Below are 55017 nucleotides of genomic sequence, written 5' to 3' on the forward strand. Positions count from 1 at the left end.
TTACGATGGCTCCACCGGATGGCAAAGGGACCTCGCGGCTGTAAGCTGTTTCAATCTGGCTTTCGATCTGATAACGACTGAATAGCGGGACTGTGTCTTGGTAAAGCTTTGCCTTTTGGATGAACTGCGGCATGACCTGCTGCAAAAAGCTGCGCACCAGCTTGAAAGTGCCCGCATCATCGATCAGTATCTCGTCGATATCGCCGCGGAGATGATCTCTCAGCGCACGAATGATCACGTTGCTTTCCTGAAAGATTAGGAACGGGGCGGCCTTTTCCTTGGCCGAGCGGTCAATAGCCTCCCACAATTGCAAAAGGTAATTCAGGTCCCATTGAAGTTCTTCGGCTGACTTGCCGCCCCCGGCAGTCCGCACGATAAGCCCCATGCCTTCCGGAATTTGGAGTTGATTCATAACCTCGCGCATGTCGGAACGAATATCGCCCTCGATACGTCGAGAAATGCCGCCGGCGCGCGGATTATTGGGCATTAGCACCAGGTAACTGCCGGCCAGGCTGATGTAAGTCGTTAACGCCGCCCCTTTGCTCCCGCGCTCCTCCTTCTCGACCTGAACTATGACTTCCTGTCCCTCTTTGACTAAATCCTTGATATCCCGGCGGGAAAATTCCTCGTCCAGGGGCTGTCCGAAATAGTTCGGCGTAATTTCCTTGAATGGCAAGAAGCCATGGCGGTCGGCGCCATAATTGACGAAGGCCGCTTCGAGACTGGGTTCAATGCGGGTAATAATACCTTTATAAATGTTGGCTTTTTTCTGTTCTTTGGAAGGGATTTCTATATCAAAGTCGTAAAGTTTTTGTCCGTCCACCAGTGCAACCCGAAGTTCTTCGGGCTGAGTGGCGTTGATTAACATTCTTCTCATCCGGCTGGTCCTTTAGCGGTTCCCCGAAGAAGCGGGCAAGCGGTTTCATGCAGCCATTGTTCTTATCAATCAAAGCGTGTTCTCAATTGACGTGAATGCGCCTATTGCGCTGAAAACCGAATCTTGACGTTGCGAGGGATACCCTGCCTCAATCGGAGGAGGGGGGTTCCATTCTTCTCTTCAGGTCACGCGATACTCGCTCGTCATGGGTCGAGCGAAAAAACCCTACTGTTGTCGTTTTTTCCGGCCAAATTTTTCTGTTTGGTACTTTGACCTTCTAAACAAAATGTTCTGTCTGTCGCCAATAATTCCGTTCAGCAAACGGTTCTCGGTTAGATCTGGCATTTGCCAGGGATGGACTATTTTGGGCTGACGTGTGAGCAGTCGAGCCCCGCTACCTCGAAAATCGAGTCGTATCCCGCCGCTCTGCGCGACGGCGTCCTCATTTAACCGCGAAACTTACGATTCTCCCGCCCCATGTCATGTAGCCCCGAGACAGATTGCTTTATAGGCATTCTTATCGACCATTTAGTCCAGGCCGTTCTAATTCTTCATGGGCTATCACCACCGGGCACGGTCCGGATAACTACTAGGCGTTCGGTTGCTGTCAACCGTAAGCTAACTATAACAATCTTAAGGAGAGTCATCAATTTGGCTGGGCAAAGCTGATATTATGTTCCTATGAAACAAGCATTGAGTGGCGCCTCTGTCAGATGGATCGAAGTGGATGAGGAGAGCGCGGGGCAGCGAATCGACAACTTTCTATTCACACGCCTTAAGGGAGTGCCGAAAAGCCATATTTATCGAATTTTGCGTACCGGTGAAGTCCGCCGAAATGGCGGACGCATTCAGGCCCAAGATCGGCTGGATACGGGGGATGTGATCCGTGTTCCACCGATTAGGGTAACGATGAGCAATCCCAGCCAAATTCCGGAGACTTTCGTGCGAGCCCGTTTGGAGCCTCGCATTTTGTACGAGGACGATGATCTTTTGGTCCTTAATAAACCTGCTGGCATGGCCGTGCACGGCGGTAGTGGATTGAGTTTCGGTGTGATCGAAGGGTTGAGGGAAATCCGGTCGGAGGCACGGTTCTTGGAGCTTGTGCACCGTTTGGATCGAGATACCTCCGGTTGTTTGCTGATCGCCAAGAAGCGCAGTGCCCTGCGAGCTCTGCACGCGCAATTTCGTGGTGACGAAGTAAAGAAGGTTTACCTGGCACTGCTTGCCGGAGTGTGGGCGAGAGCGCGATGGATTGCGGATGCGCCGTTAAAAAAGAATGTCTTGCAGAGCGGCGAACGGATGGTTAAGGTCGCGCGCGAGGGTAAGCCCGCAGTTACCGAATTCAGGCGAAGGGAGCGCTATTTTGATTCGACGCTAGTTGAGGCACGTCCGGTTACTGGGCGAACCCATCAAATTCGGGTCCACGCTCAATCTATGGGGCATCCCATTGTCGGCGATGAGCGGTACGGCGATGAGAAAGTCAATCGGGAGTTTCGTCGACTTGGTTTGAAACGTCTTTTTCTTCACGCTTTGGAAACGGTTTTTCTCCACCCGCGTACGGGCACTCCGATCGAGGTAAAGGCTCCGCTTGATCAGGAGCTTTCCGAATTTCTTAAAGTGCTGCCGCGATGAGGAACCAATTCGATCTTTTGGTTTTTGATTGGGATGGCACTCTGTTCGACTCGGTCGGATGGATCGTGGATTGCTTGCAGCGGGCTGCGCACGGCTGCGGTCTCCCTATTCCGTCTGACCAAGAGGCTAAATCCGTCATAGGTCTCGGGTTGATGGAGGCGATGGAGGCTTTATTTCCCGAATATCCTTCCGAAATGGCGCGCCGCTTGGCGGAAGGTTATCGCCGTCATTACGGTGACAGGATAATTAGTGCGGATGGTTTATTCGCTGGTGTGCTCGATATGTTGACGGAGTTGAGGGGGCGCGGTTACCGCCTTGCGGTCGCTACTGGGAAGACCCGCGCGGGGTTGAATCATGCGCTTGCCGCAACTGGGACGGAGCTGTTTTTTCATTCGACCCGCTGTGCGGATGAGACGGTTTCCAAGCCGAACCCGGAAATGCTCTTTCAACTCATGTCTGAAGCCGGCATCGCCCGAGAGAGGACTTTAATGGTGGGTGATTCGCTTCATGATCTGCGCATGGCTCACAATGCCGGGGTCGCTGCGGTAGGTGTCGGATGCGGTGCGAATGATTTGTTCGAGTTGGCTGAGTTTGATCCTTTGGCATGTATAGAGCGGACTACCGACCTTCTGGAAATTCTGAGCTGACGAATTACTTTGGTTTGAATCTGAGGCAAACGAAGTCGACTGAGATAACGCTATGGACCAACGCGACATGAGTGAAATCGAGCAAGAGCCGGAAACACCGACGCCTTCACCCGCATGGGAGCGCGATACGCTGGAAAAAGTGCTGTTGGCGTCTCTTACGGAACAGCGACAGGCGAGGCGCTGGGGAATATTTTTTAAGCTGCTTATGCTGGCCTACTTTGGCGTTGCGCTTTGGTTGGTTGCACAACCGTTGTCGGATCAGCGTAGTAGGGGGGAGAAAAGTCATACAGCTGTTATTGACGTGGCGGGGATGATCGCCGCCGGGGAAAAGGCTAATGCCGATGCCATTATCGAAGGACTTAGGGCAGCCGCGGAAGCAGTTGGTGCAAAAGGGATCATATTGCGCATGAATACGCCAGGTGGTAGCCCCGTTCAGTCGGCTTACGTTTACGAGGAGATTCGACGGATAAAAAAACTAAAACCGGAGCTCCCGATTTATGCGGTGGTTGCGGATATGTGCACTTCTGGTGGGTATTACATTGCCTCCGCTGCCGATAAGATCTTCGTCAACCAATCGAGCATTGTCGGATCGATCGGCGTAATCATGGACAGCTTCGGATTCGTGGATGCTATTAACAAACTCGGTATCGAGCGCAGAGTAATGACGGCCGGAGAACACAAGGCGATTCTCGATCCTTTTTCGCCGGTCGACCCCGTGGCAAAAGAACATGTGCAATCGGTGTTAAATGCAATTCATCAACAGTTTATCGATGCCGTCCGTCAAGGGCGGGCCGGACGCCTCAAGGAGAATACTCCTGAACTGTATTCGGGGCTGGTTTGGACGGGTGACGAAGGTATTAAGCTCGGACTAGCGGATGGGCTTGGGGATGTCCGTTCTGTTGCAGAATCGGTGATCGGTGCCAAGGATATGGTCAATTACACACCGGAGGAAAATCTTTGGGACCGCGTCACAAGTCGCATTGGTATCACATTCGGCCACATGCTGCGCACTGCTGTATCGGCCGGCCCCTATTTGAACTAGGTCGGCGCAATTATGAATGAAATCGACAAGGCGTTCGAGTTGATCAAGGAAGAGCCGATCTATCGCGGATTCTTCAGTCTGTCGCGCATACGATTTAGGCATGCATTGTTTCGTGGAGGCTGGAGTGACTATTTGGATAGGGAGTTGTTTCATCGTGGCAGGAGCGTTGCCGTTATTCCCTATGATCCTGTGGCGGATCAAGTGGTGCTTATCGAGCAGTTCAGGGTCGGAGCCATGTTTGTGAATGGGGATCCGTGGTTGCTCGAAATCGTGGCGGGAGCCTTCGAACAAGGGGAAAGTCCAGAAGACGTCGCCTATCGCGAAGCCGCCGAGGAGGCGGGATGTGAAATCACTGAGCTTATTCGTATTGCCGAGTTTTTTCCGACGCCCGGCGGTTGTTCGGAAAAAATTACGCTGTATTGTGGAATCGTCGACTCACGGGGCTTGGGTGGTATTCACGGTGTTGAAGAGGAGCACGAAGATATTCTGGCTCGCGTGGCGAGCTTCGATCAAGCGATGGACTGGCTTAGTCGGGGCCGAATTGAGGCCGCTATTCCCATCATAGGTCTTCAGTGGCTCGCATTGAATCGGCATCACCTGCGGGCAAGGCATGGGTAGAGGTTTGCTGTGGGAGTGCTCTGATTCGTTTTTGCTGGTGCGTGACCTTTTCCGGTTAGGGCCGGTGCAACTATCAGAAGCGGTGAAGTTGTTAAGAAAAATAATTTGACGAGGCATGTGCCATAATTCATAATACGCATTCTGCCGCGCGCCTGTAGCTCAGTTGGATAGAGTACCTGGCTACGAACTAGGTGGTCGGGAGTTCGAATCTCTCCAGGCGCGCCATCTTGTACGGTTTGCGTGGGGTTTGACAGGGGATTGGTCTGTTTCTATAATCCCACGACTCAATTTGTTCCCCTGTAGCTCAGTCGGTAGAGCAGCTGGCTGTTAACCAGCGGGTCGGCGGTTCGAGCCCGTCCGGGGGAGCCACATTTCCATGTTGTGAGTTCTGTTCGCTTTTTGGTGTCAGGCTCGCGAGTAAGAAGTCATCGTGCGATCTCTGGGGCCGCGGGGCGGTCCTGGCAAGGTTTCTTTCTTATCCCTTCTGTCTTCTTGGGTGTCATCAGTCCGCGGCGATTGGTGTGATGGGCTGTGAAGATGCGTTGATGTGCTCGATCGTCATTGTGAGCCGGGATTGAGGGTAATTGGATTGTGGGTAGCGTCCAAGTTCGCGGTTCTGGTTTATTCCTCCGTAGATCTCGGCGCAGCTAAGAAGGGATGTTTCTCGAAGTGCCAATTTCTTTGTGTCTCGCGATTCTGGGGTTTTTAGGTTTCGGTCGCGTGATGTTGACAAGTCGGTTTTTTAGTTTTAAATTTCGCCGCTTTACCAGCGCCTTTTAACGTTTTGGGTGGGCAAGGTTTCTGGTGACGATTTTTCCGAAGGTTGAGCGAAAAAGTTTTGGAGTTTGGTAATGAGCACGATAAACCAGTTGGTTCGGAAGCCGCGAGTCAGAAAAAAAGACAAAAGCAATGTGCCGGCCCTGGACAGTTGTCCTCAAAGGCGTGGCGTATGTACGCGCGTTTATACGACTACGCCTAAGAAACCGAATTCCGCTTTGAGAAAAGTGGCTCGTGTTCGCCTGACGAATGGTGCTGAGGTGACCAGCTACATTGGTGGAGAGGGTCACAATTTGCAGGAGCACTCCGTGGTTTTAATTAGGGGTGGTCGTGTAAAAGACTTGCCGGGTGTGAGGTATCACATTGTTCGAGGTAGTCTTGATACTGCGGGCGTTCAAAAGCGTCGCCAAGGGCGGTCCAAGTACGGTGCGAAAAGACCGAAAAGTTAACTGAGTTCCAGGTTGCGTTATGTCTAGAAGAAGAGTCGCTCAAAGAAGAGAAGTTATTCCGGATCCGCGCTTCGGCAGCGAAATACTGGCTCGTTTCGTCAATATGTTGATGTTGGACGGAAAAAAGTCCGTGGCTGAAAAGGTGGTCTACGGTGCTTTGGATCACATTTCTGCCAAGACCAGTCAATCGTCCCTGGATGTGTTGACCAAGGCTCTGGAAAACGTTCAGCCCCTGGTGGAGGTCAAGTCGCGTCGCGTTGGTGGGGCTACCTATCAGGTTCCAGTTGAGGTTCGTCCGGCGCGTAGGGCTGCTTTGGCTATGCGTTGGCTAATCGATGCTGCTCGCAAGAGGAGTGAGAAGGGTATGGTCATGAGGTTGGCCGCCGAACTGCTCGATGCGAACGAGAATCGCGGATCGGCTGTGAAGAAGCGTGAAGATACGCACCGAATGGCAGAGGCAAACAAAGCATTCTCTCATTATCGCTGGTAAGCAGTGACTTCTTATCTCCAATTAGGTTAGCGAAGGTTAAAGCAGTGGCACGCACGACTCCAATCGAGAGATACCGGAACATCGGGATTTCCGCGCATATTGATGCGGGTAAGACTACCACCACAGAGCGTGTGTTGTTTTATACCGGCATAAATCACAAGATCGGTGAGGTTCATGATGGCGCCGCTACTATGGACTGGATGGAGCAGGAGCAGGAGCGTGGTATCACCATCACCTCTGCGGCGACTACGACCTATTGGCGGGGTATGGGTCTCAACTATCCTGAGCACCGTATCAATATTATCGATACTCCTGGGCACGTCGATTTTACGATCGAAGTAGAGCGTTCTATGCGCGTTTTGGATGGCGCTTGCATGCTCTACTGCGCGGTTGGTGGTGTTCAGCCCCAGTCGGAAACGGTGTGGCGCCAGGCTACGAAATATGGCGTTCCCCGCATCGCGTTCGTAAACAAAATGGATCGGACGGGGGCGGACTTTTTTAAGGTTTATAAGCAGATGCGTGAGCGTCTGCGCGCGAACCCGGTTCCGATTCAAATTCCCGTTGGTGCTGAAGATTCGTTCAAAGGCGTAATCGACCTTGTGAAGATGAAGGCTATTGTGTGGAACGAAGAAGACCACGGCGCGACGTTTGTGTATGCGGACATTCCCGCAGAGCTCGCGGACGCTGCTGTTGAGTGGCGGGAAAAGATGGTCGAGGCTGCGGCCGAGGCTGACGAAGAGTTGATGAATAAATATCTGGAGCAGGGTGAGCTCTCTGAAGACGAGATTAAAGGCGGGCTCCGTAAGCGGACTATCGGCCTCGAAATCGTTCCAATGCTCTGTGGCTCCGCCTTCAAGAACAAGGGTGTGCAGGCCATGTTGGACGCGGTTGTCGACTATCTGCCGTCCCCGGTGGATGTGCCTCCTATAAAAGGAGCGGATGCGGATTCCGGGCAGCCTGTTGAGCGCAGATCGGAAGATAATGAGCCGTTTTCGGCGCTTGCGTTCAAAATTATGACCGACCCGTTCGTGGGTACCCTGACCTTTGTTCGGGTTTATTCGGGTGTATTGAGCTCCGGCGATAGCGTAATTAATTCGCAATCCGGAAACAAAGAGCGCATCGGTCGATTGTTGCGCATGCATGCCAATACCCGTGAGGAGATAAAAGAGATTCGCGCTGGCGACATTGCTGCCTGCGTCGGCTTGAAGGATATTGTTACCGGGACGACCCTTTCGGCTGTGGATAAGCCGGTGGTTCTCGAGCGAATGGAGTTCCCTGAGCCGGTAATATCGGTTGCGGTGGAGCCGAAAACCAAGAGTGACCAGGAAAAGATGGGGCTCGCGCTGCAGCGACTGGCTCAGGAAGATCCGTCTTTTCGCGTTCACACTGACGAAGAGTCGGGGCAGACCATTATCTCCGGCATGGGGGAGTTGCACCTGGAGATTATCGTCGACCGAATGAAGCGCGAGTTTAAGGTTGAAGCCAACGTGGGTGCGCCCCAGGTGGCCTACCGGGAAACCATCCGCAAGTCGGTCGAGCAAGAGGGGAAATACATTCGCCAGACCGGTGGGCGCGGTCAGTATGGGCACGTGTGGTTGCGGATCGAGCCGTTAGAGACTGGCGGTTACGAGTTTGTCAACGGGATCGTAGGCGGCGTTGTTCCGAAGGAATATATTCCGGCAGTGGATAAAGGTGTGCAAGAGCAACTGCAAAATGGTATATTAGCCGGCTACCCCGTTGTTGACGTAAAAGTCACGCTGTTCGACGGTTCGTACCACGACGTAGACTCCAGCGAAATGGCATTTAAGATCGCTGGCTCGATGTGTTTCAAAGAGGGTGCCCGTAAGGCCAATCCGGTCCTGCTTGAGCCCATCATGAGTGTGGACGTCGAGACGCCGGAGGATTATATGGGTGATGTCGTGGGTGACTTGAACAGGCGGCGCGGCATGGTGCTCGGGATGGAAGATAATGCCGGCATCAAGGTGCTGAAGGCGGAAGTTCCCTTGGCGGAAATGTTTGGTTATTCGACCACTCTGCGCTCATTAAGTCAGGGTCGAGCCACTTACTCGATGGAATTCAAGAAATACCAAGAAGCCCCTGCGAACATTGCGGACGCGGTGATTAAGAAGGCATCTGTGGGTTAATGTTTAGAAAATAAGAAGTAGCGAGGTATCCAGGTCGTGTCCAAAGAGAAATTTACGCGCACAAAGCCGCATGTGAACGTCGGGACGATTGGTCACGTTGACCATGGCAAGACGACCCTGACGGCGGCTCTGACCAAGGTGGGTGCGGAGCGCTTTGGTGGCGAATTCAAGGCATACGATCAGATCGATGCGGCGCCGGAAGAGCGGGCGCGCGGCATTACGATCGCGACGGCGCACGTGGAATATGAATCCCCCACACGACACTATGCGCACGTCGACTGCCCCGGTCACGCCGACTACGTCAAGAACATGATTACCGGTGCGGCGCAGATGGATGGTGCCATTCTAGTGTGCTCGGCCGCGGATGGTCCGATGCCGCAGACCCGTGAGCACATCCTGTTGGCGCGTCAGGTTGGGGTGCCCTATATCGTGGTCTTTCTGAACAAGGCCGATATGGTGGATGATCCCGAGCTGCTCGAATTGGTCGAGATGGAAGTGCGCGAGCTGCTGTCCAAGTACGATTTCCCCGGAGACGACACTCCGATCGTGCGTGGCTCGGCGCTGAAGGCGCTGGAAGGGGATCAGAGCGAGATCGGTGTGCCGGCGATTTTGAAGCTGGTGGATGCGCTCGATGCGTATATTCCGGAGCCGAAGCGCGACATTGAGAAGCCGTTCCTGATGCCGATCGAAGACGTGTTCTCGATTTCGGGGCGCGGCACGGTGGTGACGGGGCGGATCGAGCGCGGCAAGGTCAAGGTTGGGGACGAGATTTCCATTGTTGGTCTGCGTGAGACCACCAAGACTACCTGCACCGGTGTCGAGATGTTCCGGAAGCTCCTGGACGAAGGGGTGGCGGGCGATAACGTTGGGGTGTTGCTGCGCGGCACCAAGCGGGAAGATGTGGAGCGTGGTCAAGTGTTGGCGGCGCCGAACACGATTACCCCGCACACCCATTTTGAAGCGGAGATTTACGTGTTGTCCAAGGAAGAGGGTGGGCGTCATACCCCGTTCTTCAATGGCTATCGGCCGCAGTTCTACTTCCGGACGACGGATGTGACGGGGGCGGTGGAGTTGCCGGAAGGGGTGGAGATGGTCATGCCGGGGGACAACGTCAAGATCACGGTGAAATTGATCGCGCCGATCGCGATGGAGGAAGGCTTGCGCTTTGCGGTACGCGAAGGCGGCCGGACCGTCGGGGCCGGTGTCGTGTCCAAGGTGTTGGAGTAATTCTGTGCAAAAACAGCGAATCAGGATCCGTCTGAAGGCGTTTGATCATCGACTGATCGATCAGTCTGCCAGCGAAATCGTTGAAACGGCCAAGCGAACCGGTGCCCAGGTTTTGGGACCGATCCCCTTGCCGACCAAAAAAGAGCGCTACACCGTTCTCATCTCGCCACACGTCAATAAAGACGCGCGCGACCAATACGAACTGAGGACCCATAAGCGTTTGATGGACATCGTTGAGCCGACGGATAAAACGGTTGACGCTTTGATGAAGCTCGACCTTGCTGCCGGCGTAGACGTACAAATAAAGTTGAATTGACGTATTTAGGAGCGATCGATGGCGTTAGGTTTGGTTGGGCGGAAGTGCGGCATGACCCGTATTTATGCCGAAGACGGCTCCGCAGTGCCGGTTTCCGTAATCCATGTGGAGCCGAATCGCGTCGTGCAGGTCAAGGCATTGGATACAGACGGTTACCGGGCGATTCAGGTGACCGCTGGGGTTAAGAAGAGGTCCCGTTTGTCCAGGCCGGAGGCCGGGCACTACGCTAAGGCGGGTGTCGAGGCTGGGCGCGGTTTATGGGAATTTCGTGTAGAAGAGGGCGATGCGGGTCAATACTCGGTGGGCTCCGAGGTGGGCGTAGACATTTTCCAGGAAGGGCAATACGTCGATGTTCAGGGTATGAGTATCGGTAAAGGTTTTGCGGGTGTGGTTAAGCGTCACAACTTCAGAACCCAGGATGCTACGCACGGAAACTCGTTATCGCATCGTGCGCCGGGTTCTATCGGTCAGAACCAAACGCCTGGTCGCGTTTTTAAAGGCAAACGAATGGCCGGACACCTTGGTAGTGTCACGACCACCGTGCAAAGTTTGAAGGTGTGCGCGGTTGATAAGGAGCGCTCGTTGCTTCTGATCAAGGGGGCTGTGCCAGGCGCGAAAGGTGCCGAGGTCTTAATTAAGCCGGCTGTTAAGAAGTAAAGAGGGTAATATGGGGTTGCAGATTCCATCGGCTGTCGATGGCGGCACGCCGCTCGAAGTCTCCGAGGCAGTGTTTGGGCGGGATTACAATGATTCTCTTGTTCACCAGCTAGTAGTTGCGTATTTCGCTGGAGCTCGATCCGGTACAAAAGCGCAAAAGACGCGCTCAGAAGTTAGCGGCGGCGGTGCGAAGCCGTGGCGACAAAAAGGCAGTGGTCGTGCTCGTGCCGGTACAACTCGAAGCCCTCTCTGGCGTACGGGCGGTGTTACATTCGCAGCGCGTCCCCGGTCCTATGAACAGAAACTGAACAAGAAGATGTACCGGGCTGCTATGCGGTCGATTCTGTCCGAGCTGTTGCGTCAAGGGCGGTTGTATATCAGCGATGATATTCATCCTTCGGCTCCTAAAACAAAGGAGTTTCTTCAGAAGCTTCAAGGTCTCGGATTTAAGCGAGGGTTGGTTGTTACCGATGCGCTTGATGAAAACTTGTTCTTGGCTGCGCGGAATCTCCAAGACGTGTTGGTGTGCACTGCCAGCTCCGTGAATCCGGTGGCCCTCGTACATAGCGAGAAAGTGATTTTGACGTCACAAGCAGCAAAGCAACTTGAGGTCGGCCTAGCATGAGACAGCTGGAACTAATGAGCGTCATCGAGGCGCCAATTATTTCGGAAAAGAGCACTGCGGCCGCTGAAAAAGCAGGTCAGGTTGCTTTTCGTGTAAAACGGACCGCGAGTAAACCTCAGATTAAAGAGGCCGTTGAACTCATGTTCAATGTTAAGGTGGCCTCGGTTCATGTCCTGAATGTGGGCGGAAAAGTTAAGCGATCCGGGCGGTTTATAGGTAAACGTTCCGACTGGAAAAAAGCGTACGTGAAACTGAAGCCGGGATTCGATATCGATCTGTCCGTAGCGTAGGAAAAACGCGAGAACATAGAACAGTAAATAATTGCGGGAATTTCAGATGGCGCTAATTAAATCGAAACCCACCTCGGCCGGTTCACGGTTTGTGGTTCGAGTACGGACAGAAGGTCTTCACAAGGGGAAGCCTTATGCAGGTCTCGTCGAAAAAAAGACGAGAAATTCCGGTCGAAACAATCAAGGCCGAGTGACGACGCGTCATAAAGGCGGCGGCCACAAAAAGTTTTATCGTGTGATCGACTTTAAACGGGACAAGCTGGAGATACCCGGCCGAGTTGAGCGTATAGAGTACGATCCGAATAGAACAGCTCATATCGCGCTCGTGGTTTACAAAGATGGCGAGCGGCGATACGTCATTGCGCCCAAAGGGGTGACCGTCGGGGCCGAGGTTGTCTCATCGGAGTATGCGCCCATACGCCCTGGCAACTGTTTACCGATTAGAAACATCCCCATTGGTACGCTGATTCACTGCATCGAGCTCAAGCCGGGAAAAGGTGCTCAGCTAGCACGTAGCGGAGGTGCGTCCGCGCAACTCGTTGCAAAAGAGGGTGCGTACGCAACTATCCGCCTGCGGTCGAGCGAGATGCGCAAGGTGCTTGCCGAATGCAAAGCCGTGATCGGTGAAGTTTCAAATCACGAACATAACTTGATTTCTTTAGGTAAGGCTGGAGCTACCCGATGGCGCGGTATTCGGCCTACCGTGCGCGGCGTGGCGATGAATCCCGTCGACCACCCGCACGGCGGTGGTGAAGGTAGAACTTCTGGTGGCAGACACCCGGTATCTCCATGGGGTGCGCCAACCAAAGGGTATAAGACGCGAAACAACAAACGCACCGACGCCATGATCGTGCGGGGTCGTAAGCAAAAATAGATATGAGAGGTAGAAGACGTGCCACGTTCGATTAAGAAGGGACCGTTTGTCGATTATCACCTACTTAAAAAGGTAGCGGACATGGGGCAGTCTGGGGCGAAAAAGCCCATAAAGACTTGGTCTCGCCGTTCGATGATCATCCCTGAGATGATCGGATACACCTTGGCGGTACACAATGGCCGCCAACACGTTCCAGTGCTCGTGACCGACAACATGGTGGGGCACAAGCTTGGAGAGTTTGCCCCGACTCGAACGTACAAAGGCCATCAAGCCGACAAGAAGACAAAGTGATTGGAGGCGGTGAAACATGGCAACGGTAGCGAAGCTAAACAATACGCGCGTATCTGCTCAAAAGTGCAGGTTGGTGGCCGATCAAATTCGGGGACTGAGGGTCGACAAGGCGATCGATTTACTCAGCTATAGCACGAAGAAATCTGCGCGAATTTTAAAGAAAGTGCTGGAATCTGCGATAGCGAACGCCGAGCACAACGACGGCGCCGACGTGGACGAGTTGTTAGTCAGTGTGATCGAAGTGGCCGAGGGCCCTACGCTGAAGCGCATGTCGCCACGTGCCAAGGGGCGAGCTAATCGTGTCCTCAAGCGTACATGTCATATAACGATTCACGTCTCAGAGCATCGATAAAGGATATTTATGGGGCAGAAAGTTCATCCGACCGGGATACGGCTCGGCTACATCAAAGATTGGACCTCTCGCTGGTACGCGTCCAGCAAGGACTACTCGGCGTTTCTCTTCAACGACTTGAAGGTACGGGAGTTCCTAAAAAGGAAACTTGGACACGCATCGATCAGCCGTGTCCAAATTAACCGGCCGGCGAACAATGCGCATATCACCATCCACACGGCAAGACCTGGTCTAGTCATTGGAAAGAAGGGTGAGGATATCGATGCCTTGCGTCGAGAGTTGTCATCGATGATGGGCATTCCCGTTCAGGTAAGTGTAGAGGAAATTCGTAAACCTGAACTGGACGCTCAACTCGTGGCGGAAGGCGTTGCCCAGCAGTTGGAAAAGCGAATCATGTTCCGGCGTGCGATGAAGCGCGCCGTGACCAACACTCTTCGGCTTGGTGCCGAAGGAGTGAAAATTAACGTAAGCGGGCGGCTGAACGGCGCAGAAATTGCACGTAGTGAGTGGTACCGCGAGGGACGTGTTCCTCTTCACACCTTTCGTGCCGATATCGACTATGGGTTCGCCGAGGCGAAGACAACTTACGGAGTCATCGGAGTGAAAGTGTGGATTTTCAAGGGCGAGGTTTTTTCAACCGGAGAAAGCGAATCCAAAGGCGTCGCTTCATCTGAGGTATAACCGGGGCTAGTAGACCATGTTGCAGCCGAAGAGAACGAAATATAGAAAACAGCAGAAAGGCAGAAACACAGGCCTCGCCACCAAAGGTAACCGGGTCAGTTTCGGCGAGTTTGGTCTGAAGGCCGTGGAGAGGGGAAGGATCACTGCGAGGCAAGTTGAAGCCGCGCGCCGTGCTATCACACGACATGTTAAGCGTGGTGGAAAGATGTGGATTCGCGTATTTCCCGATAAACCGATATCGAAAAAGCCGCTCGAAGTTCGAATGGGGAGTGGAAAAGGAAGCGTGGAGTACTGGGTCGCGGAGATAAAGCCTGGCACGATGCTTTACGAGCTTGAGGGAGTGAGCGAAGAGTTAGCGCGTGAAGCGTTCGAGCTTGCCGCAGCTAAGCTTCCGATAAAGACAACTTTTTCGTTTCGGACGGTCATGTGATGAAAGCCAGCGAACTTAGATCGAAAACCGAGGGCGAACTTAAAGAAATGCTGCTCGAACTTCACCGAGAGCGCTTTAACCTCAGGATGCAAAAGGCTACCGGTCAATTAACCAAATCGGATCAACTGCAAGGGATTAGGCGGGACATCGCCAGGGTAAATACGGTTCTAACCGAAAAGAGCTTTTCAGTATGAGCGAAACAGTCAAGACGTCCCGTACCATCACGGGAAGAGTTATCAGCTCCAAAATGGATAAGACGATCACGGTTCTGGTGGAGCGGTTGGTATCTCATCCAGTTTATGGAAAGTTCGTACGTCGAACGAGCAAGGTGTTGGCCCATGACGAGAATAACGAGTGTCACGAGGGTGACGTCGTAGTTGTTTCTTCCTGCCGTCCGCTATCGAAGAAAAAGGTTTGGATGCTGGACAGAGTGGTCGAGCGGACTAAATGACAACGAGAAGGGCAACGGCAATAAATAAGGGGTATCGAAGATGATTCAGATGCAAAGCAACCTGGATGTGGCTGATAACAGCGGCGCTAAAAAGGTCATGTGCATCAAGGTGCTCGGTGGTTCGCATCGCCGGTATGCAAACATCGGCGACATCATCAAGGTTAGCGTTAAGGATGCTATTCCTCGCGGACGCGTTAAGAAAGGCGAGGTTTACAATGCCGTGGTTGTGCGGACAAGAAAAGGCGTTCGTCGGACAGATGGATCGGTTGTCCGGTTCGACGGCAATGCGGCAGTGTTGCTTAACAATCAGCATCAACCCATCGGCACGCGCATTTTCGGGCCGGTTACGCGAGAACTGCGGTCCGAAAAGTTCATGAAGATCATTTCGCTCGCACCTGAAGTACTTTAACGAGGATCCTTGCGTCATGCGAAAGATTAAGAAAGGCGATCAAGTTGTAGTGCTCACCGGGAAAGACAAAGGGAAGCGGGGTGCGGTCTTGTCGGTGTCCTCGGACGATCGGGTCGTCGTCGAAGGTATCAACCTGGTTCGGAAACACCAAAGACCGATTCCGATGAGGGGAATAAATGGCGGAATAGTTGAAAAGGCTATGCCGATTCACCGGTCTAATGTGGCACTGTATAACCCGGGAACAAACAAACCCGATAAAGTGGGCTTTAAGCTTTTGGCCGACGGTAGAAAGGTTCGTTATTTCAAGTCCACGAACGAAGTTATTGACGTTTGATTTTGCGGATAACAGAAATGGCTAGGCTTCAATCTATTTACAAAGAACAGGTAGTTCCGCAGCTGATCAAGCGATTTAACTACCAATCGGTAATGCAAGTTCCGCGACTGGAAAAGATCACCCTTAATATGGGAGTAGGCGAAGCCGTAGCCGACAAGAAGATACTCCAGAACGCGATGGAAGACCTGCAAAAGATCTCCGGCCAAAAACCCATCGTAACGATCGCCAGAAAGTCAATCGCCGGGTTCAAGATCAGAGAGGGCATGCCCATAGGCTGCAAAGTAACGCTGCGGCGTGATAGGATGTATGAATTTTTGGATCGGCTTGTCAATATAGCGATACCGCGGATTCGAGATTTCCGCGGATTGAGCCCAAGGTCATTCGACGGTCGTGGCAACTATAGCATGGGTGTCCGGGAGCAGATCATCTTCCCCGAGATTGATTACGACAAAATCGACGCTATACGCGGTATCGACATAACCATTACGACTTCGGCTGGCAGCGATGACGAAGCCCGTGCGCTGTTGGAGCAGTTTAAGTTTCCGTTTAGAACATAGGAACGGCAATGGCAAAAAAATCTATGATCGCACGAGAAAAGAAGCGTCAAGCGTTGGTTAGCAAGCACTACAAAAAGCGGGCTGAGCTGAAAACCATCGTTCAGAGTGTGTCGTCGACGGATGAAGAGAAATACCAAGCGCAACTAAAGCTTCAACAGCTCCCCAGAGACGCGTCGCCGTCGCGCCTCCACAACCGGTGCAGTTTGACCGGTAGGCCGCACGGGTTCTATCGGAAGTTCGGTCTCGGACGGAATAAGCTGCGTGAGTCGGTTATGCGCGGCGATGTGCCGGGCGTGACGAAGGCAAGCTGGTAAGAGTGGATCGTCGACCCAATCACCGTCTGAGCCCAACCGTTTTGTTTACGGAGAATTTGAAATGAGTATGACCGATCCGTTGGCTGATATGATCATCCGTATAAGAAACGGGCAAGCCGCCGGAAAAAACGAAGTCGTTATGCCGTCGTCGAACGTTAAAATCGCAGTATGCCGCGTATTGAAGGACGAAGGCTACATCACGGATTATCAGGTAAGCCAGGATGCCGGGAAGGCCTCGCTTTGTGTGCAGCTCAAGTATTACAAAGGGCAGCCCGTTATCGAGCAGTTCGAACGCGTCAGTAAGCCCGGCCGTCGCATTTACCGATCGAAAGACAAGCTTCCCCTGATTCTGGGCGGGCTAGGTACGGCGATCGTGTCCACCTCGAAAGGCGTTATGACAGACAAGGATGCACGAGAGGGTGGGCATGGTGGCGAGGTCCTCTGTCTGGTGTCGTAATCGAGCATAGAGACTTATCAATGTCCAGAATAGCAAAAAATCCGGTCGCTCTTCCGAAAGGAGTGGAGGCTAGCATTTCCGGTGACGTAATCACCGTAAAGGGTGCTAAAGGTGCGCTGACTCGCAGTTTGAGTCCCAAAGTTCGAGTTGAAATCGCAGACGGTCATATATCGATTTTAGCCGATAAAGCCGATAGACAAGCTAATGCGCTTGCTGGTAGCACGCGTGCAAACATTGCGAATATGGTAACGGGCGTGAGCGTTGGCTTCGCTCGTAAATTGACGATGGTTGGCGTTGGCTATAGGGCTCAAGCGAAAGGAGACGTATTGAGTCTCTCGCTGGGATTTTCCCACCCTCTTGAGCTTACCGCTCCGGAGGGTATTACGATCGAAACGCCCTCCCAGACCGAGATTGTGGTCAAGGGGTGCGACAAACAGCGGGTGGGTCAGGTTGCTGCCGACATCAGAGCATATCGACCACCGGAGCCTTATAAGGGAAAAGGTGTTCGATACGCGGAAGAGGAAGTCGTCAGAAAAGAAGCGAAAAAGAAGTAGGTGATTGATGGATAAGAAATCGGCGAGATTGAAGCGGGCGACGAAAGCCAGAGCGATCATCAAGTCATTAGGCGTGAATCGGCTTACCGTCCATCGGACGCCGCGTCATATCTATGCACAGGTAACGAGCGCCGATGGGGCGCTGGTCCTCGCGTCGGCATCTACGTTGCAGCCGGATATCAAGGCCAGCTTGGCGTCGACCGGAAACGTTGAGGCGGCCAAAGCGATTGGCAGGCTAATAGCGGAACGGGCGCTGTCGGCGGGAGTATCAAATGTGGCCTTCGATCGATCAGGATTCAAATATCACGGTCGTGTCAAAGCATTGGCTGACGCCGCGCGTGAAGCCGGGCTTGGGTTTTAGGGGGAGTTATGGCGAGCCTAAACGTTCAGAGCAGTTCGGCCGAAGGGTTTCAGGAAAAGTTGGTCGCGGTCAGGCGCGTCGCCAAAGTTGTAAAGGGCGGCCGTCAGTTCGGGTTCACCGCGTTAACTGTTGTTGGTGACGGGAATGGTCGGATCGGGTATGGCTTGTGCAAAGCGCGCGAAGTTCCTGTCGCGATCCAGAAGTCAATGGAGCAAGCCCGGAGAAATATGCGTAAGGTGAGCCTCAACGGTGACACCTTGCATTACGCAATCACTGCTAGCACTGGGGCTGCCAAGGTATTTATGCAGCCGGCATCTCAAGGTACCGGGATCATCGCGGGAGGTGCGATGCGCGCGGTATTCGAGGTTGTTGGCATACATAATGTGCTTGCCAAGTGTATTGGAACAAATAACCCCATTAACGTCGTTCGCGCAACGATTAAAGGACTGACGGAGATCAGAGACCCTCGTTCCATCGCAGCCAAGCGCGGGAAATTGGCAGATAATCGTTCGGGGAAAGATAAATGAGCGAGAAGCAACTCAAAGTTACGCAGATAAAGAGCGAGATCGGGCGTCTTAAGTCTCACCAGGCGTGTCTTCGCGGGCTTGGCATCAGACGTATGCACCGACCGGTATACGTTAGCGCAACACCGGCTAACTGCGGGATGATCAACAAGGTTGCGTACATGCTCAAGATTGAGGATGCTTAAATGTTCCTAAATTCGATTAGGCCGTCGGAAGGCAGCAGAAAAAAGAGAACCCGCGTCGGGCGCGGCATTGGCTCTACATTGGGTAAGACCAGCGGAAAAGGACATAAAGGCCAAAAAGCCCGAGCCGGAGGCTTTCATAAGGTAGGATTCGAAGGCGGACAGATGCCGCTTCAACGGAGACTGCCGAAAGTCGGATTTAAATCGAGAGTAAAAGCGTTCGTCGCTGAGGTTCGGTTAAACGAACTTAATCGGCTGGCTGGCGAGAAAGTCGATATCCAAGCGTTAAAGGCGGCAAATTTGGTTCCGGCGCAGGCTCGCTCTGTCAAGGTTATTGACTCGGGAGAGTTGACGTCCTCGGTGACCCTTGTCGGCATTAAAGTTACGAAGGGCGCGCGTTCAAAAATCGAAGCGGCTGGCGGCACAATCGAGGCATAAGTGAGCATCGCGAACTCCACCCTAAGCGAAAGGTTTGGTAGGCTCACAGAGCTTCGCCAACGGCTTCTCTTCGTAATCGGCGCTCTCGTCGTTTACCGAATTGGGGCACACGTTCCCATCCCTGGAGTTGATCCAAAGGCTTTGGCTGCGATGTTCGCGCAGCAAGGCGGGTCGATACTGGACATGGTGAACATGTTTTCAGGGGGCGCGCTGAAGCGCCTGAGTATATTTGCTCTTGGGATCATGCCGTATATCTCGGCTTCAATCATTATGCAATTGATGGCAGGCGTAATCCCGAAGCTGGAGCAGATAAAAAAAGAGGGTGAGTCAGGGCGGAAAAAAATCAACCAGTACACGAGGTACGGCACCGTTTTTCTCGCAACGTTCCAGGCCATCGGAGTCGGGCTTGCGCTACAAAACCAATCCGCCTCAGGTGTCCCTGTCGTTATTAGCCCGGGAATTCACTTCCTGTTTATCACGGCTGTGTCGCTGGTCTGCGGAACCGTGTTTTTGATGTGGCTTGGCGAGCAGGTTACGGAACGAGGGATTGGAAATGGGATATCTATCATAATTTTTGCCGGTATTGTGGCTGGGCTTCCGTCGGCAGTTGGCGGCACCCTCGAATTAGCGCGAACCGGTGAATTGAGCATGATGAGTATCGTCGCTCTGTTTGGTATTGCGCTAGCAGTAACGGCGCTCGTCGTGTTTGTTGAGCGGGGGCAGCGGCGGATTACCATTAATTATGCGAAACGGCAGGAAGGACGGCGGATGTATGCTGCTCACAAGAGTTTTCTGCCCTTGAAGTTGAATATGTCGGGTGTGATACCGCCGATATTTGCGTCTAGTATCATCCTATTTCCTGCAACGTTGGCGGGTTGGTTCGGAAACACTAAGAACCTTGGTTGGCTGCAGGATATCGCCACAACTTTATCACCCGGGCAACCGCTATACGTGTTGTGCTACGCCGGCGCGATCGTCTTTTTTTGCTTTTTCTATGCCGCGTTGGTGTTCAACTCGAATGAAACGGCGGAGAACCTGAAGAAATCGGGCGCGTTTATTCCGGGTGTCAGGCCTGGCCAGCAAACCGCAGCCTATATTGATGCCGTGATGACGCGTTTGACATTGGCGGGCGCCATTTACATTACCGCTGTATGCTTGCTGCCCGAATTTTTAATCGTTTATTGGAACGTGCCGTTCTATTTCGGCGGAACCTCTCTGCTGATCATAGTGGTGGTGGTAATGGATTTTATGTCACAAATCCAAACCTACATCATTTCGCACCAGTATGAAGGTTTACTAAAGAAGTCCAATATCAAGCTCAGTTAACCTGGTTTTAGAATCACGGTTTACAATCATCAGGGGAATTTTAATGAAGGTTCGTGCGTCAGTTAAGAAGATCTGCCGAAACTGCAAGATTTTGAAGAGAAAAGGGATTGTTCGCATAATATGTAAGGATGCGCGTCATAAGCAGCGCCAAGGCTAATCATTGAATAGCGTATTCTTAAATGACGTGGTATGATGCGAGATTCAGCCTAAGTCTAGAGAGTTGATGTGGAGGCAGGATAAATGGCACGAATTGCGGGAGTTAATATCCCGGATCACAAGCACCTAGTTATTTCGCTTACGGCGATTTATGGTATCGGCAGATCTAGGGCATCACTGATTTGTGAGAATGTTGGTCTGAGCCCCTCGGTTAAGGTCAGGGAACTCGGGGACAGTGATATCGAGCGCATCCGCGAGGAAGTTGCGAAGTTTGTTGTGGAAGGGGATCTTCGGCGCGAGAGCGCGATGAATATCAAGCGCCTAATGGACTTGGGTTGTTATCGTGGAATGCGGCATCGGCGAGGTCTCCCTGTTCGCGGGCAACGGACCCGTACTAACGCACGAACCAGAAAAGGTCCGCGACGGCCGATTCGCAAATAAATCTAAAGAGTGGTTTCGAGGTAAGACATCGACATGGCTGCATCTAGTCGTCCCGCAAAACGGATTAAACGAGATATTTCTGACGGAGTTGTTCACATCAGCGCGTCATTCAATAACACCATAATAACGATTACAGATCGTAAGGGTAATGCGCTCGCATGGGCAACTGCTGGGGCCTCGGGGTTTCGCGGGTCTCGGAAAAGCACGCCGTTTGCTGCTCAGGTCGCCGCAGAAAAGGTGGGAAGCATAGTAAAGGATTATGGCGTGAAGAATCTGGATGTGCGAATAAAGGGACCTGGGCCAGGCAGAGAGTCGGCGGTAAGGACGCTCAATAATATGGGATTTAAGATCACGAATATTATTGATGACACACCGATACCGCACAATGGGTGCCGTCCTCCAAAGAAACGGCGGGTATAAGCAGAGGGGCGAAAAATGGCTAGATATCTAGGGCCGAAGTGCAAGCTCAGTAGAAGAGAAGGCACGGATCTGTTTCTTAAATCGCGCGGCAAGTCGCTCGAAGGAAAGTGCAAGCTCGATCAACAGCCGGGGCAGCACGGCCAGAAGCGCGCCCGTATGTCGGACTACGCAACTCAGCTCCGCGAGAAGCAGAAGCTGCGGAGAATTTACGGCGTATTGGAGCGCCAATTCCGGAATTATTATAAGGCCGCGTCGAGCAGAAAGGGATCAACCGGCGAAAACTTGCTGAACCTGCTCGAGTCTCGTTTAGATAACGTGGTCTATCGCATGGGTTTTGCTTCCACCAGGGCCGAAGCGCGCCAGCTTGTTAGCCACAAAGCGATTACGGTTAATGGCAAGGTCTTGAATGTGCCGTCCTACCAAGTCGCGCCAGGAGATGTTGTCTCAGTACGGGAAAAGGCAAAGAATCAGCTAAGAGTTAAAGATGCACTGCAAGTTTTGGAACAGTATGGATTTCCTGCTTGGGTGGATGTCGACGCAAAGCAAATGCGGGGCGTGTTTAAGTCAGTGCCTGAACGTAGTGATCTGGGCGCTGAAATAAACGAGCAACTGGTTGTCGAGTTGTACTCCAAATAATTGTTGTTCCTAATCGATGCAAAACTACTTGGCGAATCTAATTAAACCGCGGTTGGTTGACGTCAATCCCATAGATCGAAACAGTGCGAGGATTGTAATCGAGCCTCTGGAAAGGGGGTTTGGTCATACCCTGGGCAATGCGCTGAGGCGAGTTCTGCTCTCCTCGATACCCGGCTGTGCAGTTACGGAAGTAACAATAGAAGGGGTATTGCATGAGTACTCTACGATAGATGGCGTTCAAGAAGACGTTATTGACATTCTTTTGAACCTTAAGAACCTCGCGATTCGTATACCGACCGGACAAGAGGTTACGCTTAAGATAAACAAGTCGGGTCCTGGCAAAGTTACCGCAAGCGACATAGAGCTTACCCACGATGCGGAAATTCTTAACCCGGAGTTGGAGATCGCGAATCTGACGCACTCCGGGAAGTTAAGCATGACGCTCAAAGTTGAAAAGGGTCGAGGATATCAGCCGGTGGGCGCGCGGAATTCCGGGCAGGCGGAAACCGCAGTTGGCGTGCTTAATATCGACGCTTCTTTTAGCCCGATTCGGCGCGTCTCGTATTTGGTAGAGAACGCTCGTGTCGAGCAGCGTACGGATCTAGATAAGCTTATTCTGGAGCTGGAAACTAATGGGACGGTTGATCCAGAAGAAGCGGTTCGACAAGCTGCATCGATTTTGAACGAACACCTATCGGTATTCGTTGCCCTCAAAAGTGAGGAGACGCCGAGAATCAGCGAAGAAAGGCCGCAGTTCGATCCGTTGCTGCTTCGGTCGGTTGATGATCTCGAACTGACTGTTCGCTCCGCTAATTGCTTGAAGGCGGAAAACATATTCTACATCGGCGATCTGATTCAAAGGACCGAAGTGGATTTGCTCAAAACCCCAAACCTTGGAAAGAAGTCGCTGACTGAAATTAAGGATGTTTTGGCGACGAAGGGTTTGTCACTTGGCATGCGACTTGAAAATTGGCCTCCCGAGGGTCTTAAACGTGACCAACAAGACTCTTAAATTTGTGTGGGTGTAACAAATGCGGCATCGTAATTCGGGTAGAAAACTAAATATTACCGGCAGTCACCGAAACGCCTTGTTTCGAAACCTAACTGCCTCCTTGATCCAACATGAGATCATTCAAACGACTTTGCCGAAAGCGAAAGAGATCAGGCGGTTTGCTGAGCCTTTGATCACCTTGTCGAAGAAGAATAGCGTAGCCGCACGACGCCTTGCGTTTGCGCGTATCAGAGACCGTGACGCAGTTGTAAAACTGTTCGACGAGTTAGGACCCCGATTTAAGGATCGGCCGGGTGGCTATTTAAGGATTTTGAAATGCGGTTTCCGCAGGGGCGATGCCACACCCATGGCATACGTAGAACTTGTTGATCGGTCAAACGCATAAGAGCCGGACGCCGGCTAAGGTGCAAGATTGGCCTGAATGGCCAATGTCGTTGGCCCGCTTATGCGGGCCAATTGCTCTGCAGCAAAGTAAAGTTTTCCGCATTGCCTAGCCTACTCATATAACGTAGGAAGCGGCTGAGAAAATATCGGTCGCTCATTTATACTACCGTCACCGAGCGGAATTTTCGGCATCTAACGGTGCTCTTGCGCGGGAACTCCGTCATGCAATATAAGCCCCTTATCATGGGGATTCTGAACGTAACTCCAGATAGCTTTTCGGATGGTGGCCGGTATTGTGTGCCAGCGGACGCGTTATTGCATGCGCAACGTATGGTATTAGAGGGTGCGGATATCATCGATATCGGTGGGGAGTCTACGCGGCCCGGCTCAGAGCCGGTTAGCGAAGAGGAGCAACTTAGCCGCGTCATTCCGGTCGTTCGTACTTTGCGCAGCCATTTGCCGTACAATGTGATGTTAAGCGTCGATACGACAAGAAGTCGCGTCGCAGAGGAAGCGATATCTGCTGGCGTAAACATGGTGAATGATATCTCGGCCGGTAGGGATGACCCAAGGATGTTCTCGGTAGCAGCAAAGGTTGGTGTGCCGTTGGTACTTATGCATATGCAGGGCGAGCCAAAAGGTATGCAAGATAACCCCGTGTATACGGATGTAGTCGAAGAAGTATTGGTGTTCTTAATGGAACGGGCAGAAGCTGCAATGAAAGAAGGGGTTGCGGCCGAGAACATTGTCATCGATCCTGGCATCGGGTTTGGAAAGCGGAAAGACGACAATCTGCGGTTGATTAAAGAGCTAAGTCGCTTCGTGGCGACGGGTTATAAGGTTTTATTAGGGACAAGCAGGAAGCGCTTTATGGGGGCGATCTGCGGCGAGAGTCATCCGCCGGAACTGGTGGGGGCGACGATAGCAACTACTGTTCTTGGAGTATCGGCTGGAGTGGCTTTGTTTCGCGTGCACGATGTTAAGCCCAACCGTCAGGCTGCGGATGTGACCGCGGCGGTTTTGCGGATGTGAATTGGCGGCACGATGGCGAACTGTCAGTTAGTCCCGGCGATTCGGCTAAGTTATTAAATGCAAACCGCTAAATCAGTAGGTGACGCAGTTGAGCTCAGGCTGCTTGTATGGGTATCGACTGACCCGTCCGGACGATTTGGTTGTGTTCTCCAAGATAGATCAGTGTGGGTTTATAGCCGATGAGTTCGCTCTGATTTAACCCTACGTAGGCGCATATAATCATGATGTCTCCAGGAGCAGCAAGACGAGCGGCAGCGCCATTGACAGAAATTACGCCCGATCCCTCTTGTGCGCGAATGGCGTAGGTAGTGAACCTTTGCCCGTTGTTAACATTATAAACGTGGATTTGTTCATATTCTCTGATTCCCGAGCGTTCGAGTAGCAAACCATCAATGGCACAAGAGCCCTCATACTCGAGTTCGGAGTGTGTCACTCGAGCTCTGTGTAGCTTTGCTTTGAGCATCATCGTTTGCATACGGTAAACCTGTGAGTAGGCTCGTTCGAGTCGGGGATTATCCAGAAAAAGCTAGACAGTAGCAACCCGGCGTAGAATTAGTCGGCTTGGCGGAACCATTGATTATAGGTGATTAAGGCAGAACGTCGCAAGGAAAGTGCCAGCGATCTTGTCTCTTGGCCGGAGGGGCTGTTATGGATGATTTACCTTAGGCACTGAGGTGTCAGCGGTCGCCAAGGTCGGAGTGAAACGGGATGTCGGATGGAAGTAGTGCTAGTTTTATACGGTAGGCCTAACTTATTTGATTTTGTGCGGTCTTATTTTCGTGGTTTTAATTTGCAGTGGCCAGCTCGCTCTATGTGCCCGTAAATTCTTTAACAGTAGAATATGGCGATTACCAATGACCAAGAAACGGATGCAGAGAATCGTACTGGATCTTGGCCGGGAAAATGCCTGGTTATTTTTAACGAAGCGAATTCGGTAATATCTCTCGAGTTAACGTCACTAAAAGCATGTAGGAGTAAATTGATGGGTATCGGTATATGGGAGCTACTGCTCCTTTTCTTGATCGTACTGTTGCTGTTCGGCACCAAACGACTACGTAACATTGGCGGCGATCTGGGATCGGCAATAAAGAGTTTTCGTAGTGCGATGAGCGAGGGGGACGAAGAGAAATCCGGGAGGACGATCGACGGAGAGGCGGTCCACGAGAACAAAGACAAGACGACCTAACAACGATTCAAAAAAGCATGTTCGATATTGGCTTTTGGGAATTGGTCTTGGTAGGTGTCGTATCGCTTCTGGTGTTCGGTCCGGAGCGTCTACCCAAGGTGGCAAGAGAGGTCGCACTGTGGGTTCGAAGGGCTCGTGCAATGGCCGCTTCGGTGAGGCAAGAAATTGACCATGAGCTTCAGTTGCAAGAGTTGCGTCAATCTTTATTAGAAGAAAAGAAAAAGGTGGAGTTATTATCGACTCCGGTGCGACCTGGCAAAAAGAAAGATCGCGTGTCGATATCTGATCCGAACGAAACGGACGAAAAAGAGCCTGCTTCTAAGCACCGCGATGGTGAACTATAAAAAGTATAGTCGGGGACAGATGCAAGACACCGAGCAACCTTTTATTTCTCACCTAGTAGAACTACGGGATAGACTGCTGCGGTGCATACTCGTGGTTTTGTTTGTTTTTATGAGCATGGCCTATTTTGCCAACGAGATCTACGCTTATTTGGCAGGGCCGCTCATGAAGCATTTGCCGCCCGGTTCGCAAATGATCGCGATCGATGTCGCCTCGCCATTCCTGACACCGTTCAAGCTTACGCTGGTGGCGGCGGTTTTCCTGTCGATACCGTATATTCTTTACCAAGTTTGGGCCTTTGTCGCGCCGGGCTTATATGAGCATGAGCGCCGTCTGGTGCTGCCGCTTCTGTTTGCAAGTACAGTGCTGTTTTATGGGGGTATGGCGTTTGCCTATTATCTGGTCTTCCCTCTGATTTTCGGGTTCCTGACCGCAACGGCGCCGGCGGGAGTAGCGGTAATGACCGATATTACGCATTACCTGGATTTCGTACTAACTTTGTTCTTCGCTTTCGGGGTCTCGTTTGAGGTTCCAATTGCGACCATCGTGCTAATTTGGAGCGGCATTTCTACCCGAGAGAGCCTGTCCGAAAAACGGCCTTACATTATTGTGGCCGCTTTTGTCATCGGAATGGTGCTTTCACCTCCCGACGTGGTTTCGCAAAGTCTTTTGGCAGTGCCCATCTGGCTGCTGTTCGAGTTGGGGCTTGTATTTTCGCGATTGTTTCGGCCTAGACGCATAGAGCAGATTCCAAACCTCCAAGACGAGTAAGGTCAGACCATAGCCGTCAATCCGCTGTTGCTGACACCGATATGATTTTTCTATTTACCGATTTCGGTTCAGAGGGGCCGTATCTTGGGCAAATGGAAGCGGTGCTGCGATTGCGGGCGCCGGGAGTCGACATTGTAAATCTCGTTAGCAACGCACCCATGGGCGAGCCCCGGTGGAGTTCATATCTACTCGCAGCCCTGTGCAAACAACTTCCGACCGGTAGCGTATTTCTTGCCGTGGTCGATCCCGGCGTCGGCGGTGAACGGTTGCCGGTTGTTCTACAAGCGGATGGGCAATGGTTTGTGGGGCCGGATAACGGTCTCCTCAATACTGTGGCAGCGCAATCGGCCGAAGCGGAATGGCGGGTGATCGATTGGCGTCCAAGGATGCTCTCGTCGAGTTTCCACGGCCGCGATCTTTTCGCTCCTATCGCTGCACGCATTGCCACCCATGACTTCAGCTGGGCGAGCCACAACCATCAGAAACCGGATCTGATCGAATGGCCGTCCGATCTCGCCGAGATCATCTATTTCGATCACTACGGCAATGCCATTACTGGAATGCGGCACAGGACTGAATACTGCGGAATGACGCTCTGTGCAAATGGCCAGTCGTTACGGCAGGCTAACACATTTTGTTCGGTTCCCGCCACCCAAGCCTTCTGGTATCAAAACTCAATCGGACTGATTGAAATCGCAGTCAACTGTGGACGCGCCGATCGAGACTTAGAGCTGTCCCTCGGTACGGCCATTTCGTTCAAGGCTTAAGATTGTTGGTCGCTGGAGCGTTTAACGTCCATGTTCCTCGAGAAAAGAGAGCAAGCGTTGGCGGTTTTTCTCTTGACCAAAGGTGGCGATGTGAAATCCTTCGGTGACCCAGAGCGACTTGGGTTCGCCGGCCGCTTCGAACAGCGCGATGCTGTGACGGGCCGGCACTATGTCATCGGTTTCGCTGCAGATGATGAGCAGCGGCAATGGTGATATCTCGGCGATATTTTTGATCGGGCTATAGTCGTCCAGCATCAGTCGGGAGAGCGGATATTGTAGCGGCCACGTGATCGGGAATTGGGCCAGTTTGTCACGGGTGATTTCGCGATAGCTGGCAAACGGCGCATCCAAAACGATCGCAGTTAAGCGTTGGCGCGTTTCCGGACTCGCGCCCGCGAAGTAGGCGCCCAAGTTTGCACCCAGGCTTTGGCCTAAAAGGAAAAGGTTTCTGTTCACTACGCGAGGCTCGCTCAAAAGCCATTGAAAGCCTGTAGCCACATCGGTCAACACTTCCGGCAGACCTGGCGAGCCGTCGGATAGTCCATAGCCGCGATAGTCGAGGAGAAACACCTGATATCCTTTTTCCGGCAGCCAGGCGACGCTATAGATGTGAGTGCTGATGTTCTGGGCATTGCCGTGGAGGAAAAATACCGTTCCGCGCGGGGCGCCGCGAGCAAACAAGAACCAGCCGTGCAATTTAATCCCGTCTGGGGTGACCAGGTTCACATCTTCGTATTTCAGGCCTAAGGCATCGGGTGTGAGCCGCATCGCCCGGTCCGGATAAAAAAGCAGGCTGGCGCATCCGGAAAGGCTAAGGGCGAACGGAATAATCAAAAGATTTCGGAAAAAGCATCGGGACACGGTAATGCTCCATCAGCGCCGGATGCAAATACGCGGCAATATTTGTTCGACTCTCAAAAATACCGCCGCACCGACAAAAGAAATTCACTCGCATAAGTACGCTCTCCCCGGTCTCGGCCGAGACGCAGGTTCAGCGCATAGTCCTTGCCTAGATTCACCGTATGGTCCAAGCGCAATCCGCCCGTGCAATACTCGTCTTCCACGATATAGCAGTCAATTCGAAAGTCCAGCAGTCCCTGCCCGCCCAGGCCGCGATACAGCCAGCCGATGCGGGGGCCAAGCCCGATATCGACGTTCGGTCGAACCGACTCGCTTACTTCAAGCGTGCCGTTCACTAGGCCGAAGATCATTCCGTCGCCGATGCTGTAGCTCAAACCGACGCCTCCGTCCAGATAGCCGACCAACGGTCGGCCGGTTTCAAGCAATTTTCGCCGGGCGCCGAGGCCGACGGACCAGGACAAGGGCTGGATAAACTCTGTGCGCGGGGTTAATGATGCGATATTGATGACATCCACGGCTTCGACGCGGAATCTCTCGTCTTCGTAATACCGGACACTGGCATCGAGAAATTTGATCTGGGCTCCCAGCCGGTAGCCGGCTAAAGGATCGGTCAGATCGTGATAGGCGGAGCGCAATCGGAATGAGCCGAACGCCGTATGATCGAAAAAACCGAAGCCGAGGTCGGCGCGCCAAGGCTTGTGCCCTTCATCATCCCGAGTGGCCGGACGCTCCGGCGGTTTTAGCGGTGAAACGTCATCGATCCGGCTGCGGGCCAGCAGGAGTTTATAACTCAGACCGGCAACACGCTCCCTCGGCAATTTGTCGGCCAACGACCGGTAGCGCAAAGACTCGTATGCCGTCTCCAGTGTAGCCGCTTGTTCGGCGGCAGACATCGGTCTAAGAGCAGCGCTGTCCAGCGCGATTTTTCCATCTGCCAACTGTCTGGCCACGCGGCGTTGGTCAGACGTGAGCTGGCGGGTATGCTCGTTCAACACCGTTGCCGCGGATGGACGGTAATCCACATGCTCGACCAATCCCGCATCAACGATGGCGCGCACGGTATCCGAGGGAATGGAGCGGTAGGGAAATTTCTCCCGAAGCGCAAGAGCCGGACGCACGACATCCAGCAAGCTCAAAATACGATAAGAGCAGTTTTCTCCGATAAAGTAATAGTCGAACCGAATCGGCCGAATTTCCCAGACGTGACGGATCAGTTGCGCGGTTTCGGCGGGCGACAGGTTAAGGGAATATTCCCAAATATCGCGGTTTTCGAAGTCGCTGTATTCCTTAACTTTTTCATAAAACGGCTGTACCGAAATCACGCCCGGATAGCCACCGAACAGACCTCGGTACGCGTAGAACAATTCGTTGTCCGCCACATTCACGTCCGCCGCATAATTGATCGTATGGGCCAGCAGACGTGCATTTTCATCCTGATTTTCGCGGTCCAGGCGCAAAAAAGTATGCCCGAACATGGATGACGGGCTGTTCAGGTAGGATGCGGGAAAGATCAGGCTTACCGAATGGGCCTTCAGGGTCTCGGTCCATTCGGAAAACGCTTTGCAGTCGTGATCCGAAGATAGCGAACCGCCGAAATCGAGCCGGCTTTTTAGCCAATGATAACGAGCGGGAAATCGGCACCGAGGGTGCTCGTCTCCGTCTCCTGGCGCAAAATAGGCTAGAAGGGTGGCGGATAATTCCGCGTCGGGATCGTGTTGACCCGTTTCGGCAAGAAAAAAGGCCGGGTCGTCCGCATCGCTGGCCCAGTCTCCGAAGGGAGTGCGCCGGTAATGGCCCAGGGCCAGCCAGGTAGGGTCGTCGTGCAGACGCATCGCTCGCGCCTGTCGAAGCAGTATCGAGGGATTTTCCGACCCAAAGGCGCGGAAAGCTGCCGTCTGAAATGTCAGAGCAACAACGAGGCATAAGAGCGACTTCACGGCGGATGAAAGAAGAGGCGCTTCATATTTCGGGGAGCGCCTCGCAAGCTAGGGATCAGCCGACGTACTTCGCCAATGCGGAGTCGGACTTCATCACGACGATCAAGGCGTCCATTACCTCGTCGCTGGTAACGGATTCTCGCGGATAAATCACGGCGAAATGTTTCTTGACCAGCGCGAAAAAGGCCAGGCGATCTTCTTTTGCGATGCCCATAACTTCGGAAAGCCCGGCAAGTGTTTCGCCGTTTCCGCGAGACATGTCCTCGGCCAGCTTGGTCATGTTGGCCCCGATGTACATGCGGCCGCCCCTGTAGCGAATGGTTTGGTTGGCGTCGCAACCGTTGGTGCCGGAGGATATACCGAAAGTGTTGTTGCCGAAGCTGCCATTGGTGGTAATCGCGAGTGAATGGGCGCCGACGCCGCTGTTGCCGTCGAACAGCAACGCTCCCCAGCCGCAACCACTCGCGCCATCTCCCCTGGGACCGGCTCCTTGGGTATGGCTGGTCGCGTGGGCTAGGATAGGACTGATTAACAACAAACCACCCATCACTGTCATCATCTTTTTCATTGGAATTCTCCTTGAGGTTGTTGAACTTAGATCGACACGGGGCGCGAAATGAAGCGCCATTCCCTTAATACCAGATTGTGCCGAAGCTTGTAAATTTATCTGCTGGTTTAAGTCGAGTTTGGAGCGGATTTCAATGTTTCAGTCCGGCAAATTGGCGCGACGTTTTGCAGGCAGGTCGTATTGCAGGAATTCTTCTGGCAAAAACTAGAGATGGAACGCCGGCTCCAAAAGAGTTACGGTTTGTATACAGGAGAATACAGTTGCTTCATTTAAATACCTTAGCGCTTTGCGTATAGTTTTTGCGCAACATTCATCCTAAAAATAGTGAATAACACCCGTGGCAAACAGGCCATTAACGAAATATCAAGACAAGATCATCTCCCACGGCGCCAGCCTCCTCAGGCCGCACTATCCATTGATCGACCGTTTTAGCGATGCCCGAATTATCGCTATTGATAACGGCCGTTCCATAACTTTGGGCGAATTTTTCCGGGAAGTAATCAATCTGGCGGCAAATCTCCCCGATCGTCCTTACATGGTCAATCTCTGCGAGAACCGATACCGGTTTCTCGCGGCTTTCGCCGCAGCCGTGTTCAAAGGGCAGATCAACCTGCTGCCGCCGAGCCGGGCACCTAGGGTCTTGCAGCAAGTGACGGAACAATATCCGCAGCTCTATTGTCTAGTTGACGGTCCGGAGTCTCCGGAAGGACTTGATACGATCGTCCGTTACGATTGCAGCCCACGACAGACGCCACGCCAGGACGCTTACATCCCGGAAATTCCGGGAGATCAAGTAGTTGCAATCGCGTTTACGTCCGGTAGCACAGGCCAGCCGAAAGCTCACGTCAAAACGTGGCTGAGCTTTTGCGAGAGTGCGAAACTGATCGGGGCTGGCCTAGGTTTGAGGCCGGAGCAGTCGGCTAGTGTCATCGCCACGGTACCGCCGCAGCACATGTACGGTCTCGAGACCAGTATTCTTCTGCCGCTTTGCCTTGGCGGAATGGCGCTGCACTCCGGTAAGCCTTTTTTTTCGGCCGATATCCGCGCCGCTTTGGAATTGTGCCCGGAGCCGCGAATCCTCGTAACGACGCCGGTGCACATACGGGCACTGATCGAGGCCGGGGAAGATCTTCCGGAGATCGAGCTCATCGTCTCCGCTACGGCACCGCTTTCTCGCGACTGGGCAGCCAAGGCGGAAGGTCTGTTTCGAACCCGCGTGCTGGAGATTTACGGCTGTACGGAAGCGGGATCGATTGCCTCCCGCCGCACGAGTCGAGACGACATGTGGCATGCGTTCGACGGCGTGCGTTTTCAGGCGAAAGGTGGCGAATCATGGGTCGATGCCCACCATCTTCCCGGACCTGTCGTGTTGAACGATTTGATCGAATGTTGTGGCGCTCGGCAGTTCAAACTGTTGGGACGCAACGCGGATCTGGTCAACATCGCCGGAAAGCGCACCTCGCTCGATGCTCTGAATCATGTGCTGAACGAGATAGACGGGGTCCGGGACGGGGTCTTTTTTTTGCCGGATGGCCCTGAAGGGACCGTCCGCCTGATCGCGTTCGCCGTAGCTCCCGGCAAGACTAAGGAACAGCTGCTTGCAGAATTGCAGGCGCGTCTCGATCCGGTTTTCCTGCCTCGCCCTTTGTATTTGCTGGACAAATTGCCTCGTTCGGAGACCGGCAAGTTGCCCCGGCAAACTTTGGCCGAGATGGCGGAGCAATTGTCGACGATTTGACCGTGGCGTTCTGCTTCGGTACTCGACGAGGAGTCGAAACGCTCTCCTGGGATAAAAAAAGCCCCGCAGTGTGAGCAGGGCTTCGCATTTTCGAGGACAACCAACCCGTTTATTTAACCTTGATCAGTTCTCGCCCTTCGCTGTCGAAATGGCAGATGCCTGCGACGAAATATTTACAGTCCGGCGATTGCTCGACCTTGGCACCGTCATTGGACAGCAAAATCCTCAGCGCGCAATAGTGAGCTTCGCCTTCTGCCTGTTTTTTCAGCACGATCTCGTTTTCGCTGACTGCCTTGGCTTCGCCTGAAATTTCCGCGGAACATGATCTCCGGCCTTCCTCGGTCGAACCGGTGGGCTCGAAATCCACGTCCATGGTCACCTTGATGTCGTCTCCGAATTTGCGGATTTTAAGATGCTGGACATGATCGCCCTCACGACGGATGTAATGGTCCGTGGAGGCGAAAACATTTGCCGAAAACAACAGGGCGAAAGTCAAAAACAGGCTCTTCTTCATGGTATTACCTCGTAGTTGGGATGGAACTCTCCCGAATGGATTTGCGCGTCTCGGAATTCGATCAATCGCGTAGCAGTTCGTTGATACCGACTTTGCTGCGGGTTTTTTCGTCCACCTGCTTGATGATGACTGCGCAATAAAGACTATGGCTTCCATCCTTCGCGGGCAGGTTTCCGGATACCACCACCGAGCCGGCCGGTACGCGTCCGTAAGTGATCTCGCCGGTCATTCGGTTGTAGATCTTGGTACTCTGGCCGATGTAGACACCCATGGAGATGACCGAACCTTCTTCGACGATCACCCCTTCGACGATCTCCGAGCGCGCACCGATGAAGCAGTTGTCCTCGATGATGGTGGGCGCAGCCTGCAAGGGTTCCAGCACGCCGCCGATACCGACGCCGCCGGACAGGTGCACGTTCTTGCCGATCTGGGCGCAGGAGCCCACCGTCGCCCAGGTGTCGACCATCGTGCCGGAATCGACGTAAGCGCCGATATTGACGAACGACGGCATCAGCACGACACCGGGGCCGATGTAGGCGCCGTGCCGGACGGTCGCCGGCGGCACCACGCGGGCGCTCATGGCGGCAAAGTGTTCCGGCCTGAAGCCGCCGAATTTCGGTTCGACCTTGTCGAAATATTTCGTCTCGCCGCCTTCCATGATGCGGTTGTCGGAGATCCGGAAAGACAGCAGCACGGCTTTCTTGAGCCATTGATTGACGACCCAATCCCCGTTTTTCTTTTCGGCGACACGGGCGCGTCCGCTGTCCAGCAACGTCAAGGCTTCCTGAACGGCTTCACGGATCACCGCGCTGGTCGAGGTCGGAGTGAGCTGGGCTCGGTCTTCAAAGGCTTCGTTGATGATGTTTTCTAAGGACATGGCTTTACTTTTCGATTTACATGGATTGAATGAACTCTCGAATGCGGTGGGCCGCCTCCACGCATTCCTCCAGAGGGGCGACCAAGGCTATCCTGACATGATTTTGGCCGGGATTGATCCCATGCGCTTCGCGGGACAGAAAACTGCCGGGCAGCACGGTCAGATTTTGCCGCGCATAAAGATCCTGCGCGAATTGGCAATCATCGCGGTGGACATCGGGCCAGAGATAGAAGCCGCCTGGCGGTATCGACAGATCCAGATGGTCCTTCAGAACGTCGTGGACTGCGGAGAACTTCCGCCGATACGCCGCTCGGCTTTCCGTGACATGCTTTTCATCTTGCCAGGCTTTGATGCTCGCGTGCTGAACCGGCAGCGAGAGCGCGCAGCCGTGATAGGTGCGATACCTCTGGTACTGCTTGAGGATATCGGCATCCCCGGCAACGAAACCGGACCGCAGTCCCGGCGCGTTGGAACGCTTGGAGAGGCTATGAAACACGACGCAGCGCTTGAATTCCGTATTGCCCATGTCATGGGCAGACTGCAGCAAGCTTGGAGGCGGAACCGATTCGTCAAGATAAATCTCGGAATAACACTCATCCGAAGCGATGATGAAATCATGGCGCTCGGACAGATTGATGAGCGCTCTATGTGTCTCGGCGCTAATGACGGAGCCTGAGGGATTGCCGGGCGAGCAGATGTAAATCAGCTGGCAACGTTCCCAAATCTTGTCCGGCACCGATTCGAAGTCCGGCAGATAGCCTGTTTCTCGTGTCGTATTGAGAAAATAGGGTTCCGCACCGCCCAGCAGGGCTGCGCCCTCGTAGATCTGATAGAACGGGTTGGGCATCAATACCAGCGGTTGCTCGGCGGCATCGATGACATACTGAGCGAACGAGAACAACGCCTCGCGGGTCCCGTTGCAGGGCAGTACGTGGCGTTCCGGGTCCACGCTCGCCGGAGGCAGGGAAAACCGGCGCGACAGCCAGTCCGCGATGGTTCGGCGCAGTTCCAAGAGCCCCTTGGTGGCCGGGTAATTGGCCAGCCCGTGGAGGTGCGCGATCAGGCTTTCGGCAATGAAGTGAGGCGTCGGATGCTTGGGCTCGCCTATCGACAGGGCAATATGAGGCTTGTCGCCCGGGGGAGTAATTCCTTGCTTGAGTTCGGACAGCTTTTCGAACGGGTAGGGCTGTAGTTTTTGCAGATGAGGATTCATGCCGGACGGTTCGGTTCCATAGTTCAGCGCCTTACCGCTTAAAAAGCGGGGCCATAGTATAAGGGCATACGAGGGCGGTTCCAACTTGCGCGATCAAACCGCGCAAATTGTGGACGGACGGCCCGGCGTCCCGCAACTGGACGCCGGGCTGCGGCTAACCGATGCCGTTTAGCCGCGCCCGAATGAACGGCACGACTTCCTCCAGCGGAATTTGAATCGCTTCGGCATCCCGTCTCCCCTTGTATTCGGCCTGATTCGATTCGAGCAGACGCTCGCTGACGACCACCCGATGCGGAATGCCGATCAGTTCCAAGTCGGCGAACATGACGCCGGGACGAGCCTTTCGGTCGTCGAACAAGACTTCGATCCCTTCGTTCCGAAGAGAGCGGTACAGATGCTCGGCGATCTCCTGCAGCCGTTCCGATGTGTGCATGTTGATCGGCACGAGAGCGACCTGGAACGGTGCGAGCGCTTCGGGCCAGACGATTCCCCGTTCGTCGTGGTTCTGCTCGATGGCGGCGGCGACCACGCGTGACACGCCTATGCCGTAGCAGCCCATGATCAGCGCCTGGTTTTTTCCTTCTTCGTTGAGCACCGTGGCCTGCATCGCTTCGCTGTATTTGGTGCCGAGCTGGAAGACATGCCCGACTTCGATGCCGCGTGCGATGCGGAGATTTCCTTTGCCGTCCGGGCTAGGATCGCCTTCCGTCACCTTGCGGAGGTCGTGGACATGTCGGGGCGCCGGTTGGTCTCGGTCCCAGTTGACGCCGATCAGATGGAACCCCTTCTCGTTGGCGCCGCAGACGAAATCGCTCATGGCCGGAACGGGGCGATCGGCGATGACGTTTATGGCTCCTTTCGCGCCGGGCATTTGGACCGGGCCGATGTAGCCCGCCCGAGAGCCCATGTGCTGCTCGATTTCATCGTCGGTGGCAAAGCGGAAACTGCCGAGGATCTTTCCGGCCTTCACTTCGTTGAGCTCATGATCGCCCCGCAGCAGTAACAGGCAAAACTCTTCCCACTCCCTATCGAGGTCGCGCTTGCCGATCATCACGGCGATGGCCTTGACGATTTTTTCAGCAGGGACGTTCAGGAATTCCGCTACCTCGGCAATACTGGTCTTGCCAGGGGTAGCGATCTTCTCCATGGGACGGCTCGCAGGCGCACGTGCCTCCGCGGGAGCGACGGCCTCGGCCATCTCGACATTGGCGGCATAATCGCTCCGGTCGGAAAAGGCGATGGCATCCTCGCCGGAATCGGCCAGCACGTGAAATTCATGGGACATGCTCCCGCCGATAGCGCCGGTATCGGCCAGCACCGCACGGAATCGCAGTCCCAGCCGTTCGAAGATACGGGAGTAAGTCTCGTACATCCGGTCGTAGGTTTCCTGCAAGGAGTCCTTGTCGAGATGGAAAGAGTAGGCATCCTTCATCAGGAATTCGCGAGCCCGCATGACGCCGAACCGCGGGCGGATCTCGTCCCGGAATTTCGTTTGAATCTGGTAAAAGTTGACCGGCAACTGCTTGTAGCTTTTGATTTCGCTGCGGACCAGATCGGTGATGATTTCCTCGTGAGTGGGACCTAGGCAGAAATCGCGCTCGTGGCGATCCTTGAATCGGCAGAGTTCCGGGCCGAACACATCCCAGCGCCCCGATTCCTGCCAGAGCTCCGCGGGTTGCACCGCCGGCATGAGCACTTCCAAAGCGCCGCTGCGATCCATTTCCTCGCGGACTATGTTTTCCACCTTGCGGAGTACGCGCAGCCCCAAAGGGAGCCACGTATAAAGGCCGGCGGCGAGCTTGCGGATCAGACCGGCGCGCAGCATCAGCTTATGGCTGACGATTTCGGCATCGGCCGGGGTTTCTTTGATGGTGTTGAGCGGAAATTGGCTGGTGCGCATGATGGATGGAATACGTCCAAATGAGAAATGATTCTATTGTATCGTCAGCCAGCACGGGCCGTCAGCGAAGATTGAATCGTGCAGGTCGATTTTTTGAGCGCGAGAACAGAGTAACTGGAAAACTTGCTTGTTCTTTCGTGTTTTCGCAAAATTCGGTCCTGCCGCTCCTGTTATTCCTTCATGGACTACTTTGTCGATTCTTTTTTTGCCGCGCTCCGTCTAATCTTTCAGTTCGATCCCGAGGTTTACCGAATCGTCTGGACATCGCTCGAGATCTCGCTTACCGCAACCGTTTGCGCAGCGCTTCTCGCGGTTCCGGCCGGCGTCTGGTCGGCATCTATTGAATTTAAGGGAAAGCGGCTCCTGCGGCGGAGCTTGAACGCTTCGATGGCGATGCCGACGGTTATGATCGGCCTGATTTTTTACGGGTTGTTCAGCCGCCGCGGGCCGTTGGGCGAGCTCGCTCTTTTGTACACCCCGACGGCCGTCATCATCGGCGAGGCGGTGCTGATTTTTCCGCTCATCATGAATCTTGCGATGACCGCCGTCGAATCCGCCGATCCGCGTCTGCTGCCTACGTTGCGCTCTTTAGGCGCCAGCCCGGCGCAGCAGTTCGGGCTGGTATTGTCGGAAACCCGCTTGGCCCTGTTGGTGGCGGTTGCGGCCGGTTTCGGGCGAGCCATCGGAGAAGTGGGAACGGCGATGATGTTGGGCGGGAACATCCAGGGGCTTACCCGTACCATGACGACCGCCATCGCGCTGGAGACGAGTAAAGGCGAGTTCGAGCTCGGTTTGGCTTTGGGCATGATGTTGCTGCTGGTCGCGTTTTCGGTGAATTGGCTACTGCAATCTGCGGACCGGAGTGCCGGTTGAAGCGAGCGTATTGGCTGGAGCACGTGGTTTTTGCTTATGGCGATAAGCCGGCGTTGACCATCGATCATCTGGCGATCTCCGCCGGCCGGATTACGGCGCTGATCGGTCCGAACGGCGCCGGTAAGAGCACGCTTCTCGAGCTGCTCGCTTTTCTGATTCATCCGGATGCCGGCGAAATGTATTTTTTCGGTCAGCCGGTCAGGCGAGAGGACGTTCTGGCACTTCGGCGCCGCGTTGGGTTGGTGGCGCAAAGTCCTTATCTGCTTCAGGGTAGCGTGATGGATAACGTGGAGTTGGGACTGAGGCTGCGCGGTATCGGAAAGGAACAGCGGCACCGCAGGGCAATGGATGCAATGGAGCGAGTGGGACTTGCCGGATTCGAAAAGCGATCCGTCAGGGCGCTTTCCGGAGGCGAGAAACAGAGGGTTGCCTTGGCGAGAGCGCTGGCTCCGGCACCCGAAGTGCTGTTGTTCGACGAGCCATTTACGTATCTCGATCAAAGTAATGTGCGCTTGGTCGAGCAGGTGCTCTCGAATTATGCGCGGCAAAGTGGGAACACGGTGGTGTTCAGCACCCATGAGCAGGTGCAGGGTATCGCGCTCGCCGACGAGTCCATCAGCCTTTTCGCCGGAAGATCGGTCGGGGCGCCGCTCGTCAATTTGTTTCGCGGAGCGCTACGAAACGGCGTGTTCGACACCGGCAAGCTGGCGATACAGGTGCCGCGTGCGCTGGATCAGGGATCGCATCTCTCCGTCGATCCCGAGGAGATCGTGCTCTCCCCGGAACCTCTGAATTCCAGTCTCCGTAATTCGTTTCGCGGCCGTATCATCATGATCGCGGAAGAGGCGGGGCGGGCGAGGATTACCATTGATATCGGCGAGAAACTTAACGCCCGGATTACACTCGAATCGCTGCAAAGCCTCGGTTTGGAACTGGGGAAGGAAGTTTGGGTCAGTTTTAAAGCCACGGCGGTGAAAGTGTTTTGACCGTTCGGAGTCCGCCGCAGTGTTCTCGACGTTTTAATCAAGTCAGGAAAACGCGTATTTACGCCGTATGACGGATTGGCTATGGTGAAACCATAATTATTAACCCGGCCTATAAATATAGGCCGGGTTAATCGGGGGCAGGGATGCCCCGGCGCGGCGACAAGCCGCGTGAGCCCAGGCCGGGCGTGTACCGGCCTGGGCGGCGGCCCGAAATACCAGGAGGGTATTTACGGGCCTGATTAATAAAATTCATAAAGCAGATAATCCGATACGCCAAAATGTGGCTACAAAAACGAATCGCGTTAAAACCGCGAGCGCGCGGTTTTCACCTAATCACCGAAGAATTGCTGGGGCTTTTGCCTGAATTGAGGAAATTCCGCATCGGTATCGCTCATTTTTTCATTCAGCATACCTCCGCATCGTTGGTTCTCAATGAAAACGCCGACCCGAGCGTGCGGCGCGACCTGGAAACTCACCTGAGAAGTCTGGCGCCCGACGGCTCGGCTCATTACACCCATACCTTGGAGGGGGAGGACGATATGCCGGCCCACATCAAATCCTGTCTGATGGGCTCCAGCGTAACCGTTCCGGTCGGCGACGGGCGATTGCTGTTAGGCACCTGGCAGGGCATCTATTTGGGCGAGCACCGTGATCTTGCAGGGTCGCGCTCGGTGGTCGCCACTTTGAACGGGGAAACGTTTTAAACCTGGAGTGATCAATGAAATTTTTGCGTTTGATCCTACTAACGGTAGTTCTGTCGCCGTTTTCGATCCGTGCCGAAGAGAGCGTATGGGACAAAGGCGTACCGGTCCTCGAGAACCCGGTGGAAATGACCGTTTATCGCAGCCCTACTTGCGGCTGCTGTGGAAAATGGCTGGAGCACATGAAAAAACATGGCTTTACCGTGCGCGATATCAAATCCAACGATATGGACAGGATCAAGAAAGAACTGGGAGTGCCGGAGAATTTGCAATCCTGCCATACCGCGCTGGTCAACGGTTACGTAGTCGAAGGCCATGTTCCCGCTGCGGATGTCCAGAAGCTGTTGCAAGCCAAGCCCGAGGCGGCGGGATTAGCCGTTCCCGGCATGCCTGCGGGTACGCCTGGAATGGAAATGGGCGGGAAAAAGGATCCGTTCGCCGTGCTGCTCTTCGACAAGAAGGGGAGGGTGAGCACGTTTCAGGAATACCGATTTTATTGATCTCTCCTAAGAGACAGGGAGGGCCGTCATGCTACTAGCGGGCGACGTGGGTGGAACGAAAACGATCCTGGCTTTGTACGACGGGGGGCTGGAAGGACTGCCCGCATCAATATTGAGGGAGGAGACCTATCCGAGTGCGGGATATGGCTCGTTCGAGGACATTGTTAAAGATTTCTTGAGGGATCAGAGCGAACCGCTGGACGCCGCTTGCTTCGGAGTCGCGGGCCCCGTCGTCGACGGCCGCTGCCAAACGACCAATCTACCCTGGTTGATTGACGAGAGGCGCCTGATGCCCCTGCTGGGCATCTCCAAGGTGAAATTGCTGAACGACCTTCAGGCCATGGCCTTAGGTTTGCTCTGGCTGCGGCCCGACGAGTGGGTCGAGCTGAATCCCCGTGCAGTGCCCGCAACCGGCAACCGGGCGGTCATCGCAGCCGGTACCGGGCTCGGCCAGGCGGTATTGTACTGGGATGGTCATCTCTATCGTGCATTGGCAACCGAAGGCGGGCATGGGGACTTTGCGCCCAACAACACCATGGAAGACGGCTTGCTTGTATATCTTCGAAACAAGTTCGGAGGGCACGTGAGTTATGAACGGATCTTGTCCGGACCGGGAATCGTCAATGTCTACGAGTATCTACGCGACATAAACTATGCGCCCGAATCGCCCGAATTGGCCGGCGCGATAAAGAAGGCGGAGGACCCCGCACGGGAAATCACCACGCATGCCTTGCATCGGGGAGATGCGCTGTGTCGGGGAACTCTGGCCCTGTTCGCGCGCATTTTTGGTGCGGAGGCCGGCAACTTGGCCTTGAGGTGTTTCGCTACCGGCGGCGTGCTGGTCGGCGGCGGCATTGCGCCAAAGATTCTGCCCGCACTACAGGACGGCCATTTCATGCAAGGTTTTTGTGCTAAAGGCCGGCTTTCAGAGTTTCTCTGCGCTGTCCCGGTCCGTGTTGCCTTGAATTTTCACACTGGGTTGATCGGGGCGGCCGATTTTGCGGCACGCATGTTGCTTGAAAAGTCCTGAGACGCTTGATGGCTGGATTTCCTTAAGGCTGGTTTGGTCCTTGTAATGCAATCATCAACTTCGTATCTCAGAATTAATCGATTTCCGGAGGAGGTTCGTTATGCGTGTCGATGAAGTTCGGGAGATCGCCAAACGTATGGGCTTGGTTCCAGGCCGCATGAACAAGCGGGATCTGATCCGAAAGATCCAGATTGTCGAAGGAAACTTCGACTGCTTCGGTACGGCTCGCGATGCTGCCTGCGATCAGCATGGTTGTTTATGGCGAGAAGAATGTTTTTCACAGGCTAAAAAGGAGAATTAGGGGCTTTCAATTAATCGATAAGTTCGTTCCAAGGAAGTTGAAGCGCGTAGTCGCGCTGTTTTTATGCATCTGAAACCAAGGAGAGATTGATGATCGCTGCAGAGCTATTGAATTTAGCCCGCCATGAGGGTATCCGAGACCTCGAATATTTCCGTACAGAAAAACAACTCGTGTGGGCTATCCAACGAGCCAGGGGTAAAGCCGCATGTTTTTTGTCCGAGGATCGCATGGAGTGCAAAGAATTCGAGTGCCAGTGGCGCCGGGAATGCCTTAAGCTGGTTGCCGAATGGCGCCGGTGAGCGATCTCGGGGACCAGACCTTCCGGTCTTGGATTCGCGTGGCAAAGCGAGAACAAGATTGTCTGCATCGGGGCGGAGGCACAAACCTCCGCCTCGCTACGATATTGAGGCCGATTCAGTCGGGCTCAGATGTTCACTTTAGAATCGCGGAGATGTCGGCCTCGATAATTGTTTTTGCTGACTGATCGCTCGACAGAGTATGTGGCTCTGGGTTACACGCCAAAGCGTCGACTACGGTTAGACTAGAGAATAAGCTCGAGTCGTTCTGAGGATGGCCTGGTTCCTCCGAACGTATACAATCGTTCATAAGTTTCAAGTCTGTAGAGCTGCATACTGCTATGAGAATCGGGGTACCTAAAGAAATCAAGAATAACGAAAACCGCGTCGCGCTGACGCCGCATCAAGCATCGATACTTGTCGAGGCGGGGCACGAAGTTTTGATCGAAACGAATGCGGGGCTCGGTTCCGGATTTAAGGATGAGGAATACGTTCGGATGGGCGCTCGTATTTGCGGCGTCGAGGACGCATGGAATTCGGACTTGGTTCTCAAGGTCAAAGAGCCGATAGAATCGGAGTACCTTTTTCTCCGAAATCAGATCGTGTTTACCTTCTTCCATCTTGCGGGGGCGCCTCGCTCGCTCACTGAGATCTTACTGGAACGCCGCACTATGGCGGTGGCATACGAAACCTTGGAGGACAGATCCGGTCGATTGCCGATTCTCGCTCCCATGAGCGCGGTCGCGGGTAACATGGCGGCACTGGTCGGCGCTTATTATCTGGCCGAGTTCAATGGCGGTAGAGGGGTGCAGCTCGGCAAGGTTCTGGGCGCGAGACACGGAAGGGTGTTGATCGTAGGCGACGGGGTCGTGGCTTTTCACGCCGCGCAGACGGCGTGGGGGCTTGGGGCTCAGGTTTCTGTTGCAGGCATCGACAAGGCCAAGGGCGAGCGGATGGAGCGCGAAATTTCAGGGGAACTCGAGTTTTTTGCTTCCGAGCCGGACGCCATTGCACGCCGTATATGTGAAGCCGATTTAGTCGTCGGCGCGGTATTGCGGCACGGGGCCAAGGCAGACTACGTGGTGACCGAGAATATGGTCGGATCGATGCAGCCCGGTTCCGTGATCGTCGACGTCAGCATCGATCAGGGCGGCTGCGTGGAAACTTCGCGGCCTACTACTCATTCGGAACCCGTTTACGAGAAGCACGGCGTCATCCATTACTGCGTGACCAACATGCCCGGCGCTTATCCCCGGACATCGACGATCGCTTTAACCGAGGCCAGTTTTCCCTATGTCCTCCAGTTAGCCAATCAGGGCTTGACGGCGTTTCGCGAAAATCCAGGGTTTGCCAAGGCCGTAAACACTTACCAGGGACATCTAACCTGCAAGCCCGTAGCCGAAACGTTCGGATTCATCGAGCGATACAGCGCATTTCCCGCATCGTGATCGTTCGGGCGGCGACGAGGCGAGTCAAGCCAAGCGAAAATCAATGCTCGTCTTCTTCGTTTAGAAAGTCGTCCAAGGTGAGATCCCGCTGATCCGGTTCATGCAAATCCGGATCGGTGTAACCGAGGTCATCGATTTCCACGTCATCGAAAGGAGCGCTCCAGTCTTCGGGGGGCTCTATAGGCGCGAAAGGCGATTCGTACCAAGAGGCAAAGTCAAATTCGCCGAGATCGCCGTTGAGATACTGGATTTCGATGGCGTCGTTTTCCTCGTCCAATGCGACAACACGAAACGATCGTCCGGTCTCGGCATCTTGATACCAGTTTTCGAGCAGCGGATCTGCAACCGTCGGCATGGCTTTATCCTCCGATTAGGCTTGGAAACATGGCTTCCAAAAGGTACGACCCATTGATCGGTCGCCGCAAGCATAGCACGAGTCTTTGACGAAAAAACGGGGTTGCGGACTCCGCTATATCTGAAACGGATGCGGAAAAACGTTTAATTTGTTCCCACCAGCGCGATGATCGCTTCGCTCAATTGGCGCTTCTGGAGTTCGCTGTTTAGCGGATGATCGCGATGGTCGGTGATATAGAAAATGTCTTCGGCTCTGCTGCCGATGGTGGAAATTTTTGCATTATAGAGGCGCACGTCACATTCCCTGAACGCTTGGCCGACCTTCGACAAAAGCCCAGGGCGGTCGGTGGCGACCAATTCCAGAATCGAATAACGGTTCTGCGGGTCGTCGTGAAAATAAATTTGAGTGGGTACCGTGAAATGTTTTATTTCCCGCGGTTCGCGCCGATGGACGCGTAGCGGTGTGCAGCTCGGTTGTAGCAGGCATGCCCGCAATCGGCTGCAAATCTGGGCCTGCCGCAGGTGATCGTTGATCGGTTCTCCAGTCTGCTCGAGGACGTGATAGCTGTTCAACACGTAGCCATCGGCGGAAGTGATGATCTTGGCGTCGAAGACGGTCAATCCGAGTTGGTCCAAAACCGCCGTACTGTAAGCGAATATGAAATCCTGGTCTTTCGCATACAGGAAAATTTCCGCGCTCCCCCGCTGGCTGACCGGGCGCAACAGGACCAGGGGTAAGTCTCCCGGCTTGCAGGCGCTGATGGCCACGGTATGCCAGGCGATTTCCTCCGCCAAATAGCGCAGAAAATATTCGTCGTTAACCATCTGCCAGACTTTTTCGATGGTCCGGTCGCTGATGCCTAAGCGCCTCAGCAGAGCAAGGCTTTCCGCTTTGACCGCATTGATCTTTTCTTCTTGTTCCAGCGGTTTTGTGAGTCCTCGGCGGAATGTCCACCGCGTCGTGAGATACAGTTCCTTGAGCAGGGCGTCTTTCCACGAGTTCCACAGGTTCGGGTTGGTGGCGCGAATGTCGGCCACGGTCAAGAGATATAGATAATTCAGCGTGTCTTGGTTGCCGATGGCGGTGGCGAACTCATGAATGACGTCTGGATCGCTGATATCCTTGCGCTGAGCTGTCATGGACATGAGCAAATGGTTCTGAACCAGCCACTTGACCAGGTCGGTGTCCCGACGGCTTATGCCGTGGCGTTGGCAAAAACCCTCGGCAATGTCCGCGCCGATGACGGAATGATCGCCGCCGCTACCTTTGGCGATGTCGTGCATTAAGCCGGCAATGTATAGAAGCTCCGGTCTTTCGATGATCTGAAAAATTTCATTGCAGAGGGGATGCTCGGCTCTGTGCTTTTCTAGAGCGAATCGTCTGAGGTTGCGTACTACGAAGAGCGTATGTTCGTCCACGGTGTAAACGTGGAAGAGATCATACTGCATGCGGCCGACGACGCGGCCGAAAGCCGGGAGATACGCGGCCAGAATGCCGTAGCGGTTCATTCTCCGCAGTTGATGCGTGATGCCTCCCGGTTGACGCAGGATCTCCATAAAAAGCCGGCAAGCTTCGGGATCGTTGCGGAAATTCTCGTCGATCAGGTAGAGATGTTGGCGAATGAGCCGGATGGTCGCAGCGCGTATGCCTAACAAGCTGGCGTTTTGCTGCAATAGGAGAAATATTTGCAGCAGGGCAAGAGGCTGTTCCCGAAAAACGTTCGGGTGCAGTGCCTCGATGTAGTTGTTGACCGCCTGAAAGTTTCTGTTGATCGGGAGGATTACGGCATCTTCATCGCGATGCAGTGCGGCTTCCTTGAACAGTTGCAATAGCATTTCGTTCAGCCGCTCCAGTCCCATGACGGTGCGGAAATAACGCTGCATGAATTGCTCGACCGCTTGGTTGACGTCCGGATCCTGATATCCGAACTGTAGGGCCAGCTCCTTTTGATACTCGAACAGCAGGCGATCTTCGCAACGCCCGGTCAACGTGTGCAAGGCGAAACGGAGCTGCCAGAGGAAATGCTGCGCTTGCATGAGCTCGCCGTGCTCCGCTTCGGTTAGCCAGCCGTGCAGGAGCAGATCGTTCAGATTCGACGCATTGTAATGGCGCTTGATAATCCATCCGATGATTTGGATATCCCGGAGACCGCCCGGGCCCTCTTTGATATTAGGCTCCAGGTTGTAGGCCGTGTCGTGGTATTTGGCATAGCGTGCGGCTTGTTCAGCCATCTTGGCTTCGAAGAACTCTCGCGAGGACCAGAGATGTTCGGGGCCGATACGCGCCCACAGCTCCTTGAACAACGCCGAGGAACCATGGAGCAGTCGGGATTCCATGAGATTGGTGATGACCGTCACATCTTGCCGGGCCTGTTCCACGCACTCTTCGATCGTACGGACGCTGTGAGCGGGCTTGAGGCCAATGTCCCACAGCAAATTGAAGAAATCGGCCAAGCCTTGCCGGTAGGGCGGTTCTTCGGCTCGATTCGCGCCGCTGTGGTGAAAATCGAGGAGAATCAAAACATCGATATCGGAGTAAGGGTGCAGCTCGCGTCGGCCATAGCCCCCTACCGCAATAAGTGCGAGCTGTTCGGCGTCGGATCCGAGGAAATGATTCCAGCAGGCTCCGAGCAGTTCATCGATGAAATCGGAGCGCGCCCGAATCAGTTCGGCGGCTGGTATGCCGGCGTGAAAGCGCTCGGTTAGCTCCGCATTATTCTGTTGGATATGTTCTCTAAGCGACCTGATGCGCTCGGCGGACGAAAGGATATCGTCATAACGCGGCGAGTTTAAGTCGGCCGTTTTCAATCGCGTGTGCCTCTTCTTGACGCAGGGTGAGGATTTCGTAGCCATCCGCCGTAACTAAAACCGTGTGCTCCCACTGTGCGGACAGGCTGTGGTCTTTAGTTACAGCGGTCCATCCGTCGGGAAGTATTTTCACGTAGCGTTTGCCCAAGTTGATCATGGGTTCGACGGTGAAAATCATACCCGGTTCCAGCATTATTCCGGTATTAGATTTGCCGTAGTGGAGCACCTGGGGGTCTTCATGAAAGTTCCGGCCGATACCGTGCCCGCAGAACTCTTGCACGACGGAATAGCCGTGGGACTCCGCATGACGCTGAATGGCAAAGCCGATATCGCCCAACCGCGCGCCAGGACGTACTTGCTGAATTCCCAGATACATGGCCTCCTGACAGATCTTCACCAGGCGTTTGGCTCGTATGGGCACTTCACCGACCAGAAACATTTTACTGGTGTCGCCGTGATAGCCGTCCTTAATTACGGTGATGTCGATGTTGACGATATCGCCGCTTTTCAGTTTCTTCGGACCTGGTATGCCGTGGCATACCTGATGGTTCACCGAGGTGCAGATGGATTTGGGAAATCCCTTGTAATTCAGGGGAGCGGGAATGGCTTTTTGCACATCGACAATGTAGTCGTGGCAAATTTGATCCAGTTCTTCAGTCGTTACCCCGGGAACCACGAATGGCTCAATCATTTCCAATACTTGTGCAGCGAGTCGGCCCGCGACACGCATTTTCTCAATTTCGGCAGGCGTTTTCAGGATGATGCTCATCGCGAGATTCGTTGGTTCGTGTGGCGCTCGGTCGAGCGAGGATGCGGGAAAAGGGTCGGATTGTTGAATAAAGCAGGTTATGGTATAAAGCGCTGCTATTTTTGGCAATAACACACACGTATCGTCACGTCCGGCGGGGTGCCACATCCCCGTGATTTGGTCGCCGGTTGGGGTGCGTGGAGGCTCAACCCATCGCCGGTTCAATCCGGCTCAGCTCTATTAGGAGATTTGAATGTCCAATGTAACCATGCGCCAAATGCTGGAGGCCGGCGTACATTTCGGTCACCAGACGCGCTATTGGAATCCCAAGATGGCTCCGTATATTTTCGGCGCGCGGAGCAACATCCATATCATCAATCTGGAAAAGACTATACCTCTGTTCAATGAGGCCATGAAATACCTCGAACAGCAGGCGGCCAACAGAGGCAGAGTTCTTTTCGTCGGCACCAAGAGAACCACCCGCAAGGTCATCGAAGATGAAGCCAAGCGCTGTGGTATGCCTTATGTGAATTATCGCTGGTTGGGCGGAATGCTCACCAATTTCAAGACCATCAAACAATCTATCGCTCGCATGAAAGAGCTTGAAGCGATGCGGGACGACGGTCGCTTGCAGCGGTTCAACAAGAAGGAAGCGCTCGGCATGATGCGCGAGTTGGAGAAGTTGGAGCATAGTTTGGGCGGGATTCGGGATATGGACCGGCTTCCGGAGGTGTTGTTCATTATGGATGTAGGCTATGAAAAGAATGCCATCAGCGAAGCGAAAAAGCTGGGCATTCCGGTCGTCGGCATTGTCGATACCAACAACAGCCCGGTCGGCATCGACTATGTCATACCGGGCAACGACGACTCCATTCGTGCTGTTCAGCTGTATGCGCAGAGCGCCGCGACAGCCATCCTGCAAGGCAAGGCGCACAGTCTCGATTTTGCCGGAGGGGAAGACGAATTTGTGGAGATGGAGTCAAATACCGAGACGAGTTCGGATTCCGCTGCGGAAGCGGCTAGCGCATATGCCGAGTAAGGCATGCGTTTTTCGTGCCTGAATGCGTTGATACGCTCAAAACGCCTCCATCAGGGGGCGTTTTTATAAGCGTAAATGCTTGAATAGCGATGATAAGCAATTAATGATGAGGTTCGGTCAATGAATATCAGTGCCGCAATGGTGAAGGAGCTCCGCGAACGCACCGGTTCGGGGATGATGGAATGCAAGAAGGCGTTGCAGGATGCCAACGGTGATATGGAAGCCGCAGTTGAGTTGATGCGGAAAGCGGGTCTCGCGAAAGCAGACAAGAAGTCTGGCCGCACTGCCGCCGAAGGCCGTATTTCTACGAAAACGAGTGCTGATGGTAAGCGTGCGGTCATCGTGGAAATCAACTGCGAGACCGATTTCGTCGCCAAGGGCGATGATTTCGTAGAGTTCGTCAATAACGTCGTGCAAACCGCATTGGATTCGACAGCTAGTTCGCTCGACGAATTGCTCGCTACTGTGATGCCGTCCTCGGGATCCAGCGTGGAGGAAACGCGCCGGGCTATGGTTGCCAAAATCGGCGAGAATATCAATGTGCGGCGGTTCGAGAGCATTACATCGGAAAGCGGTAATATCGCGAGTTATTTGCACGGAACCCGGATCGGTGTTCTTGTCGAGTTGGTCGGCGGTGATCAGGAGTTGGGTCGGGATATCGCCATGCACGTCGCGGCTAGTAAACCCTTGTGCGTGGACGAAAAAGGCGTGCCTGCCGAAACGGTCGCCAAGGAGCGGGATATCGCCAAGGCGCAGGCTGAAGCCGAAGGGAAGCCTGCTAATATCGTCGAGAAAATGGTAGAGGGCAAGATCAAGAAATTCCTGGGGGAAGTTACCTTGCTCGGTCAACCTTTCGTCAAAGATCCCGATCAGACTGTCGGTAAGTTGCTGAGTAGCCGAGGAGCTAGCGTAGGTCGCTTTGTACGATTCGAGGTTGGCGAAGGCATAGAAAAGGTAGAAAGCAATTTCGCCGAAGAAGTGATGGCACAAGTAAGAAACAGTTAAACTTTCGTGAGTAAACCTCTGGCGGAGTGCTTTGCACGGCGACCCGTCAGGGGTTTGCGGATAACCAATCGACAACACAGAATTTGAACCGATGAGCGCGCCTAAATACACCCGAATTCTGCTGAAGTTAAGCGGCGAAGCGCTTATGGGTGAACAGGGAAGTGGTATCGACCCACAAACGATTAAGCGTCTAGCGCACGAAATAAATGATTTGTGTCAGATCGGTGTCCAGGTGGGGCTGGTCATTGGGGGCGGCAACATCATACGTGGCTCGGAAAAGGCATCAGAAGGCTTGGATCGGGTTACCGGCGATTACATGGGTATGCTGGCCACAGTCCTGAATGCCCTTGCTATGCAGGACGCCCTTGAAAAACTCGGGCAGCCGGTCCGCGTCATGTCGGCTTTGAAAATCAATCAGGTTTGCGAGGATTACATCAGGCGTCGTGCAGTCCGACACCTTGAGAAAGGGCGGGTAGTCATCTTTGCTGCGGGTACCGGCAATCCATTTTTCACGACGGATTCGGCAGCCAGCCTGCGTGCGATCGAGATCAATGCCGAGTTGCTGATTAAGGCCACTAAAGTGGAGGGGGTTTATTCGGCGGATCCGCTCAAGGATTCCAATGCGCGGTTTTACTCGAGGCTGACCTATGACGAGGCCTTGGATCAACGCCTTAATGTAATGGATGCCACGGCGCTGGTTTTGTGCCGCGACCATAATATGCCGCTGAGGGTGATGAACGTGTTCGATCCCGGGGCCGTCATGCGCGTGGTTCTGGGCGAAGATATTGGATCCTTAATTGAAACCGGTAGATAACCATGATCGACGATATTCAAAAACGGACTGCGGAACGAATGAAGAAGAGTATCGAGGCGCTCAAGCATGAGTTTGCCAAGATAAGGACCGGCCGAGCTCATCCCAGCCTCTTGGATCACATCATGGTGTCTTACTACGGCAACGAGGTACCGTTAACGCAAACGGCCAACGTCGCTGTCGAAGATGCCCGAACACTGACCGTGACCCCATGGGAGCGCAGTATGGTTCAGGCTATCGAAAAGGCGATCATGACGTCCGATTTGGGGCTGAATCCCTCGACTGCCGGTTCGGTAATCCGTGTCCCCATGCCGCCGCTTACCGAAGAACGGCGGCGCGACCTGATCAAGGTCGTGCGTCACGAAGCCGAAAATGCTCGGGTCGCGATTCGCAATATACGGCGCGATGCCAATAATGAGCTCAAGGCTGCGTTGAAGGAAAAGCAAATCTCGGAAGACCAGGAGCGACGCAGTCAAGAGCAAGTTCAAAAATTGACCGATCAGTACATTAAAGACGTCGATGGTTTGCTGAGCGAAAAGGAAGCGGACTTAATGGCAATTTAATCGGTCCCTTCCGGTCGTGTCGAAATTCGGCTCTTTCTTCAATAATTATCAGCCAGTATTCGATGGTGCCCCCGGCGAAACCGATTTCACTCAGGAACGGTTGGGCATCTCGTTTTCCAAAATGATGATCAGTTCGGAACCTAAATATGGAAGTGCCCGCTGTCCCTATCGATGATGACCGGCTGCCCCGCCATATCGCCATCGTTATGGATGGTAATGGCCGTTGGGCAAAAAAGCGTTTTCTGCCGCGTACGGCTGGGCATCGCGCCGGTGTCTCGGCAGTACGAAAGGTTATCGAACACTGTCTGAAGCGCCGAATCGAGGCGCTCACCCTGTTCGCCTTCAGCAGCGAAAACTGGCGGCGTCCTCCGCAAGAGGTGTCTCTGCTCATGGAGCTGTTTTTGACAACCTTGGAGCGGGAAACCGAAAAGCTTCATGAAAATGGCGTCCGGCTTCGGGTGATCGGCGATCGGGCGGCGTTTTCGCCCGCGCTGCAGGAAAAGATTTCGGCTGCCGAAAGGCTTACCAGTTCGAATACCCATTTGAACCTGACCATCGCGGCTAATTACGGCGGCCGCTGGGATATTTTGCAGGCTGCCCGTGCGCTGGCCGAAAAGGTCGCACGAGGCGAGCTGTGTTCCGGAGACATTAGCGCGGATGTCTTTGAATCTCAGTTGACCCTGACGGATCTGCCCGAGCCCGATCTTTTCATTCGCACCGGTGGCGAACAGCGGATTAGCAATTTCTTGTTGTGGCAGCTGGCTTACACCGAACTCTATTTCACGCCTGCCTTGTGGCCAGATTTCGACGAACAATCACTCGAACTCGCGTTGAACGACTACGCAAGTCGACAGCGCCGCTTCGGATATACGAGCGAGCAAGTCGAGGATCTGGTTCCAGAAAACGTTTGCACTAAGACAAGCGAATCCCGTTAATTTTGCTATTTACGAGACAGTCATGCTGAAAAATCGAGTCATTACCGCTTTGGTGCTGGCGCCGCTCATTATCGCCGCGATTTTATTCTTGCCCGCTGACGGTTTTGCGGTGTTTTGGGGCGCGATTATTTTAGCTGGCGCTTGGGAGTGGGCGAATCTTTCCGGTCTCGGTAGCTTATCGTCGCGTCTCAGTTTCGTCGGTGTGGTGTTCGCTTTTCTGCTTGCTGCGCGGTATTTCGCCATCGACTGGGCACCGGGTGAACTGCCTGAGTGGTTTTACTGGCCCGTAGTGGCCTGGTGGTTCGTGTGGGGAATCGCGTTCCGTCGGATACCTGAGCGTTTGGTCAAGATCCAGTATCCGCTTGCTGCGAAACTGGCCGCCGGTGCATTCGTGCTGATCACCGGTTGGATCTTGATGGTCTGGCTGCGCTTGAATTTTCGTCAGGAACAGGTTTTTTATCTGGTATTTCTCGTTTGGGCGGCCGATGTGGCGGCTTATTTTGTGGGTAAGCGCTGGGGCCATACCAAGTTGCTGGAACCGATCAGTCCCGGCAAGACCGTTGAAGGGGTTTATGGGGCCTTGTTCGCTGCGGCGGTCCTGGCAATTGCGGTAGGGCTATTCGCAAAGCTCGAAGCTATCGCCCTTGCCGATTTCGTGTTCCTGTCTTTGTTTACAGTGGCAGCGTCAGTATGCGGCGACCTTTTCGAAAGCCTAGCAAAGCGCGTTCGCGGGGTGAAGGACAGTGGCGCCGTATTACCGGGGCACGGTGGAATTCTCGATCGCATCGATAGCTTGCTGGCGGCAGTTTCGATCTTTTATGCCGGTTCGTTGCTGCTCGGAGTATTTTTGACGGCGGAGTTGGAAACAAATATCGTCATTCCCGAGGAGCTGCCTGCTGAAAGTTCCGGAGACATAACGCCTCATGACGAGGAGGGGACAAACGATGAAGGTTTTGTGGAAGAAGGCGTCGTAAACGAAGAAAAATCTCCCTCGAACAAGGGAGCCCATTAAGATGAAAGGCATTTGCATTCTTGGCTCGACAGGATCCATTGGCGTCAGCACGCTCGATGTGGTTGCACGGCATCCGGATCGTTACCGGGTCGTGGCGCTTACCGCGAATAACAATCTGGACCGGCTTTATGAGCAATGTCAGCAGTTCCGGCCTTCATATGTGGTTCTCCGTAGCGAAGGGCAGGCTGAAGAATTGAGACGGCGGCTCTGTGCTGCTGGGCTGCCGGATACCGAAGTGCTAAGCGGCACGAAATCTCTGGAAGAGGTGGCCATGTTGCCTGAAGTGGATGGCGTCATGGCCGCTATTGTCGGGGCGGCGGGGCTTTTGCCGACTTTGGCGGCGGCAAGAGCCGGCAAGACCGTATTCTTGGCGAACAAAGAGGCGCTGGTGATGTCGGGGCAGCTTTTCATGGCCGAGGTTGCCAAGTCGGGCGCCAAGCTGCTGCCGATCGACAGTGAGCACAATGCCATTTTTCAGTGCATGCCGGCAGATTACTGCGCCGGTCAGACGGCTTCCGGCGTCCGGCGGATTTTGCTTACCGCTTCCGGCGGTCCTTTTTTGCGTAAGCCATTAGATGAGTTGGACGACGTAACGCCGGATCAAGCCGTGGCTCATCCCAACTGGGTTATGGGGCGGAAAATTTCGGTCGATTCGGCTACTATGATGAACAAAGGGCTAGAAGTGATCGAAGCATGCCTGTTGTTCAACATGCTGCCTGAGCGCATTCAAGTCGTTATTCATCGGCAAAGCGTCATTCATTCGTTGGTCGATTATGTCGACGGGACGGTGCTGGCGCAAATGGGTAGCCCGGATATGCGTATTCCCATCGCCCATGCCTTAGCTTGGCCGGAGCGATTCGAGTCTGGGGCGGAACCTCTGGACCTATTCAGTGTCAGACAATTGGACTTCGAGGCACCGGATGAAGCTCGTTTTCCATGTTTGAGTTTGGCTTATCAAGCTGTTCGTGCAGCCGGAACGATGCCGGCTATTCTAAATGCCGCGAACGAAGTGGCCGTTTCGTCGTTCTTGGATCGTAAGATACGGTTCACGGATATTCCAGAGACAATCAAGCATTGCATGGCGACTATTGTGCCGGGCCCCGCCAATACAATCGATGCCGTTCTCGATGCGGACCGAATCGCTCGCTCGACGGCCGAGTCATATATCAATCGGCTAGCGGTGTATTAACGCTCCCATGTTTTCGCTCCTTCATACGCTTTTTTACTTCATCGTAGCGTTAACAATCCTGATCGCCTTTCATGAGTTGGGCCATTTTTGGGCTGCGCGGAAATTAGGAGTTAAGGTTATCCGGTTTTCGTTGGGGTTCGGGAAGATTCTCTGGCGTCATCAAAGAACGCCTGATAGCACCGAATTCACCGTGGCGGCGCTTCCCTTGGGCGGCTATGTGAAAATGGTGGATGAACGGGAGGGAACAGTAGCACCGGCTGATCTGCCTTATGCTTTCAACCGTCAATCTCTAATTCGTCGCGTAGCGATTGTATTTGCAGGACCGTTCTTCAATTTCATTTTAGCGATTCTGGTCTACTGGGCGGTTTTCATGATCGGCGAAACCGGCATGCGCCCCGTGTTGGGACCCGTGGCCAGCGGCTCGTTGGCGGCTCAGGTCGGGTTTGCGGAAGGCGACGAGATTGTGGCTGTGGCAGGTGAAGCGACGCCTACCTGGAACCAAGCCATGGGCGAATTGCTGGAGCGAATCATGGAGGGTGAAGCGATTCCCGTCGACGTCAAGACGAAGGGCGGTGAACAACTGCAGCGAACCCTGACGGTACCGGAGGAACTCGCACAGCAGCCTAATTTATTGTATCAGCGCCTGGGCATTCGTCCTTGGGAGCCGGATATTCCGCCGATTATCGATAGGGTCGAGCCGGGCGGTGCGGCGGAGAGAGCCGGGTTGCAGGCTGGCGATAGGCTGGTAAGTGTGGACGGCAGACCGATTAGGACATGGCGGGAGTGGGTGGATCATGTGCGCGCCCATCCCAACGCTTCGCTCGAAGTCGTCGTGGAGCGCGGTGGCGAGCGCTTGTCTCGCTCGGTAACGCCGACGCCGGTTGAATCGGAAGAAGGTCGTATCGGGAGAATAGGCGCTGCAGTTCAGATACCCGAGCACCTTATTGATGCAATGCAGGTAGAGTATCGTCTCGGCGTGCTTCCTGCGTTTGTGGCCGCAGTAGAAAAAACCGGCGATTACTCCGTTTTGACTTTGAAAATGATCGGGCGGATGCTGGTCGGTAAAGCAGGCATCGAAAACCTGAGTGGTCCGATCAGCATCGCTCAGTATGCCGGAAAATCGGCGAGCATAGGCTTTAGTCAATTTCTTAAGTTTCTCGCCATTGTCAGCGTCAGCTTGGCCGTGTTGAATTTATTGCCGATTCCTGTGCTCGACGGCGGACATCTCATGTTTTATCTGGTCGAGGCTGTCAAAGGCAGTCCCGTGTCGGAGCAGACGCAAGCGTTCTTTCAGCAAATCGGCTTATTCATTCTGTTATCCTTGATGAGTCTGGCAT

Annotated in this window: 69 protein-coding genes and 2 tRNA genes (2 of these 71 cut by a window edge); 59 read left to right on the forward strand and 12 right to left on the reverse strand. The window is 53.9% G+C overall.

Going from position 1 to position 55017, the window contains the following annotated elements:
• Positions 1-877, reverse strand: the 5' end (the start) of a protein-coding gene (locus ACWJJK_RS03640) for an Rne/Rng family ribonuclease (protein WP_077728358.1). 1703 nt of this gene lie to the left of the window's left edge; the window shows 877 of its 2580 coding nt (coding positions 1-877); the start codon lies at positions 875-877; its stop codon lies beyond the left edge, outside the window.
• 681 nt (positions 878-1558) lie between these two features.
• Between ACWJJK_RS03640 and rluC the strand changes: the two genes are divergently transcribed.
• The 39 genes from rluC to folP all read left to right on the forward strand — a co-directional run bounded on the left by rluC (position 1559) and on the right by folP (position 24407).
• The gene (gene rluC / locus ACWJJK_RS03645; protein ID WP_077728357.1) at positions 1559-2509 is read left to right on the forward strand and encodes a 23S rRNA pseudouridine(955/2504/2580) synthase RluC; all 951 of its coding nucleotides are present in this window, start codon (positions 1559-1561) and stop codon (positions 2507-2509) included.
• On the forward strand, positions 2506-3156 hold the full coding sequence (locus ACWJJK_RS03650; RefSeq protein ID WP_077728356.1) for an HAD family hydrolase: 651 nt from the start codon (positions 2506-2508) through the stop codon (positions 3154-3156). The genes rluC and ACWJJK_RS03650 overlap by 4 nt, the downstream gene beginning before the upstream one ends.
• 52 nt (positions 3157-3208) lie before the next feature.
• Positions 3209-4198, forward strand: a complete 990-nt coding sequence (locus tag ACWJJK_RS03655; RefSeq protein WP_240502379.1) for a S49 family peptidase — start codon at positions 3209-3211, stop codon at positions 4196-4198.
• A 21-nt stretch (positions 4199-4219) separates the two neighbouring features.
• Positions 4220-4816: an NUDIX domain-containing protein gene (locus ACWJJK_RS03660; protein WP_077728532.1), complete on the forward strand. Its 597-nt coding sequence runs from the start codon at positions 4220-4222 to the stop codon at positions 4814-4816.
• A 148-nt stretch (positions 4817-4964) separates the two neighbouring features.
• A tRNA-Arg gene (locus ACWJJK_RS03665) sits at positions 4965-5041 on the forward strand.
• Positions 5042-5109: 68 nt separating this feature from the next.
• Positions 5110-5185: transfer RNA gene (locus ACWJJK_RS03670), tRNA-Asn, on the forward strand.
• Between the two features lie 482 nt (positions 5186-5667).
• Positions 5668-6042 carry a 30S ribosomal protein S12 gene (rpsL, locus tag ACWJJK_RS03675; protein ID WP_077728355.1) on the forward strand — a complete coding sequence of 125 codons (375 nt, stop codon included), beginning with the start codon at positions 5668-5670 and terminating at the stop codon, positions 6040-6042.
• Between the two features lie 19 nt (positions 6043-6061).
• On the forward strand, positions 6062-6532 hold the full coding sequence (rpsG, locus tag ACWJJK_RS03680) for a 30S ribosomal protein S7 (protein ID WP_077728354.1): 471 nt from the start codon (positions 6062-6064) through the stop codon (positions 6530-6532).
• A gap of 44 nt (positions 6533-6576) precedes the next feature.
• A complete protein-coding gene (gene fusA, locus ACWJJK_RS03685; protein ID WP_077728353.1) occupies positions 6577-8676 on the forward strand; it encodes an elongation factor G in 2100 nt (699 codons plus the stop codon).
• Between the two features lie 36 nt (positions 8677-8712).
• Positions 8713-9903: an elongation factor Tu gene (gene tuf / locus ACWJJK_RS03690; protein WP_086133754.1), complete on the forward strand. Its 1191-nt coding sequence runs from the start codon at positions 8713-8715 to the stop codon at positions 9901-9903.
• A gap of 4 nt (positions 9904-9907) precedes the next feature.
• Positions 9908-10219, forward strand: coding sequence for a 30S ribosomal protein S10 (gene rpsJ, locus ACWJJK_RS03695; RefSeq protein WP_026609162.1), 312 nt, complete (start codon positions 9908-9910; stop codon positions 10217-10219).
• An 18-nt stretch (positions 10220-10237) separates the two neighbouring features.
• The gene (rplC, locus tag ACWJJK_RS03700; RefSeq protein WP_086135207.1) at positions 10238-10876 is read left to right on the forward strand and encodes a 50S ribosomal protein L3; all 639 of its coding nucleotides are present in this window, start codon (positions 10238-10240) and stop codon (positions 10874-10876) included.
• 10 nt (positions 10877-10886) lie between these two features.
• Positions 10887-11501, forward strand: coding sequence for a 50S ribosomal protein L4 (gene rplD / locus ACWJJK_RS03705; RefSeq protein ID WP_077731315.1), 615 nt, complete (start codon positions 10887-10889; stop codon positions 11499-11501).
• Positions 11498-11791, forward strand: a complete 294-nt coding sequence (rplW, locus tag ACWJJK_RS03710; protein ID WP_086135208.1) for a 50S ribosomal protein L23 — start codon at positions 11498-11500, stop codon at positions 11789-11791. Before rplD ends, rplW begins: the two co-directional genes overlap by 4 nt.
• Before the next feature lie 46 nt (positions 11792-11837).
• Positions 11838-12665: a 50S ribosomal protein L2 gene (gene rplB / locus ACWJJK_RS03715; RefSeq protein WP_077731313.1), complete on the forward strand. Its 828-nt coding sequence runs from the start codon at positions 11838-11840 to the stop codon at positions 12663-12665.
• An 18-nt stretch (positions 12666-12683) separates the two neighbouring features.
• Positions 12684-12956, forward strand: coding sequence for a 30S ribosomal protein S19 (gene rpsS, locus ACWJJK_RS03720; RefSeq protein WP_077731312.1), 273 nt, complete (start codon positions 12684-12686; stop codon positions 12954-12956).
• 16 nt (positions 12957-12972) lie between these two features.
• The gene (rplV, locus tag ACWJJK_RS03725) at positions 12973-13308 is read left to right on the forward strand and encodes a 50S ribosomal protein L22 (protein ID WP_077731311.1); all 336 of its coding nucleotides are present in this window, start codon (positions 12973-12975) and stop codon (positions 13306-13308) included.
• Between the two features lie 9 nt (positions 13309-13317).
• On the forward strand, positions 13318-13989 hold the full coding sequence (gene rpsC, locus ACWJJK_RS03730) for a 30S ribosomal protein S3 (protein WP_077731310.1): 672 nt from the start codon (positions 13318-13320) through the stop codon (positions 13987-13989).
• 16 nt (positions 13990-14005) lie between these two features.
• Entirely contained in the window at positions 14006-14419 is a 414-nt protein-coding gene (gene rplP, locus ACWJJK_RS03735) for a 50S ribosomal protein L16 (protein ID WP_077731309.1), read from the forward strand.
• The gene (gene rpmC, locus ACWJJK_RS03740) at positions 14419-14613 is read left to right on the forward strand and encodes a 50S ribosomal protein L29 (protein ID WP_077731308.1); all 195 of its coding nucleotides are present in this window, start codon (positions 14419-14421) and stop codon (positions 14611-14613) included. Before rplP ends, rpmC begins: the two co-directional genes overlap by 1 nt.
• A complete protein-coding gene (rpsQ, locus tag ACWJJK_RS03745; protein WP_086135209.1) occupies positions 14610-14870 on the forward strand; it encodes a 30S ribosomal protein S17 in 261 nt (86 codons plus the stop codon). Before rpmC ends, rpsQ begins: the two co-directional genes overlap by 4 nt.
• Before the next feature lie 40 nt (positions 14871-14910).
• Positions 14911-15279: a 50S ribosomal protein L14 gene (rplN, locus tag ACWJJK_RS03750; protein WP_077731306.1), complete on the forward strand. Its 369-nt coding sequence runs from the start codon at positions 14911-14913 to the stop codon at positions 15277-15279.
• A gap of 16 nt (positions 15280-15295) precedes the next feature.
• Positions 15296-15613, forward strand: coding sequence for a 50S ribosomal protein L24 (gene rplX / locus ACWJJK_RS03755; RefSeq protein WP_077731305.1), 318 nt, complete (start codon positions 15296-15298; stop codon positions 15611-15613).
• 17 nt (positions 15614-15630) lie between these two features.
• Positions 15631-16170 (forward strand): 50S ribosomal protein L5, encoded by a 540-nt coding sequence (gene rplE / locus ACWJJK_RS03760; protein ID WP_077731304.1) that lies wholly within the window; start codon positions 15631-15633, stop codon positions 16168-16170.
• A gap of 8 nt (positions 16171-16178) precedes the next feature.
• Positions 16179-16484 carry a 30S ribosomal protein S14 gene (gene rpsN / locus ACWJJK_RS03765; protein WP_077731303.1) on the forward strand — a complete coding sequence of 102 codons (306 nt, stop codon included), beginning with the start codon at positions 16179-16181 and terminating at the stop codon, positions 16482-16484.
• Between the two features lie 67 nt (positions 16485-16551).
• Complete coding sequence (gene rpsH, locus ACWJJK_RS03770; RefSeq protein ID WP_454128659.1) at positions 16552-16941, forward strand: 30S ribosomal protein S8; 390 nt, start codon at positions 16552-16554, stop codon at positions 16939-16941.
• A 20-nt stretch (positions 16942-16961) separates the two neighbouring features.
• Positions 16962-17495, forward strand: a complete 534-nt coding sequence (gene rplF / locus ACWJJK_RS03775; RefSeq protein ID WP_077731301.1) for a 50S ribosomal protein L6 — start codon at positions 16962-16964, stop codon at positions 17493-17495.
• 7 nt (positions 17496-17502) lie between these two features.
• Positions 17503-17856 carry a 50S ribosomal protein L18 gene (gene rplR / locus ACWJJK_RS03780; protein WP_077731300.1) on the forward strand — a complete coding sequence of 118 codons (354 nt, stop codon included), beginning with the start codon at positions 17503-17505 and terminating at the stop codon, positions 17854-17856.
• A gap of 8 nt (positions 17857-17864) precedes the next feature.
• A complete protein-coding gene (gene rpsE, locus ACWJJK_RS03785; RefSeq protein ID WP_086135210.1) occupies positions 17865-18383 on the forward strand; it encodes a 30S ribosomal protein S5 in 519 nt (172 codons plus the stop codon).
• Positions 18380-18565 carry a 50S ribosomal protein L30 gene (gene rpmD / locus ACWJJK_RS03790; protein WP_077731298.1) on the forward strand — a complete coding sequence of 62 codons (186 nt, stop codon included), beginning with the start codon at positions 18380-18382 and terminating at the stop codon, positions 18563-18565. The genes rpsE and rpmD overlap by 4 nt, the downstream gene beginning before the upstream one ends.
• The gene (gene rplO, locus ACWJJK_RS03795) at positions 18566-19000 is read left to right on the forward strand and encodes a 50S ribosomal protein L15 (protein WP_077731297.1); all 435 of its coding nucleotides are present in this window, start codon (positions 18566-18568) and stop codon (positions 18998-19000) included.
• Positions 19001-20326, forward strand: a complete 1326-nt coding sequence (secY, locus tag ACWJJK_RS03800) for a preprotein translocase subunit SecY (RefSeq protein WP_077731296.1) — start codon at positions 19001-19003, stop codon at positions 20324-20326.
• Positions 20327-20369: 43 nt separating this feature from the next.
• A complete protein-coding gene (gene rpmJ, locus ACWJJK_RS03805) occupies positions 20370-20483 on the forward strand; it encodes a 50S ribosomal protein L36 (protein WP_077731295.1) in 114 nt (37 codons plus the stop codon).
• An 83-nt stretch (positions 20484-20566) separates the two neighbouring features.
• Positions 20567-20923: a 30S ribosomal protein S13 gene (rpsM, locus tag ACWJJK_RS03810; protein WP_077731294.1), complete on the forward strand. Its 357-nt coding sequence runs from the start codon at positions 20567-20569 to the stop codon at positions 20921-20923.
• A gap of 33 nt (positions 20924-20956) precedes the next feature.
• Positions 20957-21343 carry a 30S ribosomal protein S11 gene (gene rpsK, locus ACWJJK_RS03815; protein ID WP_077731293.1) on the forward strand — a complete coding sequence of 129 codons (387 nt, stop codon included), beginning with the start codon at positions 20957-20959 and terminating at the stop codon, positions 21341-21343.
• A 15-nt stretch (positions 21344-21358) separates the two neighbouring features.
• Positions 21359-21979: a 30S ribosomal protein S4 gene (gene rpsD, locus ACWJJK_RS03820; protein WP_077731292.1), complete on the forward strand. Its 621-nt coding sequence runs from the start codon at positions 21359-21361 to the stop codon at positions 21977-21979.
• Positions 21980-21995: 16 nt separating this feature from the next.
• Complete coding sequence (locus ACWJJK_RS03825) at positions 21996-22991, forward strand: DNA-directed RNA polymerase subunit alpha (protein WP_077731291.1); 996 nt, start codon at positions 21996-21998, stop codon at positions 22989-22991.
• Positions 22992-23010: 19 nt separating this feature from the next.
• Positions 23011-23376 carry a 50S ribosomal protein L17 gene (gene rplQ / locus ACWJJK_RS03830; protein WP_077731290.1) on the forward strand — a complete coding sequence of 122 codons (366 nt, stop codon included), beginning with the start codon at positions 23011-23013 and terminating at the stop codon, positions 23374-23376.
• 221 nt (positions 23377-23597) lie between these two features.
• Complete coding sequence (gene folP / locus ACWJJK_RS03835; protein ID WP_156880772.1) at positions 23598-24407, forward strand: dihydropteroate synthase; 810 nt, start codon at positions 23598-23600, stop codon at positions 24405-24407.
• Positions 24408-24501: 94 nt separating this feature from the next.
• Here the strand turns inward: folP and panD are convergent, their stop codons facing one another.
• Positions 24502-24882, reverse strand: a complete 381-nt coding sequence (gene panD / locus ACWJJK_RS03840) for an aspartate 1-decarboxylase (RefSeq protein ID WP_156880771.1) — start codon at positions 24880-24882, stop codon at positions 24502-24504.
• Between the two features lie 507 nt (positions 24883-25389).
• On the opposite strand from panD, the gene tatA reads away from it, so the two are divergent.
• The 4 genes from tatA to ACWJJK_RS03860 are packed head-to-tail and all read left to right on the forward strand — an operon-like array spanning position 25390 to position 27473.
• Positions 25390-25593 (forward strand): twin-arginine translocase TatA/TatE family subunit, encoded by a 204-nt coding sequence (tatA, locus tag ACWJJK_RS03845; protein ID WP_077731287.1) that lies wholly within the window; start codon positions 25390-25392, stop codon positions 25591-25593.
• Positions 25594-25610: 17 nt separating this feature from the next.
• Complete coding sequence (gene tatB, locus ACWJJK_RS03850) at positions 25611-25937, forward strand: Sec-independent protein translocase protein TatB (protein ID WP_077731286.1); 327 nt, start codon at positions 25611-25613, stop codon at positions 25935-25937.
• Between the two features lie 19 nt (positions 25938-25956).
• Positions 25957-26706: a twin-arginine translocase subunit TatC gene (tatC, locus tag ACWJJK_RS03855; protein ID WP_077731320.1), complete on the forward strand. Its 750-nt coding sequence runs from the start codon at positions 25957-25959 to the stop codon at positions 26704-26706.
• Positions 26707-26747: 41 nt separating this feature from the next.
• Positions 26748-27473, forward strand: coding sequence for an SAM-dependent chlorinase/fluorinase (locus ACWJJK_RS03860; protein WP_156880770.1), 726 nt, complete (start codon positions 26748-26750; stop codon positions 27471-27473).
• Between the two features lie 21 nt (positions 27474-27494).
• Here ACWJJK_RS03860 and ACWJJK_RS03865 read toward each other — a convergent pair whose 3' ends face one another.
• The 3 genes from ACWJJK_RS03865 to ACWJJK_RS03875 form a co-directional block, all read right to left on the reverse strand.
• The gene (locus ACWJJK_RS03865; RefSeq protein ID WP_454128660.1) at positions 27495-28334 is read right to left on the reverse strand and encodes an alpha/beta hydrolase; all 840 of its coding nucleotides are present in this window, start codon (positions 28332-28334) and stop codon (positions 27495-27497) included.
• 53 nt (positions 28335-28387) lie between these two features.
• Complete coding sequence (locus ACWJJK_RS03870; RefSeq protein ID WP_086135213.1) at positions 28388-30166, reverse strand: Lnb N-terminal periplasmic domain-containing protein; 1779 nt, start codon at positions 30164-30166, stop codon at positions 28388-28390.
• A 160-nt stretch (positions 30167-30326) separates the two neighbouring features.
• A complete protein-coding gene (locus ACWJJK_RS03875; RefSeq protein WP_168183888.1) occupies positions 30327-30839 on the reverse strand; it encodes a DUF3015 domain-containing protein in 513 nt (170 codons plus the stop codon).
• 337 nt (positions 30840-31176) lie between these two features.
• Between ACWJJK_RS03875 and ACWJJK_RS03880 the strand changes: the two genes are divergently transcribed.
• The gene (locus ACWJJK_RS03880; RefSeq protein WP_454128661.1) at positions 31177-32577 is read left to right on the forward strand and encodes an AMP-binding protein; all 1401 of its coding nucleotides are present in this window, start codon (positions 31177-31179) and stop codon (positions 32575-32577) included.
• A 109-nt stretch (positions 32578-32686) separates the two neighbouring features.
• Here the strand turns inward: ACWJJK_RS03880 and ACWJJK_RS03885 are convergent, their stop codons facing one another.
• The 4 genes from ACWJJK_RS03885 to ACWJJK_RS03900 form a co-directional block, all read right to left on the reverse strand.
• Positions 32687-33091 (reverse strand): hypothetical protein, encoded by a 405-nt coding sequence (locus ACWJJK_RS03885; RefSeq protein ID WP_077731281.1) that lies wholly within the window; start codon positions 33089-33091, stop codon positions 32687-32689.
• Between the two features lie 61 nt (positions 33092-33152).
• Complete coding sequence (gene dapD, locus ACWJJK_RS03890) at positions 33153-33968, reverse strand: 2,3,4,5-tetrahydropyridine-2,6-dicarboxylate N-succinyltransferase (RefSeq protein WP_086135216.1); 816 nt, start codon at positions 33966-33968, stop codon at positions 33153-33155.
• 16 nt (positions 33969-33984) lie between these two features.
• A complete protein-coding gene (dapC, locus tag ACWJJK_RS03895; protein WP_077731279.1) occupies positions 33985-35181 on the reverse strand; it encodes a succinyldiaminopimelate transaminase in 1197 nt (398 codons plus the stop codon).
• Between the two features lie 154 nt (positions 35182-35335).
• A complete protein-coding gene (locus ACWJJK_RS03900; RefSeq protein WP_156880769.1) occupies positions 35336-37081 on the reverse strand; it encodes a proline--tRNA ligase in 1746 nt (581 codons plus the stop codon).
• A 180-nt stretch (positions 37082-37261) separates the two neighbouring features.
• On the opposite strand from ACWJJK_RS03900, the gene ACWJJK_RS03905 reads away from it, so the two are divergent.
• The 7 genes from ACWJJK_RS03905 to ald all read left to right on the forward strand — a co-directional run bounded on the left by ACWJJK_RS03905 (position 37262) and on the right by ald (position 43216).
• A complete protein-coding gene (locus ACWJJK_RS03905) occupies positions 37262-37954 on the forward strand; it encodes an ABC transporter permease (protein WP_077731277.1) in 693 nt (230 codons plus the stop codon).
• The gene (locus tag ACWJJK_RS03910) at positions 37951-38940 is read left to right on the forward strand and encodes an ABC transporter ATP-binding protein (RefSeq protein WP_086135217.1); all 990 of its coding nucleotides are present in this window, start codon (positions 37951-37953) and stop codon (positions 38938-38940) included. Before ACWJJK_RS03905 ends, ACWJJK_RS03910 begins: the two co-directional genes overlap by 4 nt.
• A 278-nt stretch (positions 38941-39218) precedes the next feature.
• Positions 39219-39644 (forward strand): secondary thiamine-phosphate synthase enzyme YjbQ, encoded by a 426-nt coding sequence (locus tag ACWJJK_RS03915; protein WP_077731275.1) that lies wholly within the window; start codon positions 39219-39221, stop codon positions 39642-39644.
• A 14-nt stretch (positions 39645-39658) separates the two neighbouring features.
• The gene (locus ACWJJK_RS03920) at positions 39659-40141 is read left to right on the forward strand and encodes a DUF411 domain-containing protein (protein ID WP_454128662.1); all 483 of its coding nucleotides are present in this window, start codon (positions 39659-39661) and stop codon (positions 40139-40141) included.
• A 28-nt stretch (positions 40142-40169) separates the two neighbouring features.
• Positions 40170-41171, forward strand: a complete 1002-nt coding sequence (gene glk, locus ACWJJK_RS03925) for a glucokinase (RefSeq protein WP_077731274.1) — start codon at positions 40170-40172, stop codon at positions 41169-41171.
• 100 nt (positions 41172-41271) lie between these two features.
• Positions 41272-41472 carry a Rho termination factor N-terminal domain-containing protein gene (locus tag ACWJJK_RS03930; protein ID WP_077731273.1) on the forward strand — a complete coding sequence of 67 codons (201 nt, stop codon included), beginning with the start codon at positions 41272-41274 and terminating at the stop codon, positions 41470-41472.
• A 637-nt stretch (positions 41473-42109) separates the two neighbouring features.
• Positions 42110-43216, forward strand: coding sequence for an alanine dehydrogenase (ald, locus tag ACWJJK_RS03935; protein WP_454128663.1), 1107 nt, complete (start codon positions 42110-42112; stop codon positions 43214-43216).
• 40 nt (positions 43217-43256) lie between these two features.
• On the opposite strand, the gene ACWJJK_RS03940 is transcribed toward ald, so the two are convergent.
• From ACWJJK_RS03940 to map, 3 genes are all read right to left on the reverse strand, one after another.
• Positions 43257-43571 carry a DUF6763 family protein gene (locus ACWJJK_RS03940; protein ID WP_077731269.1) on the reverse strand — a complete coding sequence of 105 codons (315 nt, stop codon included), beginning with the start codon at positions 43569-43571 and terminating at the stop codon, positions 43257-43259.
• Between the two features lie 143 nt (positions 43572-43714).
• Entirely contained in the window at positions 43715-46378 is a 2664-nt protein-coding gene (gene glnD / locus ACWJJK_RS03945) for a [protein-PII] uridylyltransferase (protein ID WP_240502573.1), read from the reverse strand.
• On the reverse strand, positions 46344-47147 hold the full coding sequence (gene map / locus ACWJJK_RS03950; protein WP_077731267.1) for a type I methionyl aminopeptidase: 804 nt from the start codon (positions 47145-47147) through the stop codon (positions 46344-46346). Before map ends, glnD begins: the two co-directional genes overlap by 35 nt.
• Before the next feature lie 232 nt (positions 47148-47379).
• Here map and rpsB point away from each other — a divergent pair, with 232 nt between their 5' ends.
• The 8 genes from rpsB to rseP form a co-directional block, all read left to right on the forward strand.
• On the forward strand, positions 47380-48165 hold the full coding sequence (gene rpsB, locus ACWJJK_RS03955) for a 30S ribosomal protein S2 (RefSeq protein WP_077731266.1): 786 nt from the start codon (positions 47380-47382) through the stop codon (positions 48163-48165).
• 120 nt (positions 48166-48285) lie between these two features.
• Positions 48286-49170 (forward strand): translation elongation factor Ts, encoded by an 885-nt coding sequence (gene tsf / locus ACWJJK_RS03960; RefSeq protein WP_077731265.1) that lies wholly within the window; start codon positions 48286-48288, stop codon positions 49168-49170.
• Between the two features lie 91 nt (positions 49171-49261).
• Positions 49262-49984: a UMP kinase gene (gene pyrH / locus ACWJJK_RS03965; RefSeq protein ID WP_077731264.1), complete on the forward strand. Its 723-nt coding sequence runs from the start codon at positions 49262-49264 to the stop codon at positions 49982-49984.
• Between the two features lie 2 nt (positions 49985-49986).
• Complete coding sequence (gene frr, locus ACWJJK_RS03970) at positions 49987-50544, forward strand: ribosome recycling factor (protein WP_077731263.1); 558 nt, start codon at positions 49987-49989, stop codon at positions 50542-50544.
• Between the two features lie 146 nt (positions 50545-50690).
• Positions 50691-51479: a polyprenyl diphosphate synthase gene (gene uppS, locus ACWJJK_RS03975; RefSeq protein ID WP_077731262.1), complete on the forward strand. Its 789-nt coding sequence runs from the start codon at positions 50691-50693 to the stop codon at positions 51477-51479.
• Positions 51480-51501: 22 nt separating this feature from the next.
• The gene (locus tag ACWJJK_RS03980) at positions 51502-52491 is read left to right on the forward strand and encodes a phosphatidate cytidylyltransferase (RefSeq protein ID WP_077731261.1); all 990 of its coding nucleotides are present in this window, start codon (positions 51502-51504) and stop codon (positions 52489-52491) included.
• A 1-nt stretch (position 52492) separates the two neighbouring features.
• Positions 52493-53680: a 1-deoxy-D-xylulose-5-phosphate reductoisomerase gene (gene ispC, locus ACWJJK_RS03985; RefSeq protein WP_077731260.1), complete on the forward strand. Its 1188-nt coding sequence runs from the start codon at positions 52493-52495 to the stop codon at positions 53678-53680.
• Positions 53681-53687: 7 nt separating this feature from the next.
• On the forward strand, positions 53688-55017 hold the 5' portion of the coding sequence (gene rseP, locus ACWJJK_RS03990) for an RIP metalloprotease RseP (RefSeq protein ID WP_077731259.1). 32 nt of this gene lie beyond the right edge of the window; 1330 of the gene's 1362 nt are visible here — the first part of the coding sequence; its start codon is at positions 53688-53690; its stop codon lies off the right edge, out of view.

The organism is Methylocaldum gracile (assembly GCF_053646815.1).

Coding starts and splice junctions, on each gene's coding strand:
- rplX (WP_077731305.1), top strand. CDS start 15,296: ATGCGAAAGATTAAGAAAGGCGATCAAGTTGTAGTGCTCACCGGGAAA.
- rpsC (WP_077731310.1), top strand. CDS start 13,318: ATGGGGCAGAAAGTTCATCCGACCGGGATACGGCTCGGCTACATCAAA.
- rpsD (WP_077731292.1), top strand. CDS start 21,359: ATGGCTAGATATCTAGGGCCGAAGTGCAAGCTCAGTAGAAGAGAAGGC.
- rpsH (WP_454128659.1), top strand. CDS start 16,552: ATGACCGATCCGTTGGCTGATATGATCATCCGTATAAGAAACGGGCAA.
- rpmJ (WP_077731295.1), top strand. CDS start 20,370: ATGAAGGTTCGTGCGTCAGTTAAGAAGATCTGCCGAAACTGCAAGATT.
- ispC (WP_077731260.1), top strand. CDS start 52,493: ATGAAAGGCATTTGCATTCTTGGCTCGACAGGATCCATTGGCGTCAGC.
- ACWJJK_RS03655 (WP_240502379.1), top strand. CDS start 3,209: ATGGACCAACGCGACATGAGTGAAATCGAGCAAGAGCCGGAAACACCG.
- ald (WP_454128663.1), top strand. CDS start 42,110: ATGAGAATCGGGGTACCTAAAGAAATCAAGAATAACGAAAACCGCGTC.
- ACWJJK_RS03825 (WP_077731291.1), top strand. CDS start 21,996: ATGCAAAACTACTTGGCGAATCTAATTAAACCGCGGTTGGTTGACGTC.
- ACWJJK_RS03905 (WP_077731277.1), top strand. CDS start 37,262: ATGGACTACTTTGTCGATTCTTTTTTTGCCGCGCTCCGTCTAATCTTT.
- dapD (WP_086135216.1), bottom strand. CDS start 33,968: ATGTCCTTAGAAAACATCATCAACGAAGCCTTTGAAGACCGAGCCCAG.
- rplE (WP_077731304.1), top strand. CDS start 15,631: ATGGCTAGGCTTCAATCTATTTACAAAGAACAGGTAGTTCCGCAGCTG.
- rplW (WP_086135208.1), top strand. CDS start 11,498: ATGAGACAGCTGGAACTAATGAGCGTCATCGAGGCGCCAATTATTTCG.
- ACWJJK_RS03940 (WP_077731269.1), bottom strand. CDS start 43,571: ATGCCGACGGTTGCAGATCCGCTGCTCGAAAACTGGTATCAAGATGCC.
- ACWJJK_RS03875 (WP_168183888.1), bottom strand. CDS start 30,839: ATGAAAAAGATGATGACAGTGATGGGTGGTTTGTTGTTAATCAGTCCT.
- pyrH (WP_077731264.1), top strand. CDS start 49,262: ATGAGCGCGCCTAAATACACCCGAATTCTGCTGAAGTTAAGCGGCGAA.
- rplF (WP_077731301.1), top strand. CDS start 16,962: ATGTCCAGAATAGCAAAAAATCCGGTCGCTCTTCCGAAAGGAGTGGAG.
- ACWJJK_RS03860 (WP_156880770.1), top strand. CDS start 26,748: ATGATTTTTCTATTTACCGATTTCGGTTCAGAGGGGCCGTATCTTGGG.
- ACWJJK_RS03930 (WP_077731273.1), top strand. CDS start 41,272: ATGCGTGTCGATGAAGTTCGGGAGATCGCCAAACGTATGGGCTTGGTT.
- glk (WP_077731274.1), top strand. CDS start 40,170: ATGCTACTAGCGGGCGACGTGGGTGGAACGAAAACGATCCTGGCTTTG.
- rpsM (WP_077731294.1), top strand. CDS start 20,567: ATGGCACGAATTGCGGGAGTTAATATCCCGGATCACAAGCACCTAGTT.
- rplC (WP_086135207.1), top strand. CDS start 10,238: ATGGCGTTAGGTTTGGTTGGGCGGAAGTGCGGCATGACCCGTATTTAT.
- rpsK (WP_077731293.1), top strand. CDS start 20,957: ATGGCTGCATCTAGTCGTCCCGCAAAACGGATTAAACGAGATATTTCT.
- rplQ (WP_077731290.1), top strand. CDS start 23,011: ATGCGGCATCGTAATTCGGGTAGAAAACTAAATATTACCGGCAGTCAC.
- ACWJJK_RS03900 (WP_156880769.1), bottom strand. CDS start 37,081: ATGCGCACCAGCCAATTTCCGCTCAACACCATCAAAGAAACCCCGGCC.
- panD (WP_156880771.1), bottom strand. CDS start 24,882: ATGCAAACGATGATGCTCAAAGCAAAGCTACACAGAGCTCGAGTGACA.
- rpsB (WP_077731266.1), top strand. CDS start 47,380: ATGTCCAATGTAACCATGCGCCAAATGCTGGAGGCCGGCGTACATTTC.
- frr (WP_077731263.1), top strand. CDS start 49,987: ATGATCGACGATATTCAAAAACGGACTGCGGAACGAATGAAGAAGAGT.
- rplR (WP_077731300.1), top strand. CDS start 17,503: ATGGATAAGAAATCGGCGAGATTGAAGCGGGCGACGAAAGCCAGAGCG.
- rplN (WP_077731306.1), top strand. CDS start 14,911: ATGATTCAGATGCAAAGCAACCTGGATGTGGCTGATAACAGCGGCGCT.
- ACWJJK_RS03920 (WP_454128662.1), top strand. CDS start 39,659: ATGAAATTTTTGCGTTTGATCCTACTAACGGTAGTTCTGTCGCCGTTT.
- rplP (WP_077731309.1), top strand. CDS start 14,006: ATGTTGCAGCCGAAGAGAACGAAATATAGAAAACAGCAGAAAGGCAGA.
- uppS (WP_077731262.1), top strand. CDS start 50,691: ATGGAAGTGCCCGCTGTCCCTATCGATGATGACCGGCTGCCCCGCCAT.
- ACWJJK_RS03650 (WP_077728356.1), top strand. CDS start 2,506: ATGAGGAACCAATTCGATCTTTTGGTTTTTGATTGGGATGGCACTCTG.
- tatB (WP_077731286.1), top strand. CDS start 25,611: ATGTTCGATATTGGCTTTTGGGAATTGGTCTTGGTAGGTGTCGTATCG.
- rpsG (WP_077728354.1), top strand. CDS start 6,062: ATGTCTAGAAGAAGAGTCGCTCAAAGAAGAGAAGTTATTCCGGATCCG.
- folP (WP_156880772.1), top strand. CDS start 23,598: ATGCAATATAAGCCCCTTATCATGGGGATTCTGAACGTAACTCCAGAT.
- tsf (WP_077731265.1), top strand. CDS start 48,286: ATGAATATCAGTGCCGCAATGGTGAAGGAGCTCCGCGAACGCACCGGT.
- tatC (WP_077731320.1), top strand. CDS start 25,957: ATGCAAGACACCGAGCAACCTTTTATTTCTCACCTAGTAGAACTACGG.
- dapC (WP_077731279.1), bottom strand. CDS start 35,181: ATGAATCCTCATCTGCAAAAACTACAGCCCTACCCGTTCGAAAAGCTG.
- rpsE (WP_086135210.1), top strand. CDS start 17,865: ATGGCGAGCCTAAACGTTCAGAGCAGTTCGGCCGAAGGGTTTCAGGAA.
- rpmC (WP_077731308.1), top strand. CDS start 14,419: ATGAAAGCCAGCGAACTTAGATCGAAAACCGAGGGCGAACTTAAAGAA.
- rpsL (WP_077728355.1), top strand. CDS start 5,668: ATGAGCACGATAAACCAGTTGGTTCGGAAGCCGCGAGTCAGAAAAAAA.
- ACWJJK_RS03885 (WP_077731281.1), bottom strand. CDS start 33,091: ATGAAGAAGAGCCTGTTTTTGACTTTCGCCCTGTTGTTTTCGGCAAAT.
- rplD (WP_077731315.1), top strand. CDS start 10,887: ATGGGGTTGCAGATTCCATCGGCTGTCGATGGCGGCACGCCGCTCGAA.
- rluC (WP_077728357.1), top strand. CDS start 1,559: ATGAAACAAGCATTGAGTGGCGCCTCTGTCAGATGGATCGAAGTGGAT.
- rpsQ (WP_086135209.1), top strand. CDS start 14,610: ATGAGCGAAACAGTCAAGACGTCCCGTACCATCACGGGAAGAGTTATC.
- map (WP_077731267.1), bottom strand. CDS start 47,147: ATGAGCATCATCCTGAAAACGCCTGCCGAAATTGAGAAAATGCGTGTC.
- rplV (WP_077731311.1), top strand. CDS start 12,973: ATGGCAACGGTAGCGAAGCTAAACAATACGCGCGTATCTGCTCAAAAG.
- rplB (WP_077731313.1), top strand. CDS start 11,838: ATGGCGCTAATTAAATCGAAACCCACCTCGGCCGGTTCACGGTTTGTG.
- ACWJJK_RS03980 (WP_077731261.1), top strand. CDS start 51,502: ATGCTGAAAAATCGAGTCATTACCGCTTTGGTGCTGGCGCCGCTCATT.
- tatA (WP_077731287.1), top strand. CDS start 25,390: ATGGGTATCGGTATATGGGAGCTACTGCTCCTTTTCTTGATCGTACTG.
- rplO (WP_077731297.1), top strand. CDS start 18,566: ATGTTCCTAAATTCGATTAGGCCGTCGGAAGGCAGCAGAAAAAAGAGA.
- rpsN (WP_077731303.1), top strand. CDS start 16,179: ATGGCAAAAAAATCTATGATCGCACGAGAAAAGAAGCGTCAAGCGTTG.
- rpmD (WP_077731298.1), top strand. CDS start 18,380: ATGAGCGAGAAGCAACTCAAAGTTACGCAGATAAAGAGCGAGATCGGG.
- ACWJJK_RS03915 (WP_077731275.1), top strand. CDS start 39,219: ATGTGGCTACAAAAACGAATCGCGTTAAAACCGCGAGCGCGCGGTTTT.
- ACWJJK_RS03870 (WP_086135213.1), bottom strand. CDS start 30,166: ATGCGTCTGCACGACGACCCTACCTGGCTGGCCCTGGGCCATTACCGG.